The following is a 56,789-nucleotide window of genomic DNA, read 5'->3' as shown; positions in this document are numbered from 1 at the left end:
TTCCTCTTTGGATTGCTCGGTGTCTTCCTGTGCAGCTTGCTTGGTTATTTCATCTCCCGGCGCATTGCAGCACCTCTCGGCGAACTTGCCGACGCGGCGCGGCGCATGGCGACCGGCGACTTCAGCGGAGGCGCAAAGATCAAGGCGAGCCGCATCGCCGAAGTCGGATTTCTGGTCGACAGTTTCGAGACTTTGACGCAGGAGCTTCAGATGATGGAGCGCCGGTTGAAGTTCAACACCATGGCGGTAGCCCACGAGCTGCGCACCCCGCTGACCATCCTGCAAGGCCGTTTACACGGCATTGCCGATGACGTCTTTCCGCTCGACAAGCAGGCCATTCGCCACCTCATCGGCCATGTGGAAGGACTTGCGCGTCTCGTCGATGACCTGCGGACGCTCTCGCTGGCAGAAACCAACAGTCTCGTTACGGAGATGCGGCCACTCGATCTCGCTACCGAATGCGCGGCCGTGGCGGAGGCGGCACGGCCTCTTCTCGAAGAGGCAGGAATTCGTCTCGATATGTCGCTGCAGACGGCTCCCATTAGCGGCGACCCTCAACGCCTTCAACAGCTGCTGCTCATCCTGATGGATAATGTACGCCGCTATGCGGCGAGCGGGAAGAGCCTCTTCTGCTCGACCGGAGTCCGGGAAGGACGTCCCTTCATAACAATCGAAGACAAGGGGCCGGGTTTCCCCCCCGGCATCGAGGCACACGGCATCGAACTCTTCTGGCGCACAGAGCCGTCGCGTGCACGTAAGACCGGTGGCACCGGCCTCGGCCTGTCGATTGCTCGAGCGATCGCAAGGGCGCATGACAGCGATTTGCAGATAGATCCGCGACAAGACGGCGGAACCGTCGTCACGGTTCTCTTCAAGGCAGCCACCTGAAAAATCCCGGCGAGTTGATGCTCTACCGCGCGCGCTGACGGTGTGCTTCGTTGGGGCTTATTCCACGGTTTCGCCGCGCCAGGACTGCTGTCGGGAATAAGGTGATCGCAAATTTTCCTTACGCCGAATTATTTTCTATAAAATAGATAGAAAAAGAACGACCTGTCTTTCTTGAGGCGCTCCTCATGCCTAGTTTAGCTGTCATCATTGGTCGCCATCAGGGAGGACCGATGTTGAGCGAAATCCCGTATCGATCCAGCAAACTGCACCGCTGCAATTGATACTGGCGCATTATCGGCCCGGTTGAATTGGAGGAAAAGGTGACACGATACGTTATCATTGGCGCAGGCGCGGTTGGCGCGAGCCTTGCCGCACAGTTCGAGCTTTCCGGCATCAAATATGCTCTGGTCGGACGCGGCGCACAAATTGCCTCCATCATTGAACAGGGGCTGAGCTACCAACGCCCCTCAGGCACGCAGCAAATAAGGCTGAACGCCTTCGACGTATCCGCTCCGCCGGACCTGGCGCCCGACGATATCCTCCTGCTGACCGTCAAAACGCAGGATGCGGCAGCCACTCTGGCAGACTGGTCATGGCGACAGGTATCGGGCGTGGAAGATCTAACAGCCACGCAGTTGCCGGTGGTTACCTTTCAGAACGGTCTGGCGACGGAAGCGCTGGCGCTCAGGACCTTCGCCAATGTCTACGGCGCCAGTATTCTGACCCCTGCCCGGTTTACACAAACCGGCGCGGTTGCGGCGGCCGGCAATCCGCAGGTCGGCGTGGTCACGATCGGGCGCTTCCCGGCCGGTTCCGACGAAACGGCGAAGGAGATTGCCGCAGACCTCACACGCGCCAATTATCTTGCGGAAACCAGCAGCGATATCCGCCGCTGGAAATCGGCAAAACTGCTTCATAACGTCCGCAACGCGCTGGATCTGTTCGACGGAGAAGACGATCTGCGAGCATCGATCGCCGAAGCGCTGGTCAATGAAGCCCGCCAGACGCTTGAGGTAGCAGGCTACAATCTCGCCTCTCCCTCTGAACGGGCTGTCGATATTTCAGGCTGGAGCATCGCTCAAAACAGCGGCATTCAGCCAGGCCAGCAATCGACCTGGCAGAGCTTTGCCCGGGGCGCTTCCAGCGAGGTCGATTTTCTCAACGGTGAGATTGTGCTGCTCGGCCGTCTCCATAACGTGGCGACACCGTATAACGAGGCTATCCAGTCTCTTGGCGGCAGGCTGGCGCATCAGGGCGGCTTCTCGAAGGCGGCGCCGCTTGACGCGATCCTTTCTTTTGTCGGGCAGCTCCACGAGCGCGACAAAACCGGTCTCGCCGCCGCGCAATGATGCGTGCGACCCGTTCTTCCCATGAAACCACCAAGCTGAAGCGATAAAATGAGAGAAGCCATTCCAGACCAGATTCTCACCGCCGCCGGAGCGCTGTTTTATACCGAAGGTATCCGGGCGGTCGGTATCGACCGCATCATCGAAGAAGCGAAGGTCGCAAAAGCTACTCTCTATCGGCATTTTCCGTCCAAGGATCATCTTGTCGCGGCCTATCTTCAGGATCGCCACGATCGTGTCATTCGCTCGCTGAAGGATGTTCTGACGGCGACGATTGATCCAAGGGACCAGCTGCAGGTGATTTTCGAGCGGCTTTACGAGAAGGCCGACAGCCCTGAATTCAGGGGCTGTGCCTTTGCACTCGCGGTTGCCGAACACGGCGATTCCGAACGGGTCGTCACCGTGGCTCGAACCCACAAAAGAATGGTGCGGGATATTTTCGAGACCGTCATGTCGAAAGCGGGGGTGCGACTGGATCAGGCCGCCTCCCACCTTTCGCTTCTTTACGAAGGCGCACTTGCCACCGTCGCGGTCGGGCGCGATCCGCATGCCGTACTCATCGCCCGGGACTGTGCGCTCTCGGTGTTCGATCTCGCCACCGGCAAGATATCCTCAGGAGACAAGATATGACCAAGACCATCGACTATTTCTTCGGCATCGGCTCCCCCTGGGCCTTTCTCGGCCTGGATCCTTTCGCCGCGCTCGCTAACGAGCACAACGCCACGATACGGCCCTATGTCATCCCGCTGATCGAGGATAATGGCGCCATCTACTCACGCAACCGTCCGGAAGCGCGCCGCGCCTATTGGACGAAGGATTTGAAGCGATGGGCGGCGTTGCGCGGCAAGTCCCTTAACTTCGACAATCGCGCCGCCCTTTCCGATCCCACGCCGGCCGGCTTCATGGTCATTGCCGCGATCGATGCGGGCGAGGACTGGTTGAGGCTGACCAAGGCGCTTCAGGAAGCTTTCTGGGAAGGCGGCGAAGATATCGGCAATGCCGAAGTTCGCCGCGCAATCGCTGACAAGGCCGGTTTCGACGGTGCGGCGCTGGACGAACGCGGCGGAAGCGATGCCGTGGAAGCCATCCGGAAAGCCAATTATGAGGCCGCAAAGGCAGCCGGTGTGTTCGGGCTTCCGACATTCCGCTACGAGGACGAACTGTATTGGGGACAGGACAGCTTGCCCTTCCTCGAACGTCATCTCAAGGGCGAAAAACTGGCCGCCTGATCCCCGCCGAAAACCGGGTGACTGTCACGCCGTGGCCGCAACCCGGCCATGGCTCTCTCCAGACCATTCCCGTGGAGTTTCTCATGTCTCTTTTCCCGCCCTCCTCGCGCGGAGTATCGCGATGAGCGCACTGCCTCCCGCTCTCTCGGACTCTTTGCGCAACCGTTTCGGCGAGCGTTTTTCCACCGCGCAGGCATTGCGGGAACAACACGGCCGTGGCGAATCCCACCATACGCCAGCGATCCCGGATGCCGTCGTTTTCGCCGAGAGCACGGATGATGTGGCGGAAGCCGTGCGGCTTTGCGCCGCTGAAGGTGTTCCCGTCATCGCCTTCGGCACCGGCACTTCCCTCGAAGGCCATCTGACGGCAGTGCGTGGCGGTGTCTCGATCGATCTGTCGCGCATGTCGAAAATCGTCCGTATCAGCGCCGAGGATCTCGATTGCACGGTGGAGGCCGGCGTCACGCGCGAGCAACTGAACACGCACCTGCGCGACATGGGCCTGTTCTTTCCGATCGATCCTGGCGCCAATGCGTCCATCGGCGGCATGGCGGCAACCCGCGCTTCCGGCACAAACGCCGTGCGTTACGGCACAATGCGAGAAAACGTGCTGTCGCTGACAGTCGTCTTGCCGAACGGCCAGGTCATCCGCACCGGCGGGCGGGCGCGTAAATCATCAGCAGGTTATGACCTAACGCGGCTGTTCGTCGGCTCCGAGGGGACGCTCGGCATCATCACGGAAGTGACGTTGCGACTCTACGGAATTCCCGAAACCATCTCGGCTGCACTTTGCTCCTTCGAAAGCGTCGAACAGGCAGTTGCGGCAGCCATTACGGTCGTGCAGCTCGGCATTCCAGTTGCGAGAATGGAATTAATGGACCGTGACCTGATCGAGGCCGTCAACGCCTATTCCAGTCTTTCCCTCAAGGTCGAGGACACGCTCGCCTTCGAGTTCCATGGCTCGCCTGCTGGCGTGAAGGAGCAGGTCGAGATGGTCGCTGCCATAGTGGAAGACAATGGCGGCAGGGATTTCGAATGGGCGAATGCGCCGGAGGACCGCAACCGCCTCTGGAAGGCGCGCCACAACGCGTTTTACGCCGTGGTCTCGCAGCGCCCGAATGCCAAGGGCTGGTCTTCCGATGTCTGCGTGCCGGTATCCGAGTTGAGCGGCTGCATCGTCAGGACCCGGGAATTGCTACGCGACTGCAGCGTGCCCGCCGCCATTCTCGGCCATGTCGGCGATGGCAACTATCATGTGGTCTTTGCCGTAGACCCTGCAAATCAAACCGAACTCGACGAGGTGGCGGCAATCAACAAGAAGATGGTGCAGCACGCCATCTCGGTTGGCGGCACTTCCACCGGCGAGCATGGGGTTGGCACCGGCAAGATCGCTTATCTGCGGCAGGAACACGGCGACGCGGTGGATCTCATGGCGATCATCAAAAACGCCATAGATCCGGCCGGCATCATGAACCCGGGCAAGATACTGCCGAGCCAAGACTTGCCCAGCCGCCGAGAAACGCTTTGACCGTGCGGGATTTCGCAGATGGATAATTACAAGACCCACAGCTCCCACTGGGGCGCCTTTTCCGGCAGCTACCGGAATGGCAAGCTCGATATCCGTCCGCATCCGGACGATCCACACCCCTCGCCCTTGCTCGCCAATCTGCCGGCAATCGCCGATAGCGCCGCGCGCATCCGGCGTCCGGCGGTCAGGCGCGGCTGGCTGGAGGGGAAACCGGGCAACGCGCAGATACGCGGGGCGGACGACTATGTGGAGGTCGATTGGCCGCAGGCGGCGGAGCTCGTCGCGAAGGAGCTTCAAAGGGTTTACGGCGATTACGGCCCACAGGCCGTGTTCGGCGGCTCCTACGGTTGGTCGAGCGCCGGGCGTTTCCATCACGCGCAAAGCCAGGTCCACCGTTTTCTGAACACGCTTGGCGGATATGTGCGCTCCGTCAACACGTATAGTTCAGGCGCGGCGATGGTCATCATTCCGCATGTGCTCGGACCCTACGATCATTTCGACCGCAAGAGCGTTACCTGGGATGCAATCGAGCGCAGTAGCGAATTGATCGTCGCCTTCGGCGGCATGGCGATCAAGAACACGGACGTGCATGGCGGCGGCAACAGCGTGCATATCGTGCCACAGAAGCTGAATGGCGCACGTGCACGCGGCGCGCGATTCGTGCTGATCAGCCCGCTAAAAGACGATTTTCCGAAAGACCTCAATGCGGAGTGGCTGCCGGTCATACCCGGTACCGATGTCGCGCTGATGCTCGGACTTGCGCATGTTCTCGTCACCGAGGACCTGCACGATCGGGCGTTTCTTGACCGCTATGCCGTCGGCTATCAGCGTTTCGAAGACTACCTGCTCGGCCGGACCGATGGTGTGGCGAAAAGCCCCGAATGGGCTTCCGGGCTCTGCGGCATCGGCACGGAAACTATAAGGGAACTCGCCCGCACCATGGCGCGCGCGAGAACATTGATCACTGTCAGCCATTCGCTTCAGCGCGCCGATTATGGTGAGCAACCCGTCTGGCTGGGGATCGTTCTTGCCGCCATGCTCGGTCAGATTGGCCTCGACGGCGGCGGATATTCCTATTCCCTCGGCGCTTTGGGCAATGTCGGCAAGAACCTGCTGGCCGTTCCCCTGCCGACACTTAACCAGTTCAAAAACCCGGTCGCGGATTTCATTCCGGTCGCGCGTATTGCCGACATGCTGCTCAATCCGGGTGGGGAATTTCACTATAACGGCCAGAGGATGCACTATCCCGATATCCGCTTGGTTTACTGGGCGGGTGGTAACCCGTTCCACCACCATCAGGATATCAACCGACTACGGGCAGCGTTCAGACGGCCCGAAACCATCATCGTGCACGAAACCGCATGGACATCATCTGCGCGGCATGCCGATGTCGTGCTGCCGGCGACGACAACTCTGGAGCGCGACGACATTGGCGCCGCCGACCGCGATCCTCTGATGATCGCGATGAAAAAGCTGATCGAACCGGTTGGTGAGGCGCGCGACGACTATGAAATCTTCTCCGAGATCGCGCGCCGGCTCGGCAAATTCGAAACCTTCACCGAAGGCCGCAGCAGCCGGGAATGGCTTGCCTTCCTCTATGAAACAACGCGTGGGGCGCTTGCCGCCGGTGGGCATGAGGCTCCCGATTTCGAAACGTTCTGGGAACGTGGAGAGATAGGTCTGCCGCTCAAGCCGGATGACGGAGGGCCTGCGCGTGCCTTCCGTGATGATCCCATAGCCTTCCCTCTGAAGACACCATCCGGTAAAATCGAAATCTTCTCCGAGACGATCGAGGGTTTCGGCTATGACGATTGCGGCGGCCATCCGCAATGGTATCCCGGCAGGACGAAACCGGAAGACGAAGCGCTCTATCCGCTGCATCTGGTCTGCAATCAGCCGCATCAGCGTCTGCACAGCCAGCTCGACTATGGCGCTTTCAGCCGCTCCACCAAGATTAAGGGCCGGGAACCCGTGCGCATCAACCCCGAAGATGCAGCCCGCCGGGGCATTGCCGATGGCGATATCATCAGGCTGTTCAACAGTCGTGGCAGCTGCCTCGCCGCAGCCGTCCTGAGCACGGATGTGCGCAACGGCGTGATGCAGCTGGCGACGGGTGCGTGGTTCGAACCGCATGACCGGCATGCAGAGCAAGCGATGTGCATTCACGGCAATCCGAACATCCTGACGCGCGACATCGGCACCTCGAAACTGGCGCAGGGATCGACCGGTCAGATTACCAGAGTGGAGGCCGAACGTTTTGCCGGTGAGGCGCCTCCGGTGCGGATTTTCGAAAAGATGGCATTTGCAAAATAAGTGAGGGACGGGTGTTCCGGCACTGCCTGAAAAATCGCACCGCCAACGTATTTCGGGCGTCGGAAAAGCTGATCCTACCACCTTCGGAAACCGCGGCAAAATAATCCATTAATTCGATAGAAAAAGAACAACTGGTCTTTCTCCTTCTGGCCACCCTGCTACGTTAGACATCAAGAACCGAATTTCGAAACAAGGGACCGCGTCATGACCGCACGATGTATCAGCAAGCACGGCCTGCGATCGAACGAGCCGTCAATGGCTGAAAGTAACGGCTAAGCCGTAACATCGGTCGGACCCTCCAAGAGGTAACGCAGGCACATTTTTCCCGATTTCAGGACATTGAAACCACCGGCAAGGCTGTCGTGTGAAGCCTCTCGTGTGCCCGCAAAAGACCGGCGCAGAGCGGTGATAGTTCCTGAAATCACAAAGACAAGAAACAACGCGACCAATCAGGATTTCTTAATGACGATACGTTCCTCGCTTTTTTCCTTCTCCCGTCGGGGTCTGCTGACCACCACTCTCGCAGGGGCAATCGCGCTTCTGACGACTATGGCGCCTGCTTCGGTTGAGGCAGCAGATACCCCCCGCAATGGCGGCGACATCACCTTCCTCATCGATTCTCTCGGCGACACCTGGATCCCGAACAACAGCGCCATTTCCAGCTTTCAGGGCCATATCTGGGGCCATGTCGCCGACAAGCTTCTTTATGTCGATGCCGACGGTAAGGTCAGCCCCTGGCTTGCCGAGCGCTGGGAGCAGAACGACAATGCCACCGAATTCACGCTTCACCTCAAAAACGGCGTGACCTTCTCCGATGGCACACCGCTGGATGCAGCGGCGGTCGTCGCCAATCTCGACATCTGGTATGCCGGACGCAAGAGCGAAGGCATCAACCCGATCGGTCTTTTCCCCAAGACCTACGACCATGCTGAAGCGGTGGACGCATCCACGGTGAAGGTCTTCTTCAAGAAGCCGACGCTCGGCTTTATTCCGACGCTCGGTTACCACGGCTCGATCCTGATCTCGCCGAAGACCATCGCCCAGCCCGCCACCCAGCAGGCCGATCTCAGCAAGACTTCCGGCAGCGGCCCCTATGTGGTCGAATCCTGGAAGGAGGGAGATTACGTCAAGCTGGTCAAGCGCAAGGACTACAATTGGGGTCCTGCCGCCGTTGGCCACACCGGCCCAGCCTTCCTCGATTCCATCACCTATAAGCTGGTGTCGGAACCGTCGTTGCGTGTCGCCTCGGTCCAGTCCGGCCAGGCCGATGTCGCCTATAATGCTTCGCCGCAGGAACTGAAGTCGCTGCACGAAGAGGGCTTTACCGTCGCAACGCCGCGTTATCTCGGCTTCGTCAACGGCTGGGCGGTCAACACCAAGCTTCCGCCCTATGATGATGTGAAGGTTCGCCAGGCGCTGCAGGCCGGCGTAAACCGTCAGGAAATCATCGACACCGTCTATACGCCAGACTGGAAGCTCGCCACGTCCTTCATCCAGAGCAACGTGCCGGGCGCGACCGACCACAGCGCACTTCTCGCTTACGATCCCGCCAAGGCCGAAAAGCTGCTCGACGAGGCGGGCTGGGTCAAGGGTGCCGATGGTATCAGGACCAAAGACGGCAAACCGCTGTCGCTGACGATCCACTCCAATCCCTATCTCGCGACATCCAAGTCGGTCGATGAACTCATTGCCCAGCAACTCGGCAAGCTCGGTTGGAAAGTCGCTATTCGCGCTTACGACGTCGTGACCTTTGGTGAAAAGGTCAAATTCGGCGGTGCGGCCATCCCGACCTATGAGGTGACGCGCAGCTTCATCGACGCAGGCACCGTCGCCAGCATTCTCACCAACGCCAATAATGGCGAGAACTGGTTCGCCCTTGACGACCGCGACGCGACGCTCAACGGATTGCGCGACAAGATCGCCGGCGCCGGCTCTGTCAACGAGCGCAGCCCGCTTCTCGATGAGCTGCAGAAATATGTCCTTGAGCAGGGCTATTTCATTCCGCGAACGCAGATCGTGCAGCGGATCTACGTGCAGTCCCCGAAGCTGAAGGGCGAAGTGTATAACGGCGTGGCTTATGCCAGCTACTACACCGCCTCCATCAGCGACTGACGCGCACAACAAGGCAACGTTGAAGGAGGTCACCGGCATGAGCAATGCCTACCTAACCTACGCCGCAAAGCGGCTTGGCCAGGCGGTCGTCGTCATACTGCTGGCCTATGTCTTCACCTTCGTGGTCGTCAGCATCCTGCCTGGCGACCCGATCACCAGCGTGCTCCGGAACCCGCAAAACGGGTTCACCGAGCAGGAGATCGCGGAAATCATCGCCGCGCAGGGCCTCGACAGACCGGTTCTCGTGCAGCTGTGGTCATCCCTGTCGGGGTTTCTGACCGGCGATCTAGGCATGTCGATGCGCTCCAACCGGCCGGTGGCGACCCTCGTCGCTGAAGTGCTGCCATCGACACTGATCCTTGCATCCACGGGACTCGCCGTCGCCTTGATTCTGGCAATGGCCGTTGCTTACGGAACCCAGGTGGTACCAAAGCGCTACGGCCAGGGATTGCTAAGAGCTTTCCCATCGCTGTTTCTCTCGACACCGAATTTTGTGATTGGCCTGATACTGATCCATCTCTTCGGCTTTCAGCTGCGCCTCTTCCGCGTTATCGAACCAGATAGCTTCTGGGCAACGGTGTTTGCCGCAATCACAATCGGAATTCCTTTCTCTGCGCAAATCGCCGAGGTGCTTATAGCGAACCTCGACAGGGAGGCAGAACAGGAATACGCGGCCGTCGCCCGCAGCCGCGGCATCGGACAGGCGCGGCTGTTTGCACTGCATCTGCTCAAGCCTGCCTCGTTGCCCGTCGTCACCGTGATCGCCATCACCGTCGGTGAACTGCTTGGCAATTCACTGATCACCGAGTCTGTCTTTGGGCGAACCGGTCTCGGCAGCCTGGTGCAGCGCTCCGTGAGCACGCAGGACCTGCCTGTCCTGCAAGCGATCGTTTCGCTGGGAGCCGTGGTGTTCGTGCTCGTCAACCTGATTGCCGATCTTCTTTATCCCCTGCTCGATCCACGCGTGCAAATTCTCGGCGCGCGAAAGCCTCGCTTGGCCATTACAGAGGATTCCTCCACCACCACCAAGGCGGTGACACCATGACTTTCGCCTCGAACGCTTCCCTGCCGGGTGCGACCCCTGCAAACAGGCTGACAGGCCTGCGGATACCGCTGACCGTCGCCTTGTCCTTCGCCATTATCGCGCTCGTCGTCGCCTGGTCACTGGCGCCCGGCCTGTTTACCAGTCACAGCCCGGTCGTCGGGGTGCCGACGAACAAATTGCTCGGCCCAAGTCTTGCGCATTGGTTCGGCACCGACCACCTTGGCCGCGATGTCTACGCACGCGTCGTTTATGGCACGTCCTCTTCCGTCTCCAGCGCACTCGTCGCGGTCGTGATCGGCGTCTTCGCCGGCGGTCTCATCGGGCTTCTTGCGGGCTTTCTCGGCGGCTGGGTCGATATCACACTTGCCCGGCTGGTCGATGTGCTCTTGGCAATTCCAAAGTTTTTGCTGGCGGTGATCGTGGTCACCGCCATAGGTTTCGAGACCATCAATGCCGCCATCGCCACCGGCGTCTCCGCCGTAGCGGTCTTTGCCCGCGTCACGCGTGCGGAGGTCATCAAGACCAGACAGGCGACATTCGTGGAGGCTTCGTACCTGCTCGGCGGCTCGCGCTGGTTCATCCTTCTGCGCCACGTTCTGCCTAACGCGTCACGCTCGGTGCTGCCGCTTGCCGTGTTGCAGTTCGGCGAGTCGATCCTCGTGATCGCAAGCCTTGCCTTTCTCGGATACGGCGACCCGCCGCCCGCCTCCGACTGGGGCCTGCTGATCTCGATCGGCAAGGATTACCTCAAATGGCCGTGGCTCGTATACGCCCCCGCCTTCGTCACAATCGCGACCGTCCTCTCTGTAAACAGGATCAGCCGATGGCTACGCAAGACAGACTGACCACCACTATCGCCCGCCCCGTTACCTTTGCGGCCAGACCGCAGCCGCAGCAGGCTCCTGTCCCGCTTCTCCGGGTCAACGATCTTTCGGTTGCCTATGGAGGCCAGGAGGTCGTCAGCAATGTCGGTTTCGAACTCGGCCGTGGCAAGAGCCTTGCCCTCATTGGCGAGTCCGGTTCCGGCAAATCGACAATCGCCCGCGCGGTCCTTCGGCTTTTGCCAAGCGGGGGACATGCCACCGGCCACGTCACCTTTGGTGATCAGGAGATATTGGGACTGCCAGAGCGCAACTTCCGACCGCTGCGGGGACGCGCCATCGGCTTTGTCCCGCAGGATCCAGGCAATTCGCTCAATCCGGTGCGGACAATCGGCGCGCAGGCCATGGAGGCGGCCGCACTTCTCGACGAGCCTGACAAGGCGATCCGCAAGGCCCTCATTCTCGAGACCTTCGCGCAGGTGGGATTGGACAACCCGGGTGTTGTCTACGAGTCCTACCCGCACCAATTATCCGGCGGCATGTTGCAGCGGGTGCTCATAGGCCTTGCGGTTCTGCCGCGCCCGTCACTTCTGGTTGCAGACGAGCCAACGTCTGCGCTCGATGTGACGATCCAGAAGCGGATCCTCGATCTGCTCTCGCGGTTGCAGCACGAGCTGGATATCAGCCTGCTCCTCATCACACACGATTTGGCGATCGCCGCCGAACGGGCGGATTCGCTGGTGGTCCTGAAGGGTGGCAAGGTTCAGGAAGCCGGAAGCACCGCATCGGTGTTTTCCGCACCGGCCTCTGCCTATGCAAGGAAGCTGCATGCGGACGTGCCGGCACTCAATCCGGATCGCTACGCCCGGCTGCGCGATCCGGGTTTCCGTCTGCTGAAGGCAGAGTCCACCACGACGCCAAAGATCGCGGTCAATGCCGTCACCAAGAATTTCAGGGTCGGCGACAGGGTGCTGACGGCGGTCAACAACGTCTCCTTCAACGTGCCTGCAGGTACCACCCATGCGCTGGTTGGTGAGTCCGGCTCTGGCAAGACTACAACCATTCGGCTGCTGCTTGGCCTCGAGGAACCCGACACCGGCACAATATCGGTAGCCGGCGAAGAATTGACCGGCCGCTCCCGCACGTCGCTGCGTGCAACCTGGCGCCATCTTCAGTTCGTCTACCAGAACCCATTTACCTCGCTTGATCCCACCTGGAGTGTCGAACAGCTGGTGCGCGAGCCGCTTGATCGTTTCAAGATCGGAACCCGTGCGGAACGGCTCGAAACTGTTCGTGAGGCTTTGGCCAATGTGGGCTTGAGCGAACACCTTCTCAACCGCAAGCCGACGGCCCTTTCTGGTGGCCAGCGCCAGCGCGTTGCCATTGCAAGGGCGCTGGTTCTCCGACCGGATGTGATCGTGCTCGACGAGCCGACCTCCGCACTTGATGTCAGCGTCCAGGCAGACATCGTCGATGTGCTGCTCTCGCTGCAGGCGAAGCTCGGCCTGACCTATGTTTTCGTCTCCCATGATCTGGCACTGGTACGCCAGCTCGCCCACACCGTTTCTGTGATGCAGCGCGGGCGTATCGTCGAACATGGAACGGTCGTCGATATCTTCGACAATCCGCAGCACCCCTATACCGCGTCGCTGCTGGAATCGATCCCATCCGGTGCCGCAACCATCGCCCGTGCGCCACAGCCGCTGCCCCGGCGGGTTCACGATAAGGAAAAGATCGCATGACCATCGCTGCACCCATCGATACTGCGTCCACGTCCTTCCGCCCCAAACAGCGGCTCGGCTTCAATACCCGCGTATCTTTCAGCGACGATGCCGGGCCGGCGCAGGGGCTGCGTGAGGGTATCGAACTGTTCAAGGCTGCCGAACAACTGGGCTACCAGTCCGGCTGGGCCTATCAGCGGCATTTCGACCACTATCTGTCCTCGCCACTTCCGTTCTTCGCCGCTGCCGGCCAGCATACCCGGCATATTACGCTCGGTTCTGCGGTGATCCCCATGCGCTATCAGGATCCGATCCTGCTTGCCGAGGCGGCCGGCACGACCGATCTTTTGATTGATGGGCGACTGGAACTTGCCATTTCGACCGGCGCAAACGCCGCCTTTGACGCGGTATTCGGCACGGTCGACACCGATGCCCGCACAGAGGCCAGACGTCGTCAGGCCCGCTTCCTCTCGGCAATCGCTGGCGATGTCCTGCACCGTGTCGAAGGCGGCCAATCCAACCCGGAGGGCACGGCACTGCGTGTCACGCCGCATAGCCCGACACTGCGTTCGCGCATCCGGCAGGGTGCAGCAAGCATTGCTTCGGCTGTGCAGGCGGCGGAACTCGGCATCGGCCTTATCTCGGGAACCGTCCAGCACGATCAGGCAGAAGGCGAGAGCTTCGGGGAATATCAGGCCCGCATCATCGAGGCCTTCCGTTTCACATGGCGCAAGACATGGACAACGGAACCGCCTCCGGTCGCCGTCGCCGCCTCCATCCTGGTTGGCACCACAGCCGAGCTTCGCGAAAAATACGCCGCCTATGATCTGGAGCGGCGTACCAAGGGTATTGCCGCATCTCGCCCCAAAGGCGCTCTCGAACAGGCAACCCAGCCAGCGGGGTTTCAAATTTCGCCCGTTTTCCAAGGCACGCCCGATCAGGTGCTGGAATCGGTATTCAACGATCCGGGCCTTGCAGCAGCCGATGAGGTCGTGCTGTTTTTGCCGCCTGCCTTCGGTCTCGCCGAAAACATACAACTGCTGACCGATCTGGCGGACACGGTGGCTCCGAGCCTGGGCTGGTCGCCCACCTTTTAACCGTTAGGGCACCGAGCGATTGCCACTTCGTGGCAGCGACTTGAAGACGGAAACGCGGCGGCGGTTGCTGGTCCTATATCGAAGGCCGTCGCAGGGAATATTTTCTACATATTCGATAGAAAAAGAAAGACCTGTCTTCCTCGTCCCTGCGCCGCGCCCTAACATGCTTGCATTGAACCTGAAGGAGCGCCCATGTCCGCGGAATTTATCAGCGTAAGCTTTCCCAATGCATCGAACGATCTAAACCCCGTTCCAGACGCACCTGTGGATCCTGTTTTTCTGGAGCGCTATGCCCGCGCCCTTGATGATTACGGTTTCAACTATACGCTGATCCCTTACTCCTCATCGTCTTTCGATCCTTTCACGCTGGGCGCCACGGTGCTCGCGCACACGAAAAACATCAAGATCATCGTCGCCCTGCGGCCGAACACGGTTTATCCCACAGTTGCGGCCAAGTCGCTCGCGACGCTCGATCAGTTGAGTGGTGGACGTGTCGTGGTGCACTTCATTGCCGGCGGCAGCGATGAAGAACAGGCGCGTGAAGGCGACTTCCTCAACAAGGAAGAACGCTATGAGCGCCAGGAGGAATATATCCGCATCCTGCGCTTGGCCTGGACCTCGAAAGAGCCCTTCGACTTCGACGGAAAATATTACCAGTTCAAGCAATTCCGCAGCGCGGTGCGGCCCACAAACGGGCTTATTCCGATTTCGCTCGGTGGCTCCTCGGACGCCGCCTATCGCATCGGTGGTTCGCTCTGCGATATCTTCGGCCTGTGGGGAGAGCCGCTTGCCGAAACCAAGCAGCAGATCGAGCGGGTCTATGCGGAAGCCGCAAAAGCGGGCCGCACGGATCGCCCCCGGATCTGGGTCACATTCCGGCCGATCGTCGCCGAGACGGACGAGCTTGCCTGGGAAAAGGCTCACAGAACTCTGGATCGGTTGAACGAGAACCGCCAGAAAGGCGTAACACGCGCACCGCTCAACGCGCCGCGCCCGGCCAATGTCGGTTCGCAACGGCTTCTGGAAATCGCCGCACGCGGCGATGTGCATGATCGCGCCCTCTGGTATCCGACGGTCACCGCCACCAATGCCAGCGGCGCCACCACTGCGCTGGTCGGTTCGCCACGCACCATTGCGGATTCCATCCTCGACTACATCGATCTTGGCGCTGACCTGATCTCGATCCGCGGCTACGACAATTACAACGACGCGGTGGATTATGGCCGCTACATCCTGCCGCTTGTCCGCGAAGGCATTCGCGAACGGGAAGATGCGAAGAAAAAGACCGCTGCATGATGCCGCGATCCGGCCCGGTCGCCTGACCGGGCATTTTTTTGAAGTGCGGACGGAGCCAATCGCCCCTGATGGGGAAATGGTATTCCCCACAGACAGAGAGCCTCGACCACGCATGTCTCATGACCCAACTGTCCTAGACGCAACCGCTCGCATCCTTGAACAGGCCGCACCGGATGCGGACCGGACTGGCCAGTTTCCCTGGACGGGTATCCGTGCCGTTCACGAAAACGGCCTCCTCGAAAGCACAGTTGCGACACGTTATGGCGGCCAGGGAGCGACGCTTGCCGATACCGCCCACATTCTCGCGGCACTTGGCCGGGGCGATCCTTCCGTGGCGCTGATCAGCGCCATGACGATCTTTACCCATCTCGCCCAGGCCGCGAAAAACCACTGGCCCGAAGATCTCTACCGGCGGCTTCTGACGGACGCCAAACAACGGCCGTTGCTGCTCAATGCCGCGCGTGTCGAGCCGGAGCTGGGGTCGCCGGCGCGCGGTGGCCTTCCCGCGACGCTCGCCCGCCGGACAAACAATGGCTGGTCTATCACGGGCCGAAAACGCTTCGTGACGGGCGCATATGGTCTCACGCATTTCCTCGTCTGGGCGCATACTGACGAAACGCCGGCGCGGGTGGGAACATTCGTGGTGCCGAACGGGTTGCCGGGCATCAAGGTCATCGAGAACTGGCAGAGCCTCGGCATGCGCGCTACGGGATCGCACGATGTCGAATATGCCAATGTCGAAATCCCGGCGGAAAACGTCATCGACCTCGTCGATCCATCGGTCGCCCAGCAGGACAACCGGGCGCATGCGGCACTCACGCTGGCTTTGACAGCGCTTTACCTCGGCGTGGCAGAAGCCGCTCAGGCCAAGTTCATCCGCTTCGCGCATGAGCGTGTGCCGGCCAATCTCGGCCATCCCATCGCCCGCACGGAACGTTTCATAACGCTTTCAGGCGAAATCGATCTTCTGGTCTCAGGCGCCCGCCAGATCATTTTCGGCACGCTCGAAAACAACAATGGCGATGCGGAAGGATTCATCAGGGCAAGGCTGCTTGCCGGCCGGCAGCTGCGTGATGCCGTCGAGATCGCAGTGCGCGGCATCGGCAATCCAGGTCTTGGTAGCGAACTGGGCCTCGAACGACATTTCCGCGACATCCAGACGGTGCTCGTCCATGCGCCGCAGGAGGATACGTCGATTGCGATTCTGGGCCGCTCCGCCTTTGGCCGCTGGAGCCGCGAGGAGACTGCGGCCGCAAAACCATCGGCAGGACTGCAAATCCTGAAATCCGCCTGACTATCGTCCCAGCGCCAGGGCACCACTAACCGTGGGCAAGCTTTCGCGCCGGGCCGAAGATCACAAAGCTCAGAGCGGCGAGCAACCAGACACTGATGCCGGCATAAAGCATGACCAGACCGAAACCGTCTGCGAGTGCCTGATGGACGAGTGCATCCGAAACACGCTCCACCGACGATCCCGCGGTTCCCGCCGCGATCTTCTCCGCGAGCGAACGCAGGGCGGGCAAATCCGCGCCGGACGGCAGGTTGGCCCTAAGCGACGACCAGACGCCCTCAACCAGAATGAAGCCCATGATCGGGATGTTGATGGCAAGCGAGATCATTCGCGCGCTCATGTCGATGCCGGAGGCCATGCCGGAACGGGCAGCGGGAACGGCACCGGTTGTCGTATTGGTGACCGGCGTGTTGGTGAGGCCAAGCCCGACACCGGACAGGATGCAGCCGGGCAGCATGGTGAGCCAGCTCGCATCTGCGACACTGCTGCCAAGTTTCATCAGCATGAAACCGAGACCGATGGTGAACAGCCCGGCCGGGACGACAAGACGGGGTTGATAACGCAGCGACAGGCGCTCGGCCAACGGCGGTACGACCAGCGCTGGCAGCGTATAGGCAAGCAGACCGAGACCGGCGGTGACGCTGTCATAACCAAGGCCCGCCTGAAACCAGATCGGCAGATAGATCATGAACGGCCAGAAGCTGATGTTCATCGCCGCCGAGCCGATAATCGCGCCGGAAAATGGCCGGATGCGGAATACGGAGAAATCGAACATCGGCCTTGGCGTGAGCTTTTCGACGATCACGAAGGCGATGAAACTCGCGACTGATAGACCAAGGATCAGAAGTGCCTTTGAACTGGCAAAGCCGAGTTCCGGTCCCTGGGTGATGAAAAACGCAAGGCAGAACACGGCAACCGAGAGTGTGGCGATACCGGCAAGATCAAGACGGGTCGCATCCGGATCACGCGATTCTTCCACACCGCTTGCGGCAAGGAACAGTGTCACGATGCCGAGCGCCACGTGAACGAGGAATACCCACTCCCAGCTCCACAGCGCAACGATGGCTCCGCCGATGATCGGCCCGAAACCCAGCCCGACGCCGGAGACAATACCCCACCAGCCGAAAGCCATTCCACGCTCGCGGGCCGTGCGGAACTGATGTGACAGAATGGCGATCTGGCATACCAGCATCGCTCCACCGCTTAGTCCCTGAAGGAAGCGTGCGCCGATCAGCACCGCCACGCTTTCAGTCATGCCGCAGGCGAGGGAGGAAATGGCGAAAGCGACGATGGTCGCGATGAAGACGCGTTTGCGACCGAAGCGGTCGGCCAACGCGCCGGTTGCCATCAGCACCATCGTCACGCCGATCGTATAGGCGTTCATGATCCACTGCAGCTGCCGGAAATCCGCGTGCAGCACCTGCTCGAGCGTCGGCAGGATCGCCGGCACGCTGGAGATTTCCAGCCCGAACATCAGAGCGGAGAGACAGACGGCAGCGAGCGCAATGGCACTTCTACTCCGGGTTGGGGCAATAACGGCAAGGGTCATTCTTCAGCCTTTCGTGGTTCGGACTGAAGCATCAGAAGACATGCCCGCTTCGATCCGTGTTTTGCAGAGTCCAAGGCAAATTAGTGAAAGCTTGACCATAACTGAATTGGATGATTGGATATTTCAGAGACAACAAATTTGGATTATTAAAAGTGACCACTCTGGATGTGGATGCCGTTCAGGCTTTCGTCACCATCGCCGATCTGCAGAGCTTCACCCGCGCTGCCGAAACGCTCGGAACCACGCAGGGTGCCATCAGCGTCAAGCTCAAGCGACTGGAAGACCGGCTCGGCCAGCGGCTTCTTGAACGGACGCCGCGTTCGGTGCGGCTTTCCGCGCAAGGCGCCGTGTTTCTCACACCAGCCCGCGAATTCCTTGCCGCGCACGATCGCGCCATGGCAGGGCTTTTTTCCACGCGCCGACGCTTTGGCCTTGGCATAGCCGCCCATGTTGCCGGGCCGGAAGTGCCAACGCTGCTGGCGCGGCTCAACGCGCACGATCCAGGACTGACGATAGAAGTGCGGATGGACAATTCCCGCACGTTGCTGGATGCCTTCGACCGCGGCGAGATCGATGCTGCAATCATCCGGCGCGAGGATGACAGGCGTGATGGCGAAGTGCTCGGGCCAGAGCATTTCGGCTGGTTCGCAGCCCCGCAATTCGAGCATCGTCAGGGCGAGCCGCTGCGACTGGCGGCGCTTTCGCCCGCCTGCGGTGTACGCGACATCGCCGCCCGTGCTCTTGATTCCGCCGCCATCGCGTGGGCGGAAGTCTTTCTTGGCGGCACCTCATCGATGGTGACCGCGGCCGTTTCGGCAGGTCTCGCCATTTCGGCATTCTCCTGCCGCCTGGCGCCACCCGGTACAATCGAGGTCAGCCAGCGTTTCAGCCTCCCGCCGCTGCCTTCCACCGAGATCGTGATGTTCTCGACCCTTACCGACAGCAGATCCCGTGAGGCGCTGCGCACACTGGCCGCCGCTTTCCGGGAACATCGACCGTGACTGTGAGCGACACCCAGTGGGTGCACAGGTCCTTGACTGGTCGCGCGCCCAGGTCGCACTGATGCGCCCAAGCCGGAGCACACGGGCGCTGGAAGCCATTATCCGCGATCTCATCGAGACCCGCGATGGCGCGACATATTTCGCCGAGCGCGTATGGGGCATTTCCCTCCGCTATGAGCTAGGCGGCAACCATCCGCTGGTGGGCTGCAGCGTTCCGGACTTCGCACTGGGGGACGGGAGGAGGACCGGCGAACTTCTGAGAGAGGGCAAAGGTCTGCTTTTGAATTTTAGCGTGGACGCATCGCTTGAAGCGCTGGCAGGCCGCTGGAACGGCCGGATTTCCTATGTCGCCGGCAATGCCATCGATCAATTGGGCTTGAGCACAGTCCTGGTGCGCCCCGATGGTATCGTCGCCTGGGCCACGGAGTCTGCTCCGGACAAGGAGAAATTCGCAAGGGCAGCAGCCCGTTGGTTCGGAGAGATTTAACGGGTATGTGAGGTGGCCGATCCGGTTGCCACGCCATTTCTTCGGCAGATATGCCAGCCCCCGGCAATCTAGAGATTGTTTCATTGCCTTCCTGCGTCAGCCGTACCGATGTATCGTTCCTTCCTATCAATGCAATGGAGTCATCATGTCCCTTCCCCAGAAAATCGGCTTTATCGGAACCGGCGCTATCACCGATGCGATGGTGCGGGGGCTCCTCAGCACGCCTGCCGCCGTGCCGCATGTCATGGTATCCCAGCGCAGCGCGGATATCTCGGCCAGGCTTGCCGCCGATTTCCCGCAGGTGATCGTCTCCAGCGACAATCAGGCGATTGTCGACGGCTGCGATACCGTCGTTCTGGCCATCCGCCCGCAGATCGCCGAGGACGTCATCCGGCCGCTGCGGTTTCGCGAGGGGCAGAAAGTCATAAGCGTCGCTGCCGCAACCGGTCGACATGCACTGCTTGACTGGATCGGCGTGGATGTGCGCCTGACCCAGGCGATCCCGCTGCCTTTTGTCGCCCGCCGCAAAGGCGTCACGGCCGTTTACCCCTCCGATGCGGATACCGCCGCGATCTTCAACGTGCTCGGCAATGCGGTGGAATGTGAAACAAAGGCGGAATACGACCTTCTCGCCGCCGCAAGCGCCCTGATGGCAACCTATTTCGGCATTCTGCAACAGACGACGGAGTGGTTGGCCGAAAACGGCCTGCCGGAAGAAAAGGGCCGCGCCTATCTTGCACCCCTCTTCGCCGGCCTCTCCGAAGTGGCGCTGCTTGCCGGCAAGGACACGGACTTTACCGATCTCAGCCGCGAATTCGCCACCAAGGGTGGCCTGAATGAGCAGGTTCTTCAGGACTTTGACGGCAATGGCGGTTCGAGCGCATTGAAGCGGGCATTGAGCCGCGTGCTGGAACGGATTACGCAATAGACAGTCCGCGCCGACAATCGATCCGAACTGAAAGAACGATGCCATGACCTTTACTATCCATATGATCGATGTATTCGGCTCCGGCCCGCTTTCTGGCAATCCGCTGGCGGTCGTCACGGGTGCAGACACCTTGACCACGGATGACATGCAGCGATTGACGCGGTGGTTCAATCTGTCCGAAACCACGTTTCTGCTGCCGCCCACCCACCCCCAGGCTGATTACCGTGTCCGGATATTCTCACTGGACCGGGAGATGCCTTTTGCCGGACACCCTACGCTCGGCACTTGCCATGCCTGGCTTTCCGAAAACGGCCTGCCCAAAAGCGAAACGGGCATCGTTCAGGAGTGCGGTGCCGGTCTGGTCACGATCCGGCACGCGCATGGTCGACTTTCCTTTGCCGCACCGCCCCTTATCCGTTCAGGCGCGCCGACACCCGCAGGGCTGGAAGAGGCCCGGCAGCTGCTGGGAATAGAGACACGCGACATCGTTGATGCCGCATGGATCGACAATGGCCCCGGCTGGTTGGGGATCAGGCTGGCATCGGCTGAGAAGGTGCTTGCCCTTGAGCCGGTCCGCAGCTGGCCCGGCCGCATTGACGTTGGCGTCGTTGGTCCGCACGCAAATGGCGGCGAAGCCGCCTTCGAGGTTCGCGCCTTCTTCAGCGATCATCTGGGCGCCATCGCCGAGGATCCTGTCACCGGAAGCCTCAACGCCTCGCTGGCGCAATGGCTGTTTGCGACAGGCGTGGTCGCGGAAGACTATGTCGCCGCCCAGGGCACACGTCTTGGCCGTCAAGGCCGCATTTACCTGACCCGCGATGATACCGGCCAGATATGGGTCGGCGGCGAGACACGCACGCAAGTCGAAGGCCGGCTGCACGGCCTTTGAAAAGACAGATAATGACGAGGTGACTTGATGAATAGCAGTGTTTACCGCCCGATTTCGCAACGCGTATTGGCGGATGATTGGGGACGGCTGACCAAATATGAGTATGAACTTCAGCTAAGGGACGGAAGCTGGCAACGGCAGACCCGGGAGGCGTATGATCGCGGCAACGGAGCGACATGCCTGTTGTACAACCCCGCAAACGACCATGTTTTGCTCACCCGCCAGTTCCGTTTGCCGGTTCTCTTGAACGGCGGCCTCGAGTCGCTGATCGAGACACCGGCGGGGCTGCTTGAAGGCGCTGAACCGGCAGCGCGCATGCGTGCGGAACTGATGGAGGAGACCGGTTATGAGGTTTCCGAACTCACCCATCTGTTCGATATCTATATGAGTCCCGGATCGGTCACCGAATACCTCGCCTTTTTCTACGGCGAATATGCCGAGAACCATAAAGTGGGCACAGGCGGCGGCTCCGCGGACGAGGGAGAAGACATAGACGTGCTGGAAATCGCTCTGCCAGAAGCTATGCAGATGATCGGCCGCGGCGATATTCGCGACGCCAAGACCATCGTTCTGCTCCAGCACCTCACCATCCGGCTTTTGCAGGAAGAGCACGGAACACGCTGATCTCGACCGCAATATCTACCAATGCGGAAGCGATGCTGATTACGGCCAGACTACAGGATCAACAGGACGAATTTGCCTGCCGTAGTCTGGCCGAAACCCATCACTTGCGTTGGAGGGGCGACAAAGCTCAAAGACTTACGATTTCGGCTTCACCTGCCATCCTCAAAACGGAATGCGGGAAAGCCCTTGATGTCGGACGGAATGATCCAAACGCCACCGGAAAGAGGTACCTCGCTCAGCCTGTCTTGCGTCATGTTATGGCGGTGCGATGTCACGAAAAGCGAGCCGAAATCCGGCCCGCCAAAGCAGGGCATCGTTGGATGCGGAACAGGCATCCTTATCGTCCCGATCTGTTGACTGCCGTCTTCCGAGAAAATGTTCAAAACGCCGGCAGAGACACCCGCGCTCCAATATCGGCCGCTTATGTCAAGACATCCACCATCGGGCCTTCCGGTCTCTTCCTGCATTTGTGCGACGAGCACACCTTCATCAAATACACCGTTGGTTTTGTCGAAATTCCGCCTGCGTATCCATTTCTGCACGGAATCGCTTTGCCACATGACGGAACCGTCCTGCGAAAAAGCGAGGCCGTTGGGACATGTCAGTCCGGTCTGGATACGTTCGGCCCCGTTATTCGTAATACGCCAGAGCTCTCCATGGGGCTGCATCTGCGAGAGCGGGACATTGTGCATGGTACCAACCCAGAAAGCTCCATCCGGACCGACACGTCCGTCATTCAGCCGGCAGGCGATGCCTTCAGGTGCGGGAATGGAATGAAGGGTGCGCCGCGCGCCGCTTTCCGGATTGAGGATGAGTATATCCATCCCGCAAGCGGCAATCAGATCACCGCTCTGACAGAGCCCAAGACTGGAGACGGTTTCCGGGAACGTCCATTCACGATACTGGACGCCGCCCAGCCCAGCTGAACGTAGCTTCTTGCCAAGAATGTCACACCAGAACAGGACCTGACGTCTTTCGTCCCACACCGGGCTTTCCGCAAGAATGCTGATTTCGTCGCACAGTAGTCCTGCCTGATCGACCGCAGGCGCGTTGTCGAAATTTGCTGTTGTCATTTTCTGTCTGAACCGTTGAATTGCGCAGCGTGGCGTTATTCGAAATATTCCTGATGTGCTTCGAAGATCTGCGACAGAATGCCGAGGACGCGGCGGAGATGCTGGCGCAGATAATCCACCGCGCTCTCCTCCTCACGCGCCTTGATTGCATTGTATACGGCCTCATGCTCCGTCAGCAGTCTGGCCATGTGTGCTTCGTCGGTAATCGCCAGCGCTCGCAGGCGGTCTAGCCCAGCCTTTTCCCGGATCAACAGGGTCTCCAGCCTTTCGAGGCCGGTTGCGGCGGCAAGGGCGCTGTGGAACTGGTCGTCATGGATACGGAAGACCTTTTTGTCGCCAAGCTCCATCGCCACACGCTGGCCTTCCAGCGCATGCAGGATTTCCTGGTCCGCTTCGGCCGGAATGCCGGTCTGGCAGAGCCTGCGGGCAGCGGCAACCTCCAGCGCCTCACGAATGAACTGCGCGCTGCGGATATTTTTGTCCGACAGTCTGGAGACATAGGTCCCGCGGCTCGGCAGGGTGACGATCAAACCGTCATCTCGCAGCCGGCTCAACGCCTCGCGCACCGGGGTGCGGCTGGAGTTGAAGGACTGGCCAATCTCGTTTTCCGACACGGCCTGGCCCGGAAACAGCTCCCTCGAAAGGATGGCAGATTTCAGCGCCGAATAGATCTGGTCCACAACCGGACGGTTGAAATCCAGTCGTTCCATCATCGGCACCGTGCCGCCTGTCATCGGGATCTTTGGCATACGCTCTCCAAATGTCTTTCTCTATAACCGGTATACCGGAACACTGGTGTGTTGACAACCGGCATACCGGTATGCAATTGAATGGCCATGGGAAGGAGGCTCCCGAATGCAAAATATCAAGACCTGCGTCATCGTTGGTGCCGGAATGGTAGCGAAGACGCATGTGCTTGCCTGTGCGGCAAGCCCTGAAAAAATCCGCCTGAAAGCGATTGTTGACGGTGGCTCCGGCCGCGCGAAAGCGCTGGCTGCCGAAGCGGCAAAACACACCGGTCACCACGTTGCCGTATACGCGTCAATCGAGGAAGCCGCGCGTGACGGCGATGTCGATTTCGCCATCATCGCAACGCCGCCCAATGCCCGCGCCGATATCGTCGGTCCGCTTGCAAAAGCCGGCAAACACATTCTTCTCGAAAAGCCTGTCGCCCGCAACACGCGGGAAGCGGCCGATCTGGTAGCGCTCTGCCGCGATGCGGGTGTAACGCTCGGTATCATTTTCCAGCACCGCATGCGCGCCGCATCGCAAAAGGCGCGCGAACTGGTCGCATCCGGCACGCTCGGCGAACTAGGCCTTTGCGAGATTTCGGTGCCGTGGTGGCGTACCCAGGCCTATTATGATGAGCCGGGACGCGGCACGCTTGCGCGTGACGGCGGCGGCGTTCTGATATCGCAGGCAATCCACACGATCGATCTGGCCCTGAGCCTTGCAGGCCCCGTGGCCCGCGTGCAGGCCATGGCGGCAACGACGCGTTTTCACAAGATGGAAACCGAGGATTACGTATCGGCCGGCCTTCGTTTCAAAAACGGCGCCGTCGGCTCGCTCGTCGCGAGCACCGCAAGCTTTCCCGGTGCGCCTGAATCCATTCTTCTCCATTTCGACAAGGCAAGCCTGCGGCTCGCATCCGGCCTGCTGCATGTAGACTGGCGCGACGGCCGCCAGGAAACCTTCGGTGGTGCCGCTTCCGGCACCGGCGGCGGCGCCGATCCTATGGCTTTCACGCATGAATGGCATCAGGGCGTTTTCGACGATTTCGTCGACGCCATTTCTTCAGGGCGCCCGCCGGTCGTCACCGGTGAAGCAGCTCTTTTGTCTCACAGACTGATCGACGCGATCATCAACTCAGCCGAAACCGGCAAGGAAGTGGAACTGCAGGATGAGTAAACCAATCAAGTTCGTGGCTCTCGGCATAGAGCACAGGCACATTTTCGGCATGGCGCAGAACATGCTGGATGCCGGTGCGCAATTTGCGGGCTGGTGGACGCAAGGCGAGCCGGACGTGGTCGAAGGTTTCGTAAAGCGCTTCCCGGACGTGCCGCGTGCTGCCTCCAAGGAGGATTTGCTGGCTGACCAAACCATCGATCTCGTCATCATTGCCGACATTCCGTCCAAGCGTGCCGATCTTGCCATCGCTGCCATGGAAGCAGGCAAGGACGTCATGTCCGACAAGCCGGGCTGCACCACCTTCGACCAGCTTGAGCGCCTGCGCCAGACCGTTGCCAAGACCAAAAGAATCTGGACCGTCGATTTTTCCGAGCGCTTCGAAGTCCCGAGCGTCACGAAAGCCGCCGAGCTGGTTGCACAGGGTGCCATCGGCCGCGTCATCCAGACGGTTGGCCTTGGTCCGCACCGCCTGAACCGACAAATTCGCCCGACATGGTTCTTCGAACGCGAGGCCTATGGCGGCATTCTCACCGATATTGCCAGCCACCAGATCGACCAGTTCATGTTCTTTACCGGCTCGACCGAGGTTGAGATCGTATCTGCCACCGTTGCCAATTACGCCAACCCGGGCGATCCGGGCCTGCAGGATTTCGGCGAAGTCGTGCTGCGCGGCGACAAGGGCCATGGGTATATCCGCGTCGACTGGTACACACCCGATGCACTGCCGACATGGGGTGATGGCCGCCTGACGATCCTCGGTACCGAAGGTTACATCGAACTGCGCAAATACGTCGATGTCGGCAACACCGAGGGCACAGACCGTCTGATCCTCGTCAATGGCGACCGTTGCGAATATATCGACGCATCCGGTGCGGGCCTGCCCTACTTCGCCCGTGTATGCGACGATATCCGCAACCGCACGGAAACTGCCATGACGCAGGAACACGTCTTCAAGGTTTGTGACCTCTCGCTTCAGGCGCAGGCCAAGGCTGAAGGAACCGCAGCATGATCGGCGTCGCCATTATCGGCGCCGGTATTGGCGCACAGCATCTCACCGGTTATCTGGCGCTGCCGGAACGTTTCACCGTCAAGGCGATCTGCGATCTTGATGTGGAGCGGGCACGGGCGGTGGCTGGCGAAAATTCTTCCATCCGCATCACGGCGGATCTCGAAGAAGTCCTCGCCGATGAAAGCATTTCGCTCATAGACGTCTGCCTGCCGCCGCATCTGCATTTCCCCGTAATGCTGAAGGCCCACGCGGCCGGCAAGGACGTGGTCTGCGAAAAGCCGCTGGTGCGTTCGCTGGAGGAAGCAAATGCGCTGATGGAATCTGTCAAGAAGACCGGACGGCGCGTCTTTCCGGTTTTCCAGTATCGTTTTGGTCCCGCCCTACGGCAGCTGCGCGCCCTCATCGACGCCGGACTTGCTGGCAAAGCCTATGTGGCAAGCTCGGAAGTTCACTGGAACCGTGGCGCGAGCTACTACGACATTCCCTGGCGCGGCACCTGGAAGGGTGAATGCGGCGGCGCGATCCTCGGTCACGCCATCCATGCCCACGACCTTCTGTGCCATGTCCTAGGTCCGGTGGAACAGGTCTTCGCCATGGCCGACACCCGGGTGAACAGGATCGAGACGGAAGACTGCGCCGCCATCAGCTTCCGCATGAAGAGCGGCGCGCTCGCCACCAGCTCGGTCACGCTTGGTGCAGCCGACGACACGTCCCGTCTGCGGTTCTGCTTCGAAGGCTTCACGGCCGAAAGCGGAACGCTGCCCTATCGTCCGGCGGAAGATAAATGGCACTTTACGGCGCGGGCGCCGACCACGCAGAACCAGATCGACGCCGTCCTCGCAACGGTGGAAGATGGCGAAAACGGCTTTACCGGTTTTGTCGAGGCGATTGCCAATGCGATGGAGGGTCGCGCGGGCAAGGAAGTGACGATTACGGACGGCTTGCAGTCCATCGAACTCGTAACCGCAATCTACACATCGGTACAGGAAGGCACGGCCGTTCGCCTGCCGCTGACCGCTGACAATGAGCGGCTCAAGGGTTGGGCTCCGCGCGCGTCCGCCACGGCATAATCATCTAAAGGGAGGAAACCAGATGAGCAGAAAATACAGCCTGGCGTTTGCCTTGGCCCTCGGGACGGCATCTTTTGCCGGTGCCGCTGAGGCACAGGAAGTTCGCTTCACCTGCGCCTATGACGGCAACGGCTGCGAAGTCCTGAAGGACATCCTGTCGCGTTACGAAAAACAGCATCCTGACGTCAAGATCGTTACGGATATCGTGCCCTACAAGGCGCTTCTCGAAGGCCTGCCGGTGCAGCTCGCCGGCGGCAGCGGCCCGGATTTCGCAACCGTCACCGATCTTGGCGGCCTCAATCGCTATTATCTCGACCTGACGCCCTATGTGGATGCGAAGTACTGGCAGGATAATTTCGGCGATGTGCTGAAATGGTATCGTAGCGGCCCGGACGACAAGGGCATCTATGGTATGCAGACGCAGCTTACCATTACCGGCGCCTTCATCAACCGCACCTTGTTCGATCAGGCGAAAGTCGCCGTTCCCGGCAAGGATGCGACTTTTGACGACTGGGCGAAGGCCGCAAATGAAGTGGCCAAGGCCACCGGCTCGCCATACCCCATGGCGATCGACCGCTCCGGTCACCGTATCGCAGGTCCGGCTATTTCCTACGGTGCGAAACTTTTCGACGCCGACGGCAAGCCGATCCTGGTCGACGAGGGCTTCACCACTTTCGTGAAGAAATTCGTCGAGTGGAACAAGGACGGCACCATGGCGCGTGACGTCTGGGCCGGTCAGGGTGGCAACACCTACCGCGATGCGGCGCAGGAATTCATCAACGGTCAGCTCGTCTATTATTATTCCGGCAGCTGGCAGACAGCGCGCTTCGACAGTCAGGTCGGCGATGCTTTCGACTGGGAAGTCGTGTCGCAGCCATGCGGACCGGCCGCATGCACCGGCATGCCAGGCGGAACGGGTATCGTGGGCTTCAAGCAGACCAAGAACCCCAAGATCGTCGCGGATATTCTGAACTTCCTCGCGCAGGACGAAAATTACCTCGATTTCACCGTCCGTACCCGCAACGTCCCGGCTCACAAGGCCGTCGGCGCAAAGCCTATCGACTACACCGGCGCAACCCCGGCGACCCAGAAGGCCATGAACGCGTGGCTGGATCAGGTCCCCGGTATCAGCCCCGTCGCCTACGCCTATCAGGGCTACAAGAACAACCGCGCGATGTTCAACATTTCCGTCCAGCGCGTCACGCAGGCGATTGTTGGCGAAAGCTCGGTTGACGACGCCATGACACGTGCGAAGGCCGATCTTGAGGAAGCGTTGAAACAGGCGAAGTGATCCATCGCCTTCCGGCGCGGCCTTGCCGCGCCGCGCCGGATCGAAGGAGGACCATCAATGTACAGACTTCTTGCGCCCGTCATGGGCATCATAGAGCTGCCTTTCGCCCTCTTGCAGAAAATGCTCGGGCATCGGCGCATCGCATGGGTGTTTCTGACACCCAATCTCCTGTTGTTTGCGGTCTTCGCGTTTTTGCCGATCGTTCTCAACATGGCTTATTCAGTGACCGGCAGCGAGCATATCCTGCTGTCGGAACGCCCCTCCGTGGGCGGCGAAAACTTCTCGGCCCTTCTCTCGTGCCAGAACTATTTCGATCCCAATTCCTGTCAGCGCGATCTTTTCTGGCGCTCCGTCTGGAACACGCTTTTCTTCGTGGTGCTGCAGGTCGGGTTCATGGTGGGCTTCTCGCTGATTACGGCGGTCGTGCTCAACCGTGACATCAGGGCACGCGGTTTCTTCCGCGCCGTCTTCTTCTTTCCCGTGCTGCTTTCACCGGTGGTCGTGGCGCTGATATGGAAGTGGATATTGCAGCGTTTCGGCGTCCTGAACGCTGCGCTCGATTCCCTCGGTATCGGTTCGGTGGACTGGCTGCTGGAGGCCAACCTTGCCTTTGGATGGTCGGTATTCCTGTCCGTCTGGGCGCATATGGGCTTCTACACGCTCATCCTGCTTGCCGGCCTTCAGGCCATTCCGCGTGACGTCTATGAGGCGGCACAGCTGGACAAGGCAAGCCCGTGGCGGATTTTCCGCCGGATCACAATGCCGCTTCTCGCCCCGACCATGCTGGTGGTTCTCGTATTGTCCCTCATCAAGGGCGTACAGACCTTCGATGAAGTCTTCGCATTTACCGGCGGTGGGCCGGGTTCGGCGACGACCTTCATCATTCAATTCATCTATCAGACTGGTTTTGCCGGAACACCCCGCAACTTCGGACTGGCCGCGGCGGCTTCGCTGCTGCTTGCTGTGGTTCTCGTGGTGCTGACTGCCCTGCAATTCCGGGCCAACAGGAGCAAAGTCGATGGCTAGGATTGGCGCATTTCTAACCCGCACACGCGGCAGAAACGGCAAATTGCACTGGACCGACTGGCTGTCCTACGCCTATCTCGGCGTTGCCGTTCTGATGATGTTCGGACCCGTTCTCTGGCTCGTTCTCTCCTCCTTCAAGACGGAAGCCGACCTCCAGCGTTTTCCGCCGCGCCTGCTTCCCTATGCGCAGGAAACCGTGGTCGTTGACGGTCAGGCCGCACCTTTGCCGGCCTTTGTCGACAAGGAAGGCCGCAAGCTCGGCATGATCAGGCGCGTCGGGCTCGTCGCCCAGGTGGTGGATCCGGCAAAGCCCGGCGAAGTCATGAAGATGCCGTTCAACGAGCTGCGCCCGGCCGAGAAGGTTGCACTGGCGACGGAGAACTACACCGAGCTTTTCCAGCGCTTCAACTTTCCGCTTTATTTCTGGAACTCGACCTTCATCACCGTGACGTCGACCGTCATCATGCTGATCGTGAACTCCATGGCGGCCTTTGCACTGTCGAAATACAGCTTCAAGGGCAGAGGCGTGGTTCTGGCACTCGTCGTCGGAACGTTGATGATCCCGCAGACCGTCGTGCTCGTTCCGCTTTTTCTCATCACCAGCCAGCTCGGCATGATCAACAGCCTGTGGGGTGTGATCATTCCAGGAGCGGCCACACCGACAGGGGTATTTTTGCTGCGCCAATACATGCTGACCATCCCGGATGAAATCCTAGATGCGGCACGCATGGACAAGGCCAGCGAATGGAAAATCTACTGGCGCATCATCCTGCCGCTGTCTGCACCGGCGCTCGCGGTGCTGGCCATCCTCGCCATCATGTGGCGTTGGAACGACTTCCTGTGGCCGCTTATCGTGCTGACGCGCAACGACAATTTCACCCTGCAACTGGCGCTCAACTCCTTCCAGGGAGAAATGACGACAGAGTGGAGCAATCTGCTGGCCATGACGGTGCTGACATTGGCGCCAATCGCGCTGGTCTTCATGTTCCTGCAAAAATATATCGCCACCGGCATCGCATCGACCGGCGGAAAATGATCCTCAAGGGAGGGAATGACACAATGGCAAGTATAGAGCTTCGTCAGGTCAAAAAAACATATGGCGCCCTCGACGTCATCAAGGGTATCGATCTCGATATCAAGCACGGCGAGTTCTGTGTTTTCGTCGGCCCGTCCGGTTGCGGAAAATCGACGCTGCTGCGCATGATCTCCGGTCTTGAAGAGCTGAGCGGCGGCGATATCGTCATCGGCGGCGACGTGGTGAACGCGGTTCCGGCTGCCGATCGCGGGCTTGCCATGGTGTTCCAGTCCTATGCGCTCTACCCGCATATGACGGTTCGGGAAAACCTGTCCTTCGGCCTGGAAAATATCGGCACGCCGAAAAAAGACATCGTCGAGAAGGTCTCACAGGTGTCCAAGATGCTGCAGATCGACCAGCTGCTTGAGCGGCGGCCGAAGGATCTGTCGGGCGGCCAGCGACAGCGCGTCGCGATCGGTCGCGCTGTCGTGCGCGAACCGCGGGTTTTCCTGTTTGACGAGCCGCTGTCGAACCTCGATGCGGAACTGCGCGTGGATATGCGCGGCGAGATTTCCAGCCTGCATCGGCGTCTTGGCAATACCATGATCTATGTGACCCACGATCAGGTGGAGGCCATGACGATGGCCGACAAGATTGCCGTGCTGCGCGCCGGAAAGCTCGAGCAGTTCGGCGTTCCCCTCGATCTTTATAATCGCCCCGCAAACCTTTTCGTAGCAGGCTTCATCGGTTCGCCGAAGATGAACTTCTTCGCCGGCGAAGTAGTAGCAGAAGGTCAGCCGTCCCTTAAAATCGCGACCGGCGAATTGATCCCGTTGCCGCAGAGCGGCTTTTCCTACGCATCCGGCCAGAAGGTCACGCTCGGCATTCGCCCCAACCATGTGCAGCCCACACCGGACGGTGCGGTGACCATGTCCGTGCGAACGGCAGAGCAGCTCGGCGGGGAATCCTATCTCTATGGCAACCTCGGTGACGGCAGCCACGTCACCCTGCATCTTGCGGGGCAGACATCGACATCGGCTGGCGAAGTCATCCGCATGTCGGCGCCCCTCCAACATATCCACCTCTTCGATACGAAAAGCGGGCTGACGCTGAAGCAGGACTAAGCCTCCGTCGCCACGCCCCGTAAAGCAGGACCTTTGACATGACCGACAAAAAACTCCGTTCCTCCCGCTGGTTCGCGCCTGACGATCTGCGCAGTTTCGGCCACCGCTCACGCATGATGCAGCTTGGCTATTCGGAGGAGGATTTTGCCGGCAAGCCCGTCATCGGCATTCTCAACACCTGGTCGGAGCTGAATACCTGTCACTCGCATTTTCCCGAACGTGTGAAGGATGTGAAGCGCGGCGTTCTACAGGCAGGTGGCTTCCCGGTCGAGATGCCCTCGCTTTCGGTCGATGAGAGTTTCACCAAGCCGACCTCCATGCTCTATCGCAACATGCTCGCCATGGAGACGGAGGAAATGATCCGTTCGCATCCGCTGGATGGCGTGGTGCTGATGGGTGGTTGCGACAAGACCACCCCCGGCCTCGTCATGGGAGCGATCTCGGCCGGCGTGCCGATGATCTATCTTCCGGCCGGGCCGATGCTGCGCGGCAACTATGCCGGCAAGGTGCTGGGCTCCGGCTCCGATGCCTGGAAATACTGGGACGAGCGCCGGGCCGGTAACGTGACCGATGAAGAATGGCGCGGCGTGCAGGGCGGCATTGCCCGCTCAGCCGGCGTCTGCATGACCATGGGTACGGCATCGACCATGACGGCAATCACCGATGCGCTCGGTCTCACTTTGCCCGGCGCTTCCTCCATCCCGGCGGTGGACGCCGAACACCAGCGCATGTCGGCAGGCTGTGGCCGTCGCATTGTGGAAATGGTGGCCGAGGAGCTGACCCCGGATCGTATTCTTACTGCGCCCGCGTTTCGGAATGCGGCCATCGTTGCCATGGCGACCGGTTGTTCCACCAATGCCGTCGTGCATCTGATTGCCATGGCGCGCCGCGCCGGTGTGCCGATGACGCTGGACGAGCTGGACGAACTCGGCCGCGTGACGCCGCTTATCGCCAATGTCCGCCCCTCCGGCAAAGATTACCTGATGGAGGATTTTTATTATGCGGGCGGTCTGCGAGCCCTGATGAAGCAGATCGAAAGCCGTCTGGACTGTTCCGTGCTCACCGTTACCGGCCGCAGCATGGGCGAAAACCTCGAAGGCGCGCGGGTCTATAATGACGACGTCATCCGATCGCTGGATAACCCTGTTTACGCTGAAGGATCGCTTGCCGTTCTACGCGGCAATCTCTGCCCGGATGGTGCTGTGATCAAGCCCGCCGCCTGCGATCCGAAACTCCATTTCCATGAAGGTCCGGCGCTGGTCTTCGATAGCTACCCTGAGATGAAGGCGGCGATCGACGATGAAAATCTGGATGTGACGCCCGATCACGTTCTGGTTCTGCGTAATGCGGGCCCGCTTGGCGGCCCAGGCTTTCCCGAATGGGGCATGTTGCCCATCCCCAAGGCGCTGATCAAGAAGGGTCACCGCGATATGGTGCGCATTTCCGATGCCCGCATGTCCGGCACCTCCTATGGCGCCTGCGTTCTTCATGTCGCGCCGGAAAGCTTCGTCGGCGGTCCGCTTGCCCTGCTGAAGACCGGCGATATCGTGCGGCTCGATCTGCCCCAGCGCCGTCTCGACATGCTGGTCAGCGAAGAGGAGATCGCCCAGCGTCGGGCCGCGTGGCAGGCGCCGCCGCCGCGTTACGAGCGTGGTTATGGCTACATCTTCTCGAAACACGTTACCCAGGCGGATGCCGGATGCGATTTCGATTTCCTGCAGACGGATTTCGGCCGCACCGCTGGCGAACCCGACATATTCTGAGACGGGAGCGCGCAAAATGATGAAACGTTTGCTGATTACGGGCGCCGGCGGCAAGCTGGGCAGCATGTTGCGCGGCAGGCTCGGCCATCTCGCGGAGATCATCCGCCTTTCGGATGTGGTTGATATGGGTGCGGCGGCAGCGAATGAAGAGATCATCCGCTGCTCTCTGGAGGACGGAGGCGCCGTCCATGCGCTGGTCAAGGATTGCGACGGCATCGTCCATCTCGGCGGCATCTCCGTGGAAAAGGCTTACGATCCCATCGAGGCCGCCAATCTGCGCGGCGTCTATAATCTTTACGAGGCAGCAAGGCTTGCTGGCATGCCACGCATCCTGTTTGCCTCCAGCAACCACACCATCGGATATTATCCGCAGGGTGAGCAGCTATCGCCGCAGACGCCGTTTTTGCCGGATGGCCTTTACGGCGTCTCGAAGATTTTCGGCGAGGCAATGGCGAGCCTCTACCATTCCAAATTCGGACAGGAAACGGCCATCGTCCGCATTGGCTCCTGCGAAGAGAAGCCCACCAACTGGCGCATGTTATCCACCTGGCTCAGCCATGACGATCTGGTCTCCCTGGTAGAGGCCGTATTTCACGCGCCAAAACTCGGTTGCCCGGTCATCTGGGGCGTCTCTGCCAATGACGACAGCTGGTGGGATAATTCCCACGTCGATTTTCTCGGCTGGCAGCGGCGGGATAATGCCGCACGCTTCCGGGCCGATATCGAACGGGATGTCCCTCGCCCTGATCCGGATGCCGCAATCGCGAAATACCAGGGCGGCGTTTTCATAGACGAACCGATCCACAAAAACTGATGTGCAGACACTCACGCTATTCGAGGAGAATAAGATGAATACAGAAACCAGGGAAAAATTGATGACGGTTTCCGTCGCCACCCTCGCAACCGCACTCTACAAGCGCGGCCTGCGCAACCAGGTCATTCAGGGCGTCCACCCGCTTGGCCACAAGGGCGCGAACATGGTCGGGCCTGCTTTCACGCTGCGTTACATGCCCGCCCGCGAAGACCGCAACCAGCTGGTGGAATTCCGCAACCCCGCACATCCCCAGCGCGTCGCCATTGAGACCTGCCCGCCCGGCCACGTACTGGTCATGGACAGCCGCAAAGACCCGAGCGCCGCATCCGCTGGTGATATTCTTATCACCCGCCTGATGGTGCGCGGTGCTGCCGGCGTCGTTACGGATGGCGGTTTCCGCGATGCTGCGACGATTGCGGAGCTGGATATTCCAGCCTACCACACCCGACCATCCAGCCCTACAAACCTCACGAAACACGAAGCAATTGAAATTAACGGCCCGATCGGCTGCGGCGATGCCCCGATTTTCCCCGGGGATATCATTGTCGGCGATGCGGATTGCGTCATCGTCATCCCCGCCGGAATTGCCGACGAAATCGCGACAGAAGCGGTGGAAATGACCGCTTACGAGGATTTCGTGGTCGAACAGGTGAAGGGCGGCGCAACCATCATCGGTCTTTATCCCTGCACGAAGGACGAACACCAGAAGGCTTTCGCCGTATGGCGCGAACAGAGAGACCGTTCGGGCGCGTGAGCCGAACAGAACGCTTGCCGGTTTCGTCCGCAATGCCTTGAAGCAAGCCTGCATGGGTGGCGTCCCACTCATGCAGGCGGACTCGCGTGTGCAATAATACCAAGTCGCCGAAGCGACTGGGCCGACGATTTTCCCGCACTAAAAACCGGCCCGAAATGGGTTTCTGTCGATATTCGTAAAATGATCCCCTGGAGTTTGCCGTGTATGGTAAAACCCGCAAAAACACATTGACTATGCCTATATTTCCATTAATCTAGATATATGGAACAAGAACAGGCTATTCTCGCTTTGGCAGCGCTTGCGCAGCCAACCCGTCTCGAAACTTTTCGGCTGCTTGTGCGGCACGCACCGGAAGGCTTGCCGGCGGGTGACATCGCGCGCGCGCTGGTGGTGCCGCAAAACACCATGTCCGCGCATCTGAATGTTCTGTCACGCGCGGGCCTCGTATCATCGCAACGCCAGAGCAGAATCATCATGTATCGCGCGCAGATAGAACAGCTTCGCGACATGACGCTGTTTCTCCTGAAAGATTGTTGTGGTGGATCGGCAGAGCTTTGCGCTCCGCTGATCGCCGAGTTGACGCCCTGCTGCACTCCACACGGGGGAAAGTCAGCCTGATGTCCACATTTGAACGTTACCTAACCGTCTGGGTGTTTCTGTGCATCATCGTCGGTGTCGCCCTCGGCCATTTGCTGCCCGGCGTCTTCCAGCTCATTGGCGCGGCCGAGATTGCCAAGGTGAATATCCCTGTCGCAATCCTGATCTGGCTGATGATCATTCCGATGCTGCTGAAGATCGATTTCCGCTCTCTCACGCAGGTCGGCACCTACTGGCGGGGTATCGGCGTCACGCTGTTCATCAACTGGGCCGTCAAGCCGTTCTCGATGGCGTTGCTGGGCTGGCTCTTCATCGGCTGGCTGTTCCGCCCCTATCTTCCCGCTGACCAGATCGACTCCTATATTGCGGGACTGATCATTCTTGCCGCAGCGCCCTGCACTGCCATGGTCTTTGTGTGGTCTAACCTGACACGCGGCGAACCACTGTTCACGCTCTCGCAGGTCGCACTCAACGATGCGATCATGGTCATCGCCTTTGCTCCCATTGTCGGCCTTTTGCTTGGCCTGTCCGCAATCACCGTTCCATGGGACACGCTCGTCCTCTCCGTTGCCCTCTATATCGTCGTGCCCGTCTTCCTCGCGCAGTTCATCCGGCACCGGCTCATGGCGGACGGAACGTCACGGATGCTCGATCGCATTCTCGCAAGGCTGCAGCCGATTTCGCTGGTAGCGCTGCTTGCAACACTGGTTCTTCTCTTCGCCTTCCAGGGCGAGCAGATTATCGCCCAACCGGCCGTTATTGGCTTGCTTGCAATCCCCATCCTTATCCAGGTCTATCTGAACTCCGGGCTCGCCTATCTTCTGAACCGGATGAGCGGCGAACGGCACTGCATTGCCGGTCCGTCGGCACTGATCGGTGCAAGCAATTTCTTCGAACTCGCGGTTGCGGCCGCTATTAGCCTGTTCGGTTTTCAATCAGGCGCAGCACTGGCAACCGTCGTCGGTGTCCTCATCGAGGTTCCAGTCATGCTCTCGGTCGTCTGGATCGTGAACCGCTCGAAGGATTGGTACGAGGCGGCCCCAGCCGTTTCCCGAAACACAATTACCGAAAGGCAATGAGCATGGACGTCACCATCTATCACAACCCGGATTGCGGCACTTCGCGCAACACCCTCGCACTCATTGAGCACGCCGGTATTCAACCCACTGTGATCGAGTATCTGAAAACCCCGCCGAGCCGCGAGCAACTCGTCAAGATGATCGCCGACGCCGGGCTGACCGTCCGCGAGGCGATCCGCGAGAAGGGCACGCCCTATACGGTGCTTGGGCTTGGATATCCTGAACTGACCGATGACCAGTTGATCGATGCCATGCTCGAGACGCCAATCCTGATCAACCGGCCATTCGTCATCACCCCAATGGGTACGCGGTTGTCGCGCCCCTCGGAAGTGGTTCTGGATATACTTCCGGCAGACGCATTCAAGGGGCCGTTTACCAAAGAAGACGGCGAACAGGTCCTCGATGATGAAGGAAAGCGCATTGCCTGACACATTCCCCGCACTTGAGGGCCAGCACCTGCACGCGATTGATCTCGATGCTCTGCGTCCGGCCTTTTCGACACATAAGCCCCGCATTCTGATCCTCTACGGTTCGCTACGCGAGGTGTCCTACAGTCGTTTGCTTGCCTTCGAAGCAGGGCGGCTGCTCGAACGGCTTGGATGCGAAGTTCGGATATTCGATCCGAAGGGCCTGCCTTTGCCCGACGAAGCACCCGTGAGCCACCCGAAGGTGCAGGAATTGCGTGAGCTCTCGCAATGGTCGGAAGGGCAGGTTTGGGTAAGTCCCGAGCGCCACGGCGCGATGACCGGCATCATGAAGTCGCAGATAGACTGGATTCCTCTCTCGCTCGGATCTGTTCGCCCGACACAGGGCAAGACGCTCGCCGTCATGGAGGTTTCCGGCGGCAGCCAGTCCTTCAATGCTGTGAACCAGATGCGTATCCTCGGGCGATGGATGCGGATGATCACCATCCCCAACCAGTCGTCGGTCGCAAGGGCGTATCAGGAGTTCGATGCTAACGGACGGATGAAGCCGTCTCCCTATTACGACCGGGTGGTGGATGTCTGCGAGGAGCTGGTGAAGTTCACCATCATGACCCGCGATGCCTCGGCCTATTTGACCGACCGCTACAGCGAGCGGAAGGAAGAAGCAGTCGAGTTGGAGAAGCGGGTCTCCCTGAAGTCGATCTGACGACCTAGGTTGTTGCGGTGGCTGGCCGCCGACAGGACGCTGCCACCGCAACGAATGCCGTGATGCTGACCGCGCCGAGACATGCGTTTCCAATGAGTGACAGGCTCAGGCCAAAGTTTTCCATGGACGCCGCGAACGCGAAGGGTGCCCCGGCTCCGAGCGCCAGTCGAGCTGCCGCCATCTTGCCCGTGATCGCGCCATACCCTTCCGATCCGAACAGATAGAGTGGCAGGCTGCCCTGCGCGATGCTGTTGATGCCTGACCCAAGCCCGAGGCAGATTGCGAACGCGACTGCCCCCGGTAGCCAGTCTCGCGTTGCCAGCAAGATCAGGATGCCGAACACGATCAGCACCGCCGACAGGACGGCAAGCGCTGGCGGCGACAGGTTCTTTCCGAAGACCATGTTGATCAGGCGGCTTGCGACCTGTGCCGGACCGAACAGAGATCCTATAACTACTGCCGCGCCACCTAGCCCGATGGAACCGAGCATCGGCACCATGTGCGCGAGGATCGCGGCAAGCGTAAATCCGAGAAGCGCGAAGGCGAACGACACCATGATCATGCTTCGGCGGCGCGCATCGTGGGGGATTGCTCCTATTATGGCTTCGCGAGGCACAGCCGCATCCGCATTCGGTCCGGTCTTGCCGACGCGCACGATCCAGACGTGTAGAGGCATGCAAAGGAACAGATTCAGCGCTGCAAAGACCAGATAGATCTCACGCCACGACATCCATTCGGAAAGCGCGGCCGAGATCGGCCAGAAGATCGTCGATGCGAATCCACCGATCAGCGTGAGGTAGGTGATGCTCCGGGATGCGGTTCTGGGATCGCTTTCGACCAGCGTCGCGAATGCGGCCTGATACTGCACCATTCCGGACGATACCTCGAGCAGGATGATGGCAACGGCGAAGATTGCGACTGACGGTGACCAGGCACAGAGCGACAGCATCAAGGCCGCAAGGCCTGAGCCGACCGTCATCACCGTGGCGGCTCCGATCCTATCCATCTGCCTGCCGATATAGGTTGCCGACAGACCTCCGATGAATAGCGACACCGAAAAGACGCCAAATACCTCCGCCAATGTCAGGCCGAGGTCTTCCGCCATGCCGGGGGCAAGAATACTGAAACTGTAATAGAGAGTGCCGTAACCGATGATCTGCGTGAGGCCAAGCGCTGAGACGATGCCAGCAGGTACTTTCGAATTATGCAATGATATTGCCCCCATCGGAGGAAGTGCCGGCCGGACTGGCGCATCCATCGCTTCGCTCGACATTCTCCAGAATCGCCGGATGTTCGGCACAACAGTCTTCTACCAGGAATTTCACAAGCTCGGCCAAAGTGTCGTAGCTGGCGCTGTAAAGGATAGACCTCGATATTCGTCGTTGCGAGACCAGGCCAGACCGCTCCAGTTCCTTGAGATGAAACGACACGTTCGTTGCCGAGACGCCCATGCGCTCGGCGATTGCACCGGCGGCCAGTCCGTCAGGACCGGCAACGACAAGTGCTCGAACGATCGCGAGGCGCGTCTCCTGAGAGAGGGCAGCAAATGCCGAAAGAGCCTGATGCTGATCCATACTTCAATAATCCTTGAATTATTGAAGTATGGATAGCGAACGGCGATGCCATCGGCAAGGCAATTTCTTCCGAGATCACACTTGCCCCCTGGAACATACGTCGGCGTTCGCGGCGACCGGGCTATGAGCGGCGTATGCTCTACGCCTTGCGCGCGTTCTTGTGAAACGCCTCTGATGCGAAACCGGCGAGTTCGCGAATGAAGAAATCGAGCACCGTCGAAGGCTTTTCAGCGGACCGAGTGGCAATAACGAAGGTGGACTGGATACGGGTCTTTGCTGCCATCAACGGCCGGAAAATTCCTTTCTGGACCCAATCATCCGCATAATGATCAGGCAGATACCCAACATAGTGGCCGGACATCACGAACATCGCCTGCGCCTCCATGTTGGAGGCCGAAGCGCGCGCCCGTGCCTGCGGAAAATATTGCAGCTCACGCATATTGGCATAGGGCCGCACGACAAAATCGAAGGATTCGATGCGCTCGACGGAAAGTTCGGCATCGGGAAGATGAAAGAGCTGGTGTCCCTTCGCGCAATACAGTGAATGCGCCTCTTCCCTGAAGCGCGAAAGCTTCAGGCCCTGATACGGCAGCGTTTCCGGTAAAAGTGCGATGTCCAGGCCGCCATTGGCAATTTCCGACAACAGGGCGTCCGGCGTGTCGATCACCAGCTCGATACGTGCTTCCGGTGCCTTTTCGCTGATGCGGGCGATGATCCGGTGAATGGGCAGGTCGTGATCGGTAATCGTGTTGTCCACAAGTCCCAGTCGCAACGTACCGGTAATACGGTTCTTGAGCGTACCGATATCGCTTTCGAAGGCGTTCAGCGCCAGGAACAGCACTTTCGAACGCTCATGTACGAGCGCGCCGCGATCCGTCAATTCAAAACCGGATCGCCCTCGCCGACACAGCTTGAAACCGAGCCTGTCTTCCAGCGCCTTGATATGGAAACTGACAGCGGACTGGCTCAGCCCGAGCGTGATTTGCGCGCCGAGAAAACTCTTGTGCTCCACGACGGCGCGGAAGACGGCGAGAGAACGAAGGTCGGATTGCGCGAGCTGCATGGGAACCGTTACATCAATTTTACAAATATAAACTCCATCAGTTTCCTATTTTTGTGGAATAATGTCCATGGTTTCCTCCTCCCCAATTACAAACCAATAAGGGAACGAAACCATGCAAAACCTGCCCACTCTGAAATCTCTCGCACTCTGCGCAGCTTTCGCCGTCAGCCTCGGCGCATCCGCCCATGCCGCCGATCTTCTGGAAAAGATCAAGGCCGATAAGGTTTTCACTGTCGCAACCGAGGCCCGGTTTGCGCCGTTCGAATTTGTCGAGGACGGCAAGATCGTCGGTTATTCCGCCGACATCATGCAAGAAGTCATGAAAGCCTTGCCGGGCGTTGAGCTGAAGCGTCTCGATCTGCCCTGGCAGGGCATCCTGCCAGGCCTTGCCGCCAGCCGCTTCGATTATGTCGTGACCTCGGTCACCGTGACGCCGGAACGCATGAAGGCCTACAAGCTCTCAGCACCCGTTGCCGATGCGACGATGGCAATCCTGAAACGCAAGGGCGATGCCGAGATCTCCAAGCCGGAAGATATCGCGGGTAAGCCCGTCGGCTCGCAGGCGGGCTCCGCGCAGCTCAAGGCGCTTGAGACGTTTTCCGCCGAACTGAAGGCCGCCGGCAAGAATGCCACGACGGTCTCCAGCTACACGGATTTCTCGGAAGCTTATGCCGACCTCGGTGCCGGGCGCCTGCGCGCCGTCGTCAACTCGCTTCCAAACCTTCTGGAAGCTGCACGCCAGCGGCCGGATGCTTTTGAAGTCGTTCTGCCGACCTTCGGACCGAAGACCTATTTCTCATGGGCGGGCCGCAACGATACTGACAGTGCGACGCTAAATGCCTTCATGGACAGTGAATTGGCAAAGCTCAATGCATCCGGCAAACTGGCCGAATTCCAGAAGAAATGGTTCGGCGCGCAGATGGAGCTTCCCGCCACTCTGCCGGCGACTGAGTGACCGGCAGGTCGAACCGGTCATGGACAAGATATCTTTTGCCATCTGGCCGGTTCTTCTGGACGGCCTCTTCACCACGCTGACCGTCAGCCTTTCGGCGCTTCTTCTGGGAGCGCCGCTGGCCCTTCTCCTCGCGGCCTGCGGTCGCAGCGGCCGCCTGCCCCGCCTGGCATCCGGCCTCTACATCTCCTTCTGGCGAGGCACGCCCATTCTAGTCCAGCTGCTGATCGTCTTCTACGTCCTGCCACTTCTGGGGCTGGATCTGACGCCGGTTGCTGCCGCAACTTTGGCGCTGGCGCTAAACACAGCAGCCTTCCAGTCGGAGATATACAGGGCAGGCCTGCAATCCATTCCAAAGGGAGAGCGGGAAGCTGCCGCCATGCTCGGCCTTTCCGCAGGTCGTACATTCCTGCACATTGAAGTGCCTCAGGCCTTCAGAACCATGTTGCCGGCACTTGTCGGCGAGATACAGGCTCTCGTGAAGAACTCCTCACTCGTTTCGGTCATCGCCGTCACCGACTTGACGCGCCGTGCCCAGCAATATGCAGCCACCACCTTCCGGCCACTCGACGCCTATCTCTCGGCTCTCCTGCTTTATGTCGCTGTTGGAGCGCTGCTTGCGGGAATAGGCCTCCTTGTCGAACGGCACCTGACAAAGGGAGCGACGCGATGATTTCCGGCTTCCTGAACGATATTCCTCTCTATGCGGCCGGGTTGTTCACAACACTGACAGTTTCCATTGCGGGTATCGCACTGGCCGTCATCATTGGTATCGTGCTGGCTGCGGCGCTACGGTCGCGGTACATGGCCATCTCCCTGCCGGTAAGGCTTTATGTGGAGTTTGCCCGCGGCGCGCCGCTCGCGCTGATCCTGTTTCTTTTCTATTATGGCGGCCCGCAATTGGGGCTGATCCTCAGCCCCTATGCCGCCGGCATCGTCGGTCTCGGCCTCTATGGCGCTGGCCCCTTTGCGGAGATTTTCCGCGCCGGTTTCAATGCCGTTCCAAAAGGCGAGATCGAAGCGGCGGGAATGCTGGGCATTACCTCCGGCGACACCTTTCTCCACATCCAGATGCCGCAGGCGCTGGCACTGACGCTGCCGGCTTCCGTCGGCCAGGCCATTAATCTCGTCAAGGAATCCGCCGTTCTGTCCGTCATCACGCTCAGCGAGCTGACCAAGGTCGCCGGTACGATCAGCTCGATCACCTTCGCGGTCGTAACCCCTTATCTCACCATTGCCCTGCTCTACTGGGCAATCGTCGAAATCCTGTCGCGGCTCGGCCTCTATCTCGAACGCCGCCTTTCCACCGAAGGCTCCTGACATGAGCGAACGAACAGTTGTTATTTCCGCGCGCGGCTTGGAGAAAAGGTTCGGTGACAAGACCGTTCTGAAAGGCATCGATCTCGACATTCATATGGGTGATGTCCTGTGCATCATCGGACCTTCGGGATCGGGCAAGAGCACGCTTCTGCGCTCGCTTGCATTTCTCGATCCCTATGACGCGGGTGATGTCGATGTCTTCGGCCGCCTGATCGGCTGGCGTGAAACCCCGCTTGGCCGCGAACGCGCCGGTCCGAAAGAACTGGCAGAGACGCGCCGCCCGCTTGGAATGGTCTTTCAGCACTTTCATCTGTGGCCGCATATGAGCGTCATCAAAAACGTGACATTGGCGCTCAGGCTCGTCCATGGTCTTCCCCAGGCCGAAGCGATAAAGCGCGGCCGCGCCATGCTGGATAAAGTCGGGCTTGCCGCTTTCGCTGACCGCCGACCCGACGGCCTGTCCGGTGGGCAGAAGCAACGCGTCGCCATCGCCCGCGCACTGGCGGTGAACCCCCGCGCCATGCTGTTCGACGAACCGACCTCCGCACTCGATCCCGAACTTGTCGGTGAAGTGCTTTCCGTCATGAAGACGCTCGCGGCGGAAGGAATGACCATGGTCATCGTCACGCACGAAATGGGTTTTGCCGCGCATGCGGCCAACCGTGTCGTCTTCATGGATGACGGCAAGATCGTTGAGGAAGGCGCGCCGCAGACGCTTTTCAGTAATCCGAAGAGCGAACGCCTTTCCCAATTTCTGCAAACCTGGCGCGAGCGCGCACTTTGATATCTGAAAGGACATCTCCATGACTGCCCACGGCTATGACGGCGGACGATTGAACCTGCCATTCGTCGGTATTTCCACCTTTGCCAAAAGTCCCTACGTCGAAAACTGGGACGCGATCGACGCGGATGTTGCGGTTCTCGGTGCCCCGTTCGATTTTGGGACGCAATGGCGCCCCGGCGCCCGCTTCGGGCCGCGCAGCATCCGTGAGGCCTCCACCCTGTTTTCCTTCGGCCACGCGGGCGCCTACGATCACGAGGACGACGTCACATATCTGGAAGGCGTGAAGATCGTCGATATAGGCGACGCCGACATTGTTCATACCGATACGGTGAACAGCCACGCGAATATCGAGTTCGGCGTCCGCAAAATCCTTAAAGCCGGCGCACTGCCTGTGGTGCTTGGCGGAGACCACTCCATCAACATCCCTTGCATCAATGCCTTCAGCGATCAGGAGCCGATCCATCTGGTGCAGATCGACGCGCATCTCGATTTCGTCGATGAGCGTCACGGCGTCCGCTTCGGACATGGCAGCCCCATGCGCCGCGCCTCGGAAAAACCGTGGGTCACCGGAATGACCCAGCTCGGTATCCGCAACGTCTCCTCCACCGCAAAGGAAGGATACGACTATGCCCGCTCCCAGGGTTCGGATATTCTCTCCGTGCGCCAGATCCGCAAACTCGGCGTGGACGCCGTAGTGGAGCGCATCCCCGCGGGCAAGCGCTATTATCTTTCGATCGATATCGATGGCTTCGACCCGTCCATCGCGCCAGGAACCGGGACCCCGAGCCATGGCGGCTTCATCTATTACGAGGTACTGGAACTGATTGCAGGTCTTGCAAAGCGTGGCGAGATCGTCGGCATTGATCTGGTCGAGGTCGCGCCTGATTACGATCACACCGGCTCAACCGCCATTCTGGCTGCGCAGATTCTGCTCAACACGATCGGACGTATCTTCATAGCTCGGAACGCATAAAAAACCGCGATCCGCCCATACTGGATCCTTGGCCACGCAGCGCGCAAGAAGGGCCGCCCTTGGGGCTTCCTGGAGTTCGATGGTCTCGTCAGCCGTGAAGCCAAAAGCCCTCCGCGGGGGGAGGGCTTTTGTTTGCATTGATGTAGCTATGGTTGCGACGGTTTTAAAAGTTCAAAAACGCCAAACGCGCCTCGCTGCACCACACAAAAATCAGATATCAACGACAAGCCCCTTTGCCTTCAGGACGGGCTCCAGATTGCTAACTTCGATAACGGATTTGCCCTGCTTGTAAGCTTCAATGAAGCCCGCTTCAGCATCTTCGCGAATTTGCGAAAGACGTGCTGATTCCTGAGCGTCCGCACGACGCACAACCACCAAACCGTCCGCATCGCCAACAATGATGTCGCCGGGATTGACGATCTCATCGCCAATGATGATCGTATCGTTTACTGCGGCAATCGTTTCCTTGACGGTACCCTTGATGCAGACGCTGAACGAGAACACAGGGAAGCCAAGGTCTCGAAGCTGCAAGGTGTCACGCACACCGGTATCCGTCACCAGACCACCGATCCCCTTTGCAAGGCAGGCATTTGCCAGCACGTCGCCAAAGGAACCAGCCTCTTCGTACTCACCAGCTGAAACCACGATGATGTCGCCGGGCTTGGCGTAATTAATGGCCAGCTGCAACATGATGTTGTCACGCGGCGCGCATTTGACGGTAAAGGCGGGACCACACAGTTTCATGCGGTAATCGACAGGCTTGATGCGGGAGGAAAGTGCGCCCCTGCGACCCTGTGCCTCGTGGATGGTTGCCGGCGAAAACTTCGAAAGGGCTTCGATTTCTGCCTTGCTTGGCCGTTCTGCTATATCTTTAATGTGGATCATAAAACCTCCCACGGTAAGGCTGGCGGCGGGAACGTCCCGCCACTCGCATTGAGTTTAATTGTCATGTGTCAATCGTTGCCGTGGCTTGAAGCCAGGCGGGATCAGGGGATCGGGTCGAATTTCAGCTCGGAGAGCGGGACGACCTTGTCCGTACGGGTCATTTTGTATTCGGTATTCGGGCCAAGCCACTTGTCCCAGATTTTGTTTATCTCGCCGGAGGCGTCGAGTGTGCGCAGCACTTCATTGATTTTCGCTGTGAGGGCAGGATTGTCCTTTGCCATGCCGACACCGATCGGCTGATAGAGCATAGGCTCCTCGATCATGCGCATCGGTTTGCCCTTGGTCTTCGATTCATTGACGAACTTGGTGGTGGTCATGGTGTTGGCCACCATACCCCGCGCCTTGCCCTGCTGAACGGCAAGATAGGCAGAGGCAGTATCCTGGAAGGTCAGCGGCTCGGACTTGTTGAGCTTGATAGACATTTCAGAGGTCGAGCCCTTGGTGGAGGCGACACGCTGGCCCTCGTAATCCGACTTCTTCTTGCCGGCATCATCAACGGGCACGATCAGCATTTCCTTGGCGAGATAATAGGGATCGCTGAACTGAATCTGCTCGGCGCGGCTTTGTGTGTAGGCGAGATTGGCGACGGTGATATCGACGCGGCCAAGCTTGACTTCCGGCACACGGGCTTCCACCGACACCGGTTTGACTTCGGCCTTAACGCCCAGTTCCTTGGCGATCGCGTTGCAAAGATCAACGTCAAAACCGGCCATTTCACGGGTCTTCGGATCGGGTGCCGCGAATGGCACGACATCAGCAAAGGTTGCGCAACGAAGCACCTTGTTCGCCATGATCGTATCGAGTTGATCAGCCGCCGCTGGTGACGCGAGAGCGGTTCCAGCCAGTGCAACGGTAAGTGTCAGGCATTTCCAGTTCATGGTCAGTTCTCCTCTTATGATTGATTGGTATCAGTGGCGCAGATCGGAAAGGAACCGCTGCGCGCGCGGATGGCGTGGTGCTGTAAAAAACTCTTCCGGCGTCGCTTTTTCGAGAATTTCGCCGGCGTCGATGAACCAGATGCGGTCGGCAACTTCACGGGCAAAGCCCATTTCGTGGGTCACGCAAAGCATGGTCATGCCCTCTGCCGCGAGCCCCTTCATGACGGCCAGCACCTCTCCAACCATTTCCGGGTCGAGAGCGCTTGTCGGTTCATCGAACAACATGACGGGCGGCTCCATGGCCAGCGCACGCGCAATTGCCACGCGCTGCTGCTGACCGCCGGACAATTGCCCCGGATAGGCGCCGGCCTTGTCGGAGAGGCCTACCCGATCCAGAAGCTTCAAAGCTTTCTGGCGGGCAACATCAGGTGCGACGCCTTTCACCCGGATCGGGGAAATCGTGACATTTTCGACAACGGACAGGTGCGGGAAGAGATTGAAATTCTGGAACACAAAACCAACTCTGCTGCGCAGAAGATTGAGTTCCTTTGTCTTGGTTGCCGCGTGAATATCCTGCCCATCGAGCGTGATGGATCCGCTGTTGATCTCTTCGAGACGATTGACGGTACGGATCAATGTGGATTTGCCGGAGCCGGAAGGGCCGCAGATGACGATAACCTCGCCCCGCGCGACTTCGGCGTCGACATTCTTCAAAACCTCGTAGTCGCCATAACTCTTGCAGACATTGGAAATGCGGATGGTCTGCTGTGTTGATGATGCCGTGTTTGTCATGGCTGCTCCGTTATGATTTTCGCCTGCGCCTGCAATGCCTGTTGCCGGCGACCGACCACACCGGCACGGCGTTTGGCGATACGCCGCTCGACGGCATTTGCGAGATACGTCAAGCTCCAGCAAATGGCGTAGTAGACAACCGCGAGGATGAGGAAGACCTGGAATGGTTGGGTCAGAAGCTGATTATTGACCTGACTTGCCGCAAAGGTGAGGTCGGGTACGTTGATGACGTAACCGAGCGTCGTATCCTTGATCGTGGCGACGAATGTCGAGATCATGCTGGGGATCATGTTGTAAAGCGCCTGCGGCAAGATGATGAAGCGCATTGCACCGAGATAGCTGTGGCCAAGCGCTCTCGCCGCATCCATCTGCCCCGCACCAAGAGCGACAATACCCGCTCTTACGACTTCGCTGAGAAATGCGCCCTGATAGATGACAAGCGTCGTCAACATGATGACGAAGCTCGGCACGTCTGCGCCGGTCCACAGCGGAACGAGGAAATAACTCCACAGGATGAGCATGAGCAAAGGCACGCCGCGCGTGACATAGACCAGCCCCGTTACCGGCCACCGCAGGAGCCGCCACTTGGACAGGCGCGCCATCGCCATAAGGATGCTGACAGGAAAGGCCAGTGCGATGGCAAGGGCAGACAGGATGATCGTGTTCGCAAGCCCTCCAAGCGGGCCGTTCGGATATTGCCCGATCAGCAGCAGCAACCAGTTGTCATGAACGATGGTAATCATGTCGCCGATCATCCGCGTGCCCTCCACGCCGGATCAAGGCGCATCGAAAGATACGCACCGGCACCCATGATCAACAGCGAGAAGAAGAGGTACAGAACAGTTCCGACAAGATAGATCTCGAAGGTCTGGAAGCTGAGATTTTCAATTTCCTTGATGGCATGCGTCAATTCGGAAGCGCCGATAATGAGGGCGAGGCTGCTGTTCTTGAACAGGGAGACACTGTGATTGATGAGCGGCGGCAGGGCATTGCGCACGCCTTGCGGCATGATGATGAAGCGCATCGCGGAGAGATAACCGTGTCCCAATGCCTTGGCCGCTTCCATCTGTCCCGGGCTGACGGAGCGCAGGCCTGAACGCAGATCCTCACTGAAATAGGCTGCCTGACAGAGACCAAGACCCACCACGGCAAAGATCGCTTCGGCATTGTGACCGATCAGCCAGTCCGTCAAACCTGAAGGCAGGAGCGTGAATATCCCGAAGTACCACAGCATCAATTGCACGAGTGTGGGCACATTGCGGTGGTAGGAAACATAGGCCGCCACGGCGCGATCAGCAAAACGCGACGATGAAAACCGCACGCATAACAGGACCAGCGCAAGCGTCATTGCGAGAGACCATGACCCGATAAAGATGACGAAGGTCATCTGCAATCCGTGCCATAGCATTGCAATATATTGCGGGTCGCTCAGGATTGCCGACAGGTCGAAACCGCTCACGGCTTTTGTTCCTTCGCTGCGTCAGCTTGCGCCACAGTCTGCGGTTTGGCCGTCTGAAGTCCGCCCATAACCTGCAATGTCGGGGTAATTTCCATATGGCCGATATTCATGGAAACTGGCGCGGCAACGGCAAAGGCTATCGCGTCGGCAATATCTTCCGCTTTCGGCAACTCGAAACCATCGATGAAGCGCTCGCGCACGCTCGGATCGTTGCCGTGAACGTGAGTGAAGATATCCGTCGCCACGCGGCCGGGGCAGATCTCCGTTACGCGGACGCGTCTGCCGAATGCATCCAGCCTCAACTGGTTCGAAAGCATGGCGACACCAGCTTTAACGGCATGATAGGTCGAGTTGCCACCGAAATTATAGTTTCCGGCGATGGACGAGATATTGACGACATGCCCGCGATCACGCTCCACCATGCCCGGAACAATCAGCCGGCAGATGTGGAGAACGGCACGGAGATTCACATCGATCAAAAGGTCGATATCCTCCGCATCAGCCTGAAGGAACTTCTTCGGCCTGTCGACGCCGGCATTGTTCACGAGAATGTCGAACTGCACCTTGTTTGCAAGATCGGCAATTGCAGCGCGATCGGTAACGTCGATCGCGTGCGGTATGCAGCCGGTGCGTTCGGCAAGTTCATTCAGGGCGCCGGCGCTGCGGGCAACCGCGTGGACTTCAATGTTTTCGCGGCAAAACCGCTCGACGACAGCGGCACCGATACCGGATGAAGCACCGGTGACCAAAGCGGTCTTGTAATCGGAGAATGGCATTCTGATCCCCTTTTTTGTTACCATCAACACTAGCGAAGCTTTCCCTGCTTGCCTAAGACCGATTATTTTTGGAGTAATAAGTAAGTTTTATGGAGACCCGCAAACAGGCAATTAGAGACGGGATTCCAGGATGTTCTTGTTCCAGGCAGGAGCTTTCCGCTCTGGCGCCCAGATTGCAAAACGCGTGCGAGCCTGTAAGCTGCGCCAAGCATGGATATAAGACGTCTCAAATCATTCATCGTCATCGTAGACAGTGGCAGCATCACGCGCGCCGCAGATATTCTGCATCTGGCGCAACCGGCACTCAGCCAGCAACTAGCCGCGCTCGAAGATCATTTCGGCCAGAAATTGCTCATCCGCAGCCAGCAGGGCGTGACGATGACGGATGCGGGACATGCCGTTTACCGCCATGCACAGATCATATTGCGCCAGATGGAACAGGCGCAGGTTGACGTATCGGCGGCTGGTAACTCAATTGCGGGACGCGTCTCTGTCGGTCTGGTCCCATTCAGCAGCGCTGCAACGCTTTCCGTGGAGCTGTTGGCGGAAACGCGCAAGCGACATCCGGGGATATTGATCCACCTGACGGAAAGTGTGGGACAAACCTATAGCCAGATGATCATGAATGGACGTCTGGAACTGGCTTTGATCCATGGGGTCGGACCAATCAAGGGCGTAAAATTCGAGCCCATGCTCAGCGAAGAATTTTATCTTGTCGCACATCGCGATTTCGCAATCGAAGCGGATTCAAAACCGGTGCCGATCGCCGCGCTTGATGGCATGCCCATGCTGATGCCACCCGCGTATAATTTTGTCCGGCGCGCTGTAGACACGGCATTCACCCGCAGCCGGATCAATCTGAAGGTCGTCGCGGAAGTGGAAATCGTCAGGACGCTTGCCCGCGCCGTTGCAAGTGGTCTCGGCGCAACCATCATGCCAAAAGCCATTGCCAACCGGATCGTCTCGGAAACGAGCGAACCACTTATTTGCCGGCTGCTGTCGCCACGGATAGAAGAAACACTGTCGCTCTGCATGTCCGACCAGAATTCGCTGTCTGAGCCGGCTTTTGCCGTCAAGGATATTCTGGTGGAACTGACGGAAAAATTGAAACTTTAGAGTATCCTTTGGCCCGGCAGCCGAGCCAAAGGATCGTTTTCAGGATCAACGCATATCCTGGCAGAACTGCGCAATGCGGGCGCAACCTTCGCTCAACATCTCCATGCTCGTTGCATAGGAGATCCGGAAGTATGGGCTCATACCATAGGCGGCGCCCTGTACCGTTGCCACGTGATGCTCATCAACCAGCGCCATCACAAAATCCACATCGCCTTCGATTTTGCGTCCGCCCTTGGTGGTCTTGCCGATAAGCCCAGACATATTGGGATAGAGGTAAAAGGCGCCTTCCGGCTTATGGCAGCGCAAACCGTCAATCTCGCCGAGTTTGCTCAGAACAAAATCGCGACGGTCGCGATAGATAGCGGCGCGTTCTTTAAGAAGATCCTGGGGACCGTCCAGCGCTGCAATCGCTGCCGCCTGCGAAACAGTGGCAATGCCGCCGCCGTTCTGACCGTTTACATTGCTTATTGCGGCGATAAGTTCCTTCGAGCCGCTGGCGCAATAGCCCAGACGCCATCCCGTCATGGCGTAAGCCTTCGACACGCCGTTCATTGTCAGAACGCGGTCATAAAGCCGCGGCTCCACATCGGCAATTGTGCCGAATTCGAAGCCATCATAGACAAGATGCTCGTAAATATCGTCAGTCAGGATCCAGACATGGGGATGACGCAGCATAACCTCTGCGATTGCTTTCATCTCCGCGCGGGAACAGGCGGCGCCGGTGGGGTTGTTGGGAAAATTGAGAATGAGCCACTTCGTACGTGGCGTAATCGCAGCTTCCAAATCTTCGGCACGCAGTTTGAAACCGGTTTGTTCGACGCACGGCACAGCGACGGGAACACCCCCTGCGAATTTGACGATATCCGCATAGCTGACCCATGACGGGGTGGGAATAACGACCTCGTCGCCCGGATTGCAGGTTGCAAGCATGGCGTTGAAAATTACCTGTTTGCCGCCTGCGGAAACGATGATCTGGCTGGCATCGTAGGTCAGATTATTGTCCCGCTTGAACTTTCTGGCGATCGCGGCTTTCAGCGCAGGCGTGCCATCCATCGGTGGATATTTCGTCTGCCCGCCAAGGGCTGCTTCGTGCGCGGCCTCGATTGCGTGAGCAGGCGTCGGGAAGTCCGGTTCACCTGAGGAGAGGCTGACCACCTTGACACCCTGCGCGGCCAGCTCTCTGGCGCGTTGGGTCATGGCGGCGGAAGCGGAGATGGAGACGTTTTTCAGGCGGTCTGATGTAGAGGGCATCTGCATGATCTTTCAGTAAGATTTAGAGAACGGGCCAACCAGAGGCCCATTAAGACGCGAGTTCTGCGGCAGGCGCGAGCGTTGCGCCGGAGGCGCTGATTTCACTACGCACGATACGCGCCAGCTCCAGTGAACCGGGCGTATCACTGTGGACGAGAATGGAGCGAGCCGGCATTGTGATGACCGTGCCATCAATGGCTTCGACCGTGCCATCGGTCAGGAACCGGCGGACACGGGCGCGCACCGATGGTTCATCCTTGACCAGCGCGCCGGGAAGACCCCGCGCTACAAGGCTTCCCCTGGCGTCATAGGCGCGATCGGCCAAAAACAATGCCAGGGTCTTCAATCCAGCGCGTTTTGCCGCTCTCTCGATTTCGCTGTCCGGCGTTACGAACACCACAAGCTTCGGATCAACTGCAGAAATGGCATTCATCATCATATCAGCAAGCGCCGGGTCGCGATTGACCATATTGCCCATGGCCGCATGAAAACTGAAGTGCCCGACTTCGACGCCTTCGCTTTTGGCAATCGCGATCAAGGCCCCGAGCTGATAGAGCATCTGCTGTCTCAACTCATCCGGCTGGAAGGGCATTTCGCGTCGGCCGAAGCCTGCCCTATCAGGCAATCCCGGATGTGCGCCGATGCCGACGCCATTTTCTTTGGCAAGGCGAACCATTCGCGCCATCGTATCTGGCTCGCCGCCATGAAAACCACAGGCAATATTAGCCGACGATACGATCTTCATCATCGCTTCGTCGTCACAGAGCCGGTAAGGACCGAAGCCTTCGCCCATGTCGGAGTTCAGATCGATCTTCATCGTTTCCTCCCTTTGCTCCCTGGTTGTCCGTCAACCCATCGCATTCAGCGCTCGCTTGACCATTTGTGAGGTCTGGCGAACATCATCGACGTATTTCGCAACTGCCCGCTCGGCCACACGCGCTTCCTCGTGATTGGACCTCACGAATTTGATCTTCCCACCCGCGCGTGCCTGTCCTAACCGCCACAGGTCGGCTTCGATCACGCCGGCAATCTTTGGATAACCGCCCGCCGTATTTGCATCGCTCATCTGGATGATCGGCTCGCCACCTGGCGGCACCTGTACAACGCCCGGCATCACACCGTGGGAACGCATTTCGATGGCTTCGGTCGGTTTTATAGGATCACCCGACAGCCGGTAACCGGTCCGGTCGCTGCGGGAGGATATGCGCCAGATCTGGCTCCAGAATTCCTCGCCATCATTGGCAAACAGCTTTTGTTCACCGGCCGGAATAGCACGTATCGGCAAAACGCCGTCCACTACAGGCGGGAAAATATCGCTTAAAGCCACGGAAGGCTCAACTACACCAAGCCCGTTTGATGGCAGTGGTAACAGATCGGCGGAAGCCCCTATTTCGAGCCTGTCACCTTTTGCAAGCGGTCGCCCATCGTGACCGCCGAAACTGCCGCGCAGTGCCGTGCTTCGAGATCCCATCAAAACCGGAACGTCCAACCCGCCCGTAACTGCGACATAGGCGCGGGCGAGTTTCGGCGGCTGCCTCAGTTCCAGTATCTGACCTTCCTTGCCGATATGAGCGCACCAGGAAAGCAGCTCTTTCCCGTCAAGCAACGGGCGCCCATCCGTCCCGGTAACGGCAAATGTTGCTGTTTTCGTAAAACGCAATCTGAATGGAAAAGTCTGGACCTCGATGACGGCAGCATCTGCGGCATTACCGGTCAGAATATTGCCGATCTTAAGCGACAGAGGATCCATGGCACCGCCAGCAGAAACTCCGATGTCACGGTAACCGGGGCGACCGAGGTCTTGCACGGTGTTGAAGGGGCCGGTTTCGATAATCTCGATCATAGCTCGATCCCTGTAGGTATGAAGCGTACCGTATCTCCGGGTGCCAAAAGAGCTGGCGCAGAAGAGGCGGGATCGAACATCTGCAAATCGGCGTAACCGATGGAATTCCACCCATTCGGTCCGGTCAACATCGCCACACCCGTCTGCATTCCACCGATCGTCACGCAACCCTTTTCCATCTTGATCGATGGCACGGTTTTTCGGGGCATATAGATGCGCGCATCAAGACCATGCAGATAGCCAAAGCCCGGCGCGCTCCCAAGCGCGAAGACGCGGTAGGTCGCCTCATGGTGAATCCGCACGACTTCGCGGTCGCTCAGCCCTGAAAAATCACAGATGGCTGGAAGGTCGGCAGCGTATTCGCCCCCATAATGTACCGGTATTTCAACTGTCTTCCCGACAATATCCAGACTGGCTGCTTTATCCCAGGCATCGAGCAACTGGGACACGATGAACTCTGGATCTTCAGGCGTTTCCTTAAAAATCGCCAAAAGGTTCGTCATGCCGGGAATGACTTCCGCAACACCTGCCCAGACTTTTACCGTTTGCGAAAGCGCCCAGATCCAGCGTTGTGCTGGCAGATCAAATTCGCCGGATGCTTCGAGCAAGAATGACCGGGAGCCTATGAACGAAACGCGCGCCTGGCCTTTGATGACGGGCTGGATTTCGTGACGAGGTGCTAGAGTGTTCGATGTCGCAATCATGATTGAAGCTCGATTTCGAACAGCGGATCACCAAAACCAACCAGAGCATCCTGCACGGCAAGCTGATTGACGAGCGAACCGTTACGACCCGCGACAACGGGGATGAGAATGTGGTCGATCCGGATAAATCCAATCACGTCATCTGCAGCAACCAAACGCGGAAGATTTTGCATTTTTGCAGGCAGAGCAGGCTTAGAAGAGCAGAAGAGACCGGCAATCGGCGCTTTTACCACCACTTTCGAAACAGCGCCCTTTGGTGAGCAAACAGTGCCGGCGACGGAAATTGCAGATCTTGCCGAAGCAGAAACAATAATGCGTACCTGACCCTCAGGCGTCGTGATTTCCACGCCATCCACGCCTGCATCCGTCAGCATATCGGTCAAAGCTGTGAGTAAGACAGGGTCGCTAAAGTCGGGCCTGCTCATGCCGCGTTCCGTTCTTTTAGCCATTGTTCAAGATAGTGAATGTCTGTTTGGCCCTGCGCAAAAGCCTCGTCCTCAAACAGGGCGCGCAGGAGCGGAAGATTGGTCGAAATACCCTCCACCCGTGTACCCGCAAGCGCTTGGCGCATCCTAACCATGGCTTCAGCACGGGTCGGCGCATGTACGATCAACTTGGCGATCAAGGAATCATAATAGGGTGACACCCGGTAGCCGACATGGATATGGGTATCGACGCGAATCCCCTCTCCTTCCGGCAGCACAAGATTGGTCACGATGCCTGCCGAGGGGAGAAACTTATCAGGATCTTCGGCATTGATCCGGCATTCGAAAGAATGTCCGTCGCAGATAACATCTGCCTGCCGCAAGTCCAGAGGCTTACCCTGCGCCGCCTTGATCTGGGCCTGAACGATGTCGATGCCGCTCGTCATTTCCGTGACGGGATGTTCGACCTGCAAGCGCGTATTCATCTCGATGAAATAGAACTTGCCGTCTTCAAACAGGAATTCGAAAGTTCCCACCCCGCGATAGCCAATCTGTCGGCAAGCCTCGACGCAAGCCATACCAACCGGCTGGATCACATCGACCGAAATTCCAGGCGCTGGCGCTTCTTCGACCACTTTTTGATGACGACGTTGCATCGAACAGTCGCGGTGACCAAGCCAGACGGCATTGCCGTGCGTGTCGCACAAGACCTGTATCTCGATATGACGGGGATGCTGGAGAAACTTCTCCATATAGAGGACAGCAGAGCCAAAAGCCTGCCTCGCCTCCTCCCTCGTCAAGGTAATGGCTTCATGAAGCAAGGCAGCTTCCTGCACCACCCGCATGCCACGCCCGCCACCACCGCCCGCAGCCTTGATGATGATTGGATAGCCGATCTCATTCGCGATACGCTCAACCGTTTCAGCATCCTCGGGAAGCGCTGTATCCGGTCCCGGTACACATGGCACACCGGCCGCAATCATTGCCCGTTTGGCAGCGATCTTGTCGCCCATCGTGGAGATCGACCTTGCGTCCGGACCGATGAATACGAGACCGGCATCTTCGACAGCCTGAGAAAAGGCGGCATTTTCGGACAGAAATCCATAACCGGGATGGATCGCACCCGCACCCGTCAGACGGGCAGCGATTAAGATAGCATTCTGATTGAGGTAGCTCTTGGCAGCATTCGCCGGGCCAACACAAAGGAAGGTATCAGCCGTTTGGCCATATGGAGCCTGCCTGTCCGCCTCAGAGCAGATGGCCACGGTCTTCAAGCCCAATTCGCGGCAGGCGCGCTGAATGCGTGCAGCAATTTCACCCCGGTTGGCAATCAGGACCGTGTCGAAACCCGGTATATCCGATGTGGTGTTGAGACCTTCCGCCACTACGCGATCTCCGCCAGCAAATCATTGGCCTCAACCTCGCCACCATCAACCTCCGTCAGATAGGTGATCCGGCCAGCGCGTGGCGCAACAATTTTATTGAAGACTTTCATGGCTTCGATGATGAAGAGGGCCTGCCCCTCCTCGACCACATCTCCAGCCTCGACAAATGAAGGTTGTCCCGGCGCGGAAGCGCGATGCAAAACCCCAAAAATCGGGGCATGAACGGAAGTGGCCGATGTGGCGGCAGGAAGGATCGACTCCGACCGATCGATCAGGGCGTCATCCTCGGCTTTGACCGGGACATTGCTGCCAGTCTCTGTTCGAGGTGCGGTTTTGAATATCCGCACAGTTACGCTTTTCTCTGTCACCATGAGTTCGGTGACGTTCGTTCGTCCGACAAAATCAATCAGCGTCTTTATCTTTGGCAGGTCCATAAGCGTACTCGGCATTGTCCAAAGCCACCCGGTAATCCCGCACGATCGGGGTCACTTTCGGCTGCCTTAGACCTAGCACGATAGGCTGTTTGATGGGGTCAGAAGAACTTTTGATGGAGGTGTTCAATGAATAGGGGCCGTGAGCCCGTTGAGTTCGCGAAGCTCGAGTGTGCGTAATGGATCGACCGCTGCACGCCATCAGAGCCCCACGTGGCTATACCGCCAGCAATTCATTTGCGGTATCCAAGGCCCTAAACGCAAGGCGCCCTCCGGGATGGGAGGGCTTTGTTGTTGAT

The 56,789-nt window shown here is 59.1% G+C and carries 56 protein-coding genes and 1 pseudogene (1 of these 57 running past the window's edge); 38 read left to right on the top strand and 19 right to left on the bottom strand.

Annotated elements, in window-relative coordinates; all coding sequences use genetic code 11:
* The 13 genes from ACQZ6D_RS25300 to ACQZ6D_RS25240 form a co-directional block, all read left to right on the top strand.
* Positions 1–888 carry the 3' portion of an ATP-binding protein gene (locus ACQZ6D_RS25300; protein WP_111804749.1) on the top strand. Its footprint begins 270 nt before the window's first position, so 888 of the gene's 1,158 nt are visible here — the last part of the coding sequence; the start codon falls outside the window, past its left edge; the stop codon is at positions 886–888.
* Between the two features lie 320 nt (positions 889–1,208).
* Positions 1,209–2,237, top strand: a complete 1,029-nt coding sequence (locus ACQZ6D_RS25295) for a ketopantoate reductase family protein (RefSeq protein WP_448730423.1) — start codon at positions 1,209–1,211, stop codon at positions 2,235–2,237.
* A 48-nt stretch (positions 2,238–2,285) separates the two neighbouring features.
* Positions 2,286–2,864, top strand: a complete 579-nt coding sequence (locus ACQZ6D_RS25290) for a TetR/AcrR family transcriptional regulator (RefSeq protein WP_004431568.1) — start codon at positions 2,286–2,288, stop codon at positions 2,862–2,864.
* Positions 2,861–3,463: a 2-hydroxychromene-2-carboxylate isomerase gene (locus ACQZ6D_RS25285; protein WP_019566585.1), complete on the top strand. Its 603-nt coding sequence runs from the start codon at positions 2,861–2,863 to the stop codon at positions 3,461–3,463. The genes ACQZ6D_RS25290 and ACQZ6D_RS25285 overlap by 4 nt, the downstream gene beginning before the upstream one ends.
* A 121-nt stretch (positions 3,464–3,584) precedes the next feature.
* Positions 3,585–4,991 (top strand): FAD-binding oxidoreductase, encoded by a 1,407-nt coding sequence (locus ACQZ6D_RS25280; protein WP_448730424.1) that lies wholly within the window; start codon positions 3,585–3,587, stop codon positions 4,989–4,991.
* 18 nt (positions 4,992–5,009) lie between these two features.
* Positions 5,010–7,304, top strand: coding sequence for a molybdopterin guanine dinucleotide-containing S/N-oxide reductase (locus tag ACQZ6D_RS25275; RefSeq protein ID WP_448730425.1), 2,295 nt, complete (start codon positions 5,010–5,012; stop codon positions 7,302–7,304).
* Between the two features lie 462 nt (positions 7,305–7,766).
* On the top strand, positions 7,767–9,416 hold the full coding sequence (locus ACQZ6D_RS25270) for an ABC transporter substrate-binding protein (RefSeq protein WP_448730426.1): 1,650 nt from the start codon (positions 7,767–7,769) through the stop codon (positions 9,414–9,416).
* Positions 9,417–9,453: 37 nt separating this feature from the next.
* Complete coding sequence (locus tag ACQZ6D_RS25265) at positions 9,454–10,461, top strand: ABC transporter permease (protein WP_448730427.1); 1,008 nt, start codon at positions 9,454–9,456, stop codon at positions 10,459–10,461.
* Positions 10,458–11,306, top strand: a complete 849-nt coding sequence (locus ACQZ6D_RS25260) for an ABC transporter permease (RefSeq protein WP_013762004.1) — start codon at positions 10,458–10,460, stop codon at positions 11,304–11,306. The genes ACQZ6D_RS25265 and ACQZ6D_RS25260 overlap by 4 nt, the downstream gene beginning before the upstream one ends.
* Positions 11,285–13,024, top strand: a complete 1,740-nt coding sequence (locus ACQZ6D_RS25255) for a dipeptide ABC transporter ATP-binding protein (RefSeq protein WP_111802055.1) — start codon at positions 11,285–11,287, stop codon at positions 13,022–13,024. Before ACQZ6D_RS25260 ends, ACQZ6D_RS25255 begins: the two co-directional genes overlap by 22 nt.
* Complete coding sequence (locus tag ACQZ6D_RS25250; protein ID WP_019566591.1) at positions 13,021–14,100, top strand: LLM class flavin-dependent oxidoreductase; 1,080 nt, start codon at positions 13,021–13,023, stop codon at positions 14,098–14,100. The genes ACQZ6D_RS25255 and ACQZ6D_RS25250 overlap by 4 nt, the downstream gene beginning before the upstream one ends.
* Positions 14,101–14,292: 192 nt before the next feature.
* A complete protein-coding gene (locus tag ACQZ6D_RS25245) occupies positions 14,293–15,396 on the top strand; it encodes an LLM class flavin-dependent oxidoreductase (protein WP_003518064.1) in 1,104 nt (367 codons plus the stop codon).
* Between the two features lie 112 nt (positions 15,397–15,508).
* Positions 15,509–16,690, top strand: coding sequence for an acyl-CoA dehydrogenase family protein (locus ACQZ6D_RS25240; protein ID WP_448730428.1), 1,182 nt, complete (start codon positions 15,509–15,511; stop codon positions 16,688–16,690).
* Between the two features lie 25 nt (positions 16,691–16,715).
* Here ACQZ6D_RS25240 and ACQZ6D_RS25235 read toward each other — a convergent pair whose 3' ends face one another.
* The gene (locus ACQZ6D_RS25235; RefSeq protein ID WP_448730429.1) at positions 16,716–18,236 is read right to left on the bottom strand and encodes an MFS transporter; all 1,521 of its coding nucleotides are present in this window, start codon (positions 18,234–18,236) and stop codon (positions 16,716–16,718) included.
* A 152-nt stretch (positions 18,237–18,388) separates the two neighbouring features.
* On the opposite strand from ACQZ6D_RS25235, the gene ACQZ6D_RS25230 reads away from it, so the two are divergent.
* The 5 genes and pseudogenes from ACQZ6D_RS25230 to ACQZ6D_RS25210 all read left to right on the top strand — a co-directional run bounded on the left by ACQZ6D_RS25230 (position 18,389) and on the right by ACQZ6D_RS25210 (position 22,165).
* A complete protein-coding gene (locus ACQZ6D_RS25230; RefSeq protein ID WP_448730430.1) occupies positions 18,389–19,237 on the top strand; it encodes a LysR family transcriptional regulator in 849 nt (282 codons plus the stop codon).
* A gap of 1 nt (position 19,238) precedes the next feature.
* Positions 19,239–19,724, top strand: a pseudogene (locus tag ACQZ6D_RS25225) (aromatic-ring hydroxylase C-terminal domain-containing protein); the annotation flags it as partial.
* A gap of 145 nt (positions 19,725–19,869) precedes the next feature.
* Complete coding sequence (locus ACQZ6D_RS25220) at positions 19,870–20,652, top strand: pyrroline-5-carboxylate reductase (protein WP_112153195.1); 783 nt, start codon at positions 19,870–19,872, stop codon at positions 20,650–20,652.
* Between the two features lie 43 nt (positions 20,653–20,695).
* Entirely contained in the window at positions 20,696–21,541 is an 846-nt protein-coding gene (locus tag ACQZ6D_RS25215; RefSeq protein WP_448730431.1) for a PhzF family phenazine biosynthesis protein, read from the top strand.
* Positions 21,542–21,568: 27 nt separating this feature from the next.
* On the top strand, positions 21,569–22,165 hold the full coding sequence (locus ACQZ6D_RS25210; RefSeq protein ID WP_112153194.1) for an NUDIX domain-containing protein: 597 nt from the start codon (positions 21,569–21,571) through the stop codon (positions 22,163–22,165).
* Between the two features lie 149 nt (positions 22,166–22,314).
* On the opposite strand, the gene ACQZ6D_RS25205 is transcribed toward ACQZ6D_RS25210, so the two are convergent.
* Together ACQZ6D_RS25205 and ACQZ6D_RS25200 are read right to left on the bottom strand one after the other, a co-directional pair.
* On the bottom strand, positions 22,315–23,238 hold the full coding sequence (locus tag ACQZ6D_RS25205) for an SMP-30/gluconolactonase/LRE family protein (protein ID WP_162705652.1): 924 nt from the start codon (positions 23,236–23,238) through the stop codon (positions 22,315–22,317).
* Positions 23,239–23,273: 35 nt separating this feature from the next.
* Positions 23,274–23,987 (bottom strand): GntR family transcriptional regulator, encoded by a 714-nt coding sequence (locus ACQZ6D_RS25200; RefSeq protein ID WP_162633778.1) that lies wholly within the window; start codon positions 23,985–23,987, stop codon positions 23,274–23,276.
* A gap of 106 nt (positions 23,988–24,093) precedes the next feature.
* Between ACQZ6D_RS25200 and ACQZ6D_RS25195 the strand changes: the two genes are divergently transcribed.
* The 14 genes from ACQZ6D_RS25195 (at position 24,094) to arsH (ending at position 37,819) form a co-directional block, all read left to right on the top strand.
* On the top strand, positions 24,094–25,146 hold the full coding sequence (locus ACQZ6D_RS25195) for a Gfo/Idh/MocA family protein (RefSeq protein WP_013761993.1): 1,053 nt from the start codon (positions 24,094–24,096) through the stop codon (positions 25,144–25,146).
* Positions 25,139–26,155 (top strand): Gfo/Idh/MocA family protein, encoded by a 1,017-nt coding sequence (locus ACQZ6D_RS25190; RefSeq protein ID WP_019566602.1) that lies wholly within the window; start codon positions 25,139–25,141, stop codon positions 26,153–26,155. The genes ACQZ6D_RS25195 and ACQZ6D_RS25190 overlap by 8 nt, the downstream gene beginning before the upstream one ends.
* Positions 26,152–27,225 (top strand): Gfo/Idh/MocA family protein, encoded by a 1,074-nt coding sequence (locus ACQZ6D_RS25185; protein WP_174012178.1) that lies wholly within the window; start codon positions 26,152–26,154, stop codon positions 27,223–27,225. Before ACQZ6D_RS25190 ends, ACQZ6D_RS25185 begins: the two co-directional genes overlap by 4 nt.
* A 22-nt stretch (positions 27,226–27,247) precedes the next feature.
* A complete protein-coding gene (locus ACQZ6D_RS25180; protein ID WP_065663186.1) occupies positions 27,248–28,516 on the top strand; it encodes an ABC transporter substrate-binding protein in 1,269 nt (422 codons plus the stop codon).
* Positions 28,517–28,573: 57 nt separating this feature from the next.
* Positions 28,574–29,542: a carbohydrate ABC transporter permease gene (locus tag ACQZ6D_RS25175; protein ID WP_174012177.1), complete on the top strand. Its 969-nt coding sequence runs from the start codon at positions 28,574–28,576 to the stop codon at positions 29,540–29,542.
* Positions 29,535–30,578, top strand: coding sequence for a carbohydrate ABC transporter permease (locus ACQZ6D_RS25170; RefSeq protein WP_145166846.1), 1,044 nt, complete (start codon positions 29,535–29,537; stop codon positions 30,576–30,578). The genes ACQZ6D_RS25175 and ACQZ6D_RS25170 overlap by 8 nt, the downstream gene beginning before the upstream one ends.
* A gap of 23 nt (positions 30,579–30,601) precedes the next feature.
* Positions 30,602–31,681, top strand: coding sequence for an ABC transporter ATP-binding protein (locus ACQZ6D_RS25165; RefSeq protein WP_113048407.1), 1,080 nt, complete (start codon positions 30,602–30,604; stop codon positions 31,679–31,681).
* A 38-nt stretch (positions 31,682–31,719) separates the two neighbouring features.
* Positions 31,720–33,444, top strand: coding sequence for an L-arabinonate dehydratase (gene araD / locus ACQZ6D_RS25160; RefSeq protein ID WP_003518044.1), 1,725 nt, complete (start codon positions 31,720–31,722; stop codon positions 33,442–33,444).
* Positions 33,445–33,460: 16 nt separating this feature from the next.
* A complete protein-coding gene (locus ACQZ6D_RS25155) occupies positions 33,461–34,258 on the top strand; it encodes an NAD-dependent epimerase/dehydratase family protein (RefSeq protein WP_003518043.1) in 798 nt (265 codons plus the stop codon).
* A gap of 34 nt (positions 34,259–34,292) precedes the next feature.
* A complete protein-coding gene (locus ACQZ6D_RS25150) occupies positions 34,293–35,012 on the top strand; it encodes a ribonuclease activity regulator RraA (RefSeq protein ID WP_003518042.1) in 720 nt (239 codons plus the stop codon).
* 261 nt (positions 35,013–35,273) lie between these two features.
* The gene (locus ACQZ6D_RS25145) at positions 35,274–35,630 is read left to right on the top strand and encodes an ArsR/SmtB family transcription factor (RefSeq protein ID WP_115062504.1); all 357 of its coding nucleotides are present in this window, start codon (positions 35,274–35,276) and stop codon (positions 35,628–35,630) included.
* Positions 35,630–36,688 carry an ACR3 family arsenite efflux transporter gene (gene arsB, locus ACQZ6D_RS25140; protein WP_013761984.1) on the top strand — a complete coding sequence of 353 codons (1,059 nt, stop codon included), beginning with the start codon at positions 35,630–35,632 and terminating at the stop codon, positions 36,686–36,688. The genes ACQZ6D_RS25145 and arsB overlap by 1 nt, the downstream gene beginning before the upstream one ends.
* A 2-nt stretch (positions 36,689–36,690) precedes the next feature.
* Positions 36,691–37,116 (top strand): arsenate reductase (glutaredoxin), encoded by a 426-nt coding sequence (gene arsC, locus ACQZ6D_RS25135; RefSeq protein ID WP_003518039.1) that lies wholly within the window; start codon positions 36,691–36,693, stop codon positions 37,114–37,116.
* Entirely contained in the window at positions 37,091–37,819 is a 729-nt protein-coding gene (gene arsH, locus ACQZ6D_RS25130) for an arsenical resistance protein ArsH (RefSeq protein WP_025595273.1), read from the top strand. Before arsC ends, arsH begins: the two co-directional genes overlap by 26 nt.
* A 4-nt stretch (positions 37,820–37,823) precedes the next feature.
* Here arsH and arsK read toward each other — a convergent pair whose 3' ends face one another.
* From arsK to ACQZ6D_RS25115, 3 genes are all read right to left on the bottom strand, one after another.
* Entirely contained in the window at positions 37,824–39,029 is a 1,206-nt protein-coding gene (gene arsK, locus ACQZ6D_RS25125) for an arsenite efflux MFS transporter ArsK (protein ID WP_448730432.1), read from the bottom strand.
* Positions 39,022–39,393: an ArsR/SmtB family transcription factor gene (locus tag ACQZ6D_RS25120; RefSeq protein ID WP_003518036.1), complete on the bottom strand. Its 372-nt coding sequence runs from the start codon at positions 39,391–39,393 to the stop codon at positions 39,022–39,024. The genes arsK and ACQZ6D_RS25120 overlap by 8 nt, the downstream gene beginning before the upstream one ends.
* A gap of 139 nt (positions 39,394–39,532) precedes the next feature.
* Entirely contained in the window at positions 39,533–40,456 is a 924-nt protein-coding gene (locus tag ACQZ6D_RS25115; RefSeq protein WP_003518035.1) for a LysR family transcriptional regulator, read from the bottom strand.
* 112 nt (positions 40,457–40,568) lie between these two features.
* Between ACQZ6D_RS25115 and ACQZ6D_RS25110 the strand changes: the two genes are divergently transcribed.
* From ACQZ6D_RS25110 to speB, 5 genes are read left to right on the top strand one after another with little or no spacing between them, the layout of a single operon-like run.
* Entirely contained in the window at positions 40,569–41,411 is an 843-nt protein-coding gene (locus ACQZ6D_RS25110) for a transporter substrate-binding domain-containing protein (protein ID WP_112154359.1), read from the top strand.
* Positions 41,412–41,430: 19 nt separating this feature from the next.
* Complete coding sequence (locus ACQZ6D_RS25105; protein WP_003518032.1) at positions 41,431–42,081, top strand: amino acid ABC transporter permease; 651 nt, start codon at positions 41,431–41,433, stop codon at positions 42,079–42,081.
* A complete protein-coding gene (locus ACQZ6D_RS25100; RefSeq protein ID WP_111788742.1) occupies positions 42,078–42,728 on the top strand; it encodes an amino acid ABC transporter permease in 651 nt (216 codons plus the stop codon). The genes ACQZ6D_RS25105 and ACQZ6D_RS25100 overlap by 4 nt, the downstream gene beginning before the upstream one ends.
* 1 nt (position 42,729) lies before the next feature.
* Positions 42,730–43,512, top strand: a complete 783-nt coding sequence (locus ACQZ6D_RS25095) for an amino acid ABC transporter ATP-binding protein (protein WP_003518027.1) — start codon at positions 42,730–42,732, stop codon at positions 43,510–43,512.
* Between the two features lie 19 nt (positions 43,513–43,531).
* Positions 43,532–44,485, top strand: coding sequence for an agmatinase (gene speB / locus ACQZ6D_RS25090; RefSeq protein ID WP_013761977.1), 954 nt, complete (start codon positions 43,532–43,534; stop codon positions 44,483–44,485).
* A 210-nt stretch (positions 44,486–44,695) separates the two neighbouring features.
* On the opposite strand, the gene ACQZ6D_RS25085 is transcribed toward speB, so the two are convergent.
* The 6 genes from ACQZ6D_RS25085 to ACQZ6D_RS25060 form a co-directional block, all read right to left on the bottom strand.
* Positions 44,696–45,370, bottom strand: a complete 675-nt coding sequence (locus ACQZ6D_RS25085; RefSeq protein ID WP_035199831.1) for a 4-carboxy-4-hydroxy-2-oxoadipate aldolase/oxaloacetate decarboxylase — start codon at positions 45,368–45,370, stop codon at positions 44,696–44,698.
* A 101-nt stretch (positions 45,371–45,471) separates the two neighbouring features.
* Positions 45,472–46,308: an ABC transporter substrate-binding protein gene (locus tag ACQZ6D_RS25080; RefSeq protein WP_019566615.1), complete on the bottom strand. Its 837-nt coding sequence runs from the start codon at positions 46,306–46,308 to the stop codon at positions 45,472–45,474.
* A 30-nt stretch (positions 46,309–46,338) separates the two neighbouring features.
* A complete protein-coding gene (locus ACQZ6D_RS25075; protein ID WP_003518020.1) occupies positions 46,339–47,100 on the bottom strand; it encodes an amino acid ABC transporter ATP-binding protein in 762 nt (253 codons plus the stop codon).
* Positions 47,097–47,855 (bottom strand): amino acid ABC transporter permease, encoded by a 759-nt coding sequence (locus ACQZ6D_RS25070; protein WP_003518019.1) that lies wholly within the window; start codon positions 47,853–47,855, stop codon positions 47,097–47,099. Before ACQZ6D_RS25070 ends, ACQZ6D_RS25075 begins: the two co-directional genes overlap by 4 nt.
* Positions 47,852–48,559, bottom strand: coding sequence for an amino acid ABC transporter permease (locus tag ACQZ6D_RS25065; protein WP_003518018.1), 708 nt, complete (start codon positions 48,557–48,559; stop codon positions 47,852–47,854). The genes ACQZ6D_RS25070 and ACQZ6D_RS25065 overlap by 4 nt, the downstream gene beginning before the upstream one ends.
* Positions 48,556–49,335 carry an SDR family oxidoreductase gene (locus ACQZ6D_RS25060; RefSeq protein WP_003518017.1) on the bottom strand — a complete coding sequence of 260 codons (780 nt, stop codon included), beginning with the start codon at positions 49,333–49,335 and terminating at the stop codon, positions 48,556–48,558. Before ACQZ6D_RS25060 ends, ACQZ6D_RS25065 begins: the two co-directional genes overlap by 4 nt.
* Before the next feature lie 210 nt (positions 49,336–49,545).
* Here ACQZ6D_RS25060 and nac point away from each other — a divergent pair, with 210 nt between their 5' ends.
* Positions 49,546–50,451 carry a nitrogen assimilation transcriptional regulator NAC gene (gene nac, locus ACQZ6D_RS25055; RefSeq protein WP_003518016.1) on the top strand — a complete coding sequence of 302 codons (906 nt, stop codon included), beginning with the start codon at positions 49,546–49,548 and terminating at the stop codon, positions 50,449–50,451.
* Positions 50,452–50,496: 45 nt separating this feature from the next.
* Here nac and ACQZ6D_RS25050 read toward each other — a convergent pair whose 3' ends face one another.
* From ACQZ6D_RS25050 to ACQZ6D_RS25020, 7 genes are read right to left on the bottom strand one after another with little or no spacing between them, the layout of a single operon-like run.
* The gene (locus ACQZ6D_RS25050; protein ID WP_065703391.1) at positions 50,497–51,702 is read right to left on the bottom strand and encodes a pyridoxal phosphate-dependent aminotransferase; all 1,206 of its coding nucleotides are present in this window, start codon (positions 51,700–51,702) and stop codon (positions 50,497–50,499) included.
* 49 nt (positions 51,703–51,751) lie between these two features.
* Positions 51,752–52,519, bottom strand: coding sequence for a 5-oxoprolinase subunit PxpA (locus tag ACQZ6D_RS25045; RefSeq protein ID WP_127966414.1), 768 nt, complete (start codon positions 52,517–52,519; stop codon positions 51,752–51,754).
* A gap of 30 nt (positions 52,520–52,549) precedes the next feature.
* Entirely contained in the window at positions 52,550–53,545 is a 996-nt protein-coding gene (locus tag ACQZ6D_RS25040; protein WP_209159635.1) for a 5-oxoprolinase subunit C family protein, read from the bottom strand.
* Entirely contained in the window at positions 53,542–54,249 is a 708-nt protein-coding gene (gene pxpB / locus ACQZ6D_RS25035; protein ID WP_111788736.1) for a 5-oxoprolinase subunit PxpB, read from the bottom strand. Before pxpB ends, ACQZ6D_RS25040 begins: the two co-directional genes overlap by 4 nt.
* Positions 54,246–54,674, bottom strand: coding sequence for a hypothetical protein (locus ACQZ6D_RS25030; RefSeq protein ID WP_025595283.1), 429 nt, complete (start codon positions 54,672–54,674; stop codon positions 54,246–54,248). The genes pxpB and ACQZ6D_RS25030 overlap by 4 nt, the downstream gene beginning before the upstream one ends.
* A complete protein-coding gene (accC, locus tag ACQZ6D_RS25025; RefSeq protein WP_025595284.1) occupies positions 54,671–56,059 on the bottom strand; it encodes an acetyl-CoA carboxylase biotin carboxylase subunit in 1,389 nt (462 codons plus the stop codon). Before accC ends, ACQZ6D_RS25030 begins: the two co-directional genes overlap by 4 nt.
* The gene (locus tag ACQZ6D_RS25020; protein ID WP_060642168.1) at positions 56,059–56,493 is read right to left on the bottom strand and encodes an acetyl-CoA carboxylase biotin carboxyl carrier protein; all 435 of its coding nucleotides are present in this window, start codon (positions 56,491–56,493) and stop codon (positions 56,059–56,061) included. Before ACQZ6D_RS25020 ends, accC begins: the two co-directional genes overlap by 1 nt.
* Positions 56,494–56,789 lie beyond the last annotated feature (296 nt).

Source organism: Agrobacterium sp. 22-3639C2, assembly GCF_053522105.1.
The sequence above is the reverse complement of the archived record's forward strand: the minus strand, read 5'-3'. Positions and strand labels throughout refer to the sequence as shown.

Bases quoted from the DNA above. Each gene is read 5' to 3' on its own strand.
- ACQZ6D_RS25290 (WP_004431568.1), top strand. From the start codon at position 2,286: ATGAGAGAAGCCATTCCAGACCAGATTCTCACCGCCGCCGGAGCGCTG.
- ACQZ6D_RS25285 (WP_019566585.1), top strand. From the start codon at position 2,861: ATGACCAAGACCATCGACTATTTCTTCGGCATCGGCTCCCCCTGGGCC.
- ACQZ6D_RS25280 (WP_448730424.1), top strand. From the start codon at position 3,585: ATGAGCGCACTGCCTCCCGCTCTCTCGGACTCTTTGCGCAACCGTTTC.
- ACQZ6D_RS25275 (WP_448730425.1), top strand. From the start codon at position 5,010: ATGGATAATTACAAGACCCACAGCTCCCACTGGGGCGCCTTTTCCGGC.
- ACQZ6D_RS25270 (WP_448730426.1), top strand. From the start codon at position 7,767: ATGACGATACGTTCCTCGCTTTTTTCCTTCTCCCGTCGGGGTCTGCTG.
- ACQZ6D_RS25265 (WP_448730427.1), top strand. From the start codon at position 9,454: ATGAGCAATGCCTACCTAACCTACGCCGCAAAGCGGCTTGGCCAGGCG.
- ACQZ6D_RS25260 (WP_013762004.1), top strand. From the start codon at position 10,458: ATGACTTTCGCCTCGAACGCTTCCCTGCCGGGTGCGACCCCTGCAAAC.
- ACQZ6D_RS25255 (WP_111802055.1), top strand. From the start codon at position 11,285: ATGGCTACGCAAGACAGACTGACCACCACTATCGCCCGCCCCGTTACC.
- ACQZ6D_RS25250 (WP_019566591.1), top strand. From the start codon at position 13,021: ATGACCATCGCTGCACCCATCGATACTGCGTCCACGTCCTTCCGCCCC.
- ACQZ6D_RS25245 (WP_003518064.1), top strand. From the start codon at position 14,293: ATGTCCGCGGAATTTATCAGCGTAAGCTTTCCCAATGCATCGAACGAT.
- ACQZ6D_RS25240 (WP_448730428.1), top strand. From the start codon at position 15,509: ATGTCTCATGACCCAACTGTCCTAGACGCAACCGCTCGCATCCTTGAA.
- ACQZ6D_RS25235 (WP_448730429.1), bottom strand. From the start codon at position 18,236: ATGACCCTTGCCGTTATTGCCCCAACCCGGAGTAGAAGTGCCATTGCG.
- ACQZ6D_RS25220 (WP_112153195.1), top strand. From the start codon at position 19,870: ATGTCCCTTCCCCAGAAAATCGGCTTTATCGGAACCGGCGCTATCACC.
- ACQZ6D_RS25215 (WP_448730431.1), top strand. From the start codon at position 20,696: ATGACCTTTACTATCCATATGATCGATGTATTCGGCTCCGGCCCGCTT.
- ACQZ6D_RS25210 (WP_112153194.1), top strand. From the start codon at position 21,569: ATGAATAGCAGTGTTTACCGCCCGATTTCGCAACGCGTATTGGCGGAT.
- ACQZ6D_RS25205 (WP_162705652.1), bottom strand. From the start codon at position 23,238: ATGACAACAGCAAATTTCGACAACGCGCCTGCGGTCGATCAGGCAGGA.
- ACQZ6D_RS25200 (WP_162633778.1), bottom strand. From the start codon at position 23,987: ATGCCAAAGATCCCGATGACAGGCGGCACGGTGCCGATGATGGAACGA.
- ACQZ6D_RS25195 (WP_013761993.1), top strand. From the start codon at position 24,094: ATGCAAAATATCAAGACCTGCGTCATCGTTGGTGCCGGAATGGTAGCG.
- ACQZ6D_RS25190 (WP_019566602.1), top strand. From the start codon at position 25,139: ATGAGTAAACCAATCAAGTTCGTGGCTCTCGGCATAGAGCACAGGCAC.
- ACQZ6D_RS25185 (WP_174012178.1), top strand. From the start codon at position 26,152: ATGATCGGCGTCGCCATTATCGGCGCCGGTATTGGCGCACAGCATCTC.
- ACQZ6D_RS25180 (WP_065663186.1), top strand. From the start codon at position 27,248: ATGAGCAGAAAATACAGCCTGGCGTTTGCCTTGGCCCTCGGGACGGCA.
- ACQZ6D_RS25175 (WP_174012177.1), top strand. From the start codon at position 28,574: ATGTACAGACTTCTTGCGCCCGTCATGGGCATCATAGAGCTGCCTTTC.
- ACQZ6D_RS25170 (WP_145166846.1), top strand. From the start codon at position 29,535: ATGGCTAGGATTGGCGCATTTCTAACCCGCACACGCGGCAGAAACGGC.
- ACQZ6D_RS25165 (WP_113048407.1), top strand. From the start codon at position 30,602: ATGGCAAGTATAGAGCTTCGTCAGGTCAAAAAAACATATGGCGCCCTC.
- araD (WP_003518044.1), top strand. From the start codon at position 31,720: ATGACCGACAAAAAACTCCGTTCCTCCCGCTGGTTCGCGCCTGACGAT.
- ACQZ6D_RS25155 (WP_003518043.1), top strand. From the start codon at position 33,461: ATGATGAAACGTTTGCTGATTACGGGCGCCGGCGGCAAGCTGGGCAGC.
- ACQZ6D_RS25150 (WP_003518042.1), top strand. From the start codon at position 34,293: ATGAATACAGAAACCAGGGAAAAATTGATGACGGTTTCCGTCGCCACC.
- ACQZ6D_RS25145 (WP_115062504.1), top strand. From the start codon at position 35,274: ATGGAACAAGAACAGGCTATTCTCGCTTTGGCAGCGCTTGCGCAGCCA.
- arsB (WP_013761984.1), top strand. From the start codon at position 35,630: ATGTCCACATTTGAACGTTACCTAACCGTCTGGGTGTTTCTGTGCATC.
- arsC (WP_003518039.1), top strand. From the start codon at position 36,691: ATGGACGTCACCATCTATCACAACCCGGATTGCGGCACTTCGCGCAAC.
- arsH (WP_025595273.1), top strand. From the start codon at position 37,091: ATGATGAAGGAAAGCGCATTGCCTGACACATTCCCCGCACTTGAGGGC.
- ACQZ6D_RS25120 (WP_003518036.1), bottom strand. From the start codon at position 39,393: ATGGATCAGCATCAGGCTCTTTCGGCATTTGCTGCCCTCTCTCAGGAG.
- ACQZ6D_RS25115 (WP_003518035.1), bottom strand. From the start codon at position 40,456: ATGCAGCTCGCGCAATCCGACCTTCGTTCTCTCGCCGTCTTCCGCGCC.
- ACQZ6D_RS25110 (WP_112154359.1), top strand. From the start codon at position 40,569: ATGCAAAACCTGCCCACTCTGAAATCTCTCGCACTCTGCGCAGCTTTC.
- ACQZ6D_RS25105 (WP_003518032.1), top strand. From the start codon at position 41,431: ATGGACAAGATATCTTTTGCCATCTGGCCGGTTCTTCTGGACGGCCTC.
- ACQZ6D_RS25100 (WP_111788742.1), top strand. From the start codon at position 42,078: ATGATTTCCGGCTTCCTGAACGATATTCCTCTCTATGCGGCCGGGTTG.
- ACQZ6D_RS25095 (WP_003518027.1), top strand. From the start codon at position 42,730: ATGAGCGAACGAACAGTTGTTATTTCCGCGCGCGGCTTGGAGAAAAGG.
- speB (WP_013761977.1), top strand. From the start codon at position 43,532: ATGACTGCCCACGGCTATGACGGCGGACGATTGAACCTGCCATTCGTC.
- ACQZ6D_RS25085 (WP_035199831.1), bottom strand. From the start codon at position 45,370: ATGATCCACATTAAAGATATAGCAGAACGGCCAAGCAAGGCAGAAATC.
- ACQZ6D_RS25080 (WP_019566615.1), bottom strand. From the start codon at position 46,308: ATGAACTGGAAATGCCTGACACTTACCGTTGCACTGGCTGGAACCGCT.
- ACQZ6D_RS25075 (WP_003518020.1), bottom strand. From the start codon at position 47,100: ATGACAAACACGGCATCATCAACACAGCAGACCATCCGCATTTCCAAT.
- ACQZ6D_RS25070 (WP_003518019.1), bottom strand. From the start codon at position 47,855: ATGATCGGCGACATGATTACCATCGTTCATGACAACTGGTTGCTGCTG.
- ACQZ6D_RS25060 (WP_003518017.1), bottom strand. From the start codon at position 49,335: ATGCCATTCTCCGATTACAAGACCGCTTTGGTCACCGGTGCTTCATCC.
- nac (WP_003518016.1), top strand. From the start codon at position 49,546: ATGGATATAAGACGTCTCAAATCATTCATCGTCATCGTAGACAGTGGC.
- ACQZ6D_RS25050 (WP_065703391.1), bottom strand. From the start codon at position 51,702: ATGCCCTCTACATCAGACCGCCTGAAAAACGTCTCCATCTCCGCTTCC.
- ACQZ6D_RS25045 (WP_127966414.1), bottom strand. From the start codon at position 52,519: ATGAAGATCGATCTGAACTCCGACATGGGCGAAGGCTTCGGTCCTTAC.
- ACQZ6D_RS25040 (WP_209159635.1), bottom strand. From the start codon at position 53,545: ATGATCGAGATTATCGAAACCGGCCCCTTCAACACCGTGCAAGACCTC.
- pxpB (WP_111788736.1), bottom strand. From the start codon at position 54,249: ATGATTGCGACATCGAACACTCTAGCACCTCGTCACGAAATCCAGCCC.
- ACQZ6D_RS25030 (WP_025595283.1), bottom strand. From the start codon at position 54,674: ATGAGCAGGCCCGACTTTAGCGACCCTGTCTTACTCACAGCTTTGACC.
- ACQZ6D_RS25020 (WP_060642168.1), bottom strand. From the start codon at position 56,493: ATGGACCTGCCAAAGATAAAGACGCTGATTGATTTTGTCGGACGAACG.